The organism is Arthrobacter sp. Edens01, assembly GCF_001307035.1.
Lineage (GTDB): Bacteria > Actinomycetota > Actinomycetes > Actinomycetales > Micrococcaceae > Arthrobacter_B.
Genome location: NZ_LKIU01000003.1, coordinates 694 through 56,561 on the forward strand (window position 1 = coordinate 694; position 55,868 = coordinate 56,561).

At 65.0% G+C, this 55,868-nt stretch carries 51 protein-coding genes; 18 read left to right on the forward strand and 33 right to left on the reverse strand.

Translation table 11 applies throughout. The features are described 5' to 3' along the window. Positions 1 to 82: 82 nt before the first annotated feature. Positions 83 to 976: a hypothetical protein gene (locus AO716_RS04455; RefSeq protein WP_055239779.1), complete on the reverse strand. Its 894-nt coding sequence runs from the start codon at positions 974 to 976 to the stop codon at positions 83 to 85. A 116-nt stretch (positions 977 to 1,092) separates the two neighbouring features. Between AO716_RS04455 and AO716_RS04460 the strand changes: the two genes are divergently transcribed. Together AO716_RS04460 and AO716_RS04465 are read left to right on the forward strand one after the other, a co-directional pair. Beyond that, a complete protein-coding gene (locus AO716_RS04460) occupies positions 1,093 to 1,392 on the forward strand; it encodes a type II toxin-antitoxin system VapB family antitoxin (RefSeq protein WP_055239850.1) in 300 nt (99 codons plus the stop codon). Further along, positions 1,385 to 2,062, forward strand: coding sequence for a LytR C-terminal domain-containing protein (locus AO716_RS04465; protein WP_055239780.1), 678 nt, complete (start codon positions 1,385 to 1,387; stop codon positions 2,060 to 2,062). The genes AO716_RS04460 and AO716_RS04465 overlap by 8 nt, the downstream gene beginning before the upstream one ends. On the opposite strand, the gene AO716_RS04470 is transcribed toward AO716_RS04465, so the two are convergent. Further along, the gene (locus AO716_RS04470; protein WP_055239851.1) at positions 2,059 to 2,766 is read right to left on the reverse strand and encodes a DsbA family protein; all 708 of its coding nucleotides are present in this window, start codon (positions 2,764 to 2,766) and stop codon (positions 2,059 to 2,061) included. The two genes, AO716_RS04465 and AO716_RS04470, sit on opposite strands and share 4 nt — an antisense overlap. Before the next feature lie 79 nt (positions 2,767 to 2,845). On the opposite strand from AO716_RS04470, the gene AO716_RS04475 reads away from it, so the two are divergent. After that, positions 2,846 to 3,217 carry a VOC family protein gene (locus tag AO716_RS04475; RefSeq protein ID WP_055239781.1) on the forward strand — a complete coding sequence of 124 codons (372 nt, stop codon included), beginning with the start codon at positions 2,846 to 2,848 and terminating at the stop codon, positions 3,215 to 3,217. Here AO716_RS04475 and AO716_RS04480 read toward each other — a convergent pair. The 3 genes from AO716_RS04480 to aceA all read right to left on the reverse strand — a co-directional run bounded on the left by AO716_RS04480 (position 3,214) and on the right by aceA (position 7,948). Further along, positions 3,214 to 4,692: an amino acid permease gene (locus tag AO716_RS04480; RefSeq protein WP_082413323.1), complete on the reverse strand. Its 1,479-nt coding sequence runs from the start codon at positions 4,690 to 4,692 to the stop codon at positions 3,214 to 3,216. The genes AO716_RS04475 and AO716_RS04480 overlap by 4 nt on opposite strands. Before the next feature lie 184 nt (positions 4,693 to 4,876). Further along, positions 4,877 to 6,511, reverse strand: a complete 1,635-nt coding sequence (gene aceB / locus AO716_RS04485; protein ID WP_055239782.1) for a malate synthase A — start codon at positions 6,509 to 6,511, stop codon at positions 4,877 to 4,879. A 129-nt stretch (positions 6,512 to 6,640) separates the two neighbouring features. After that, complete coding sequence (aceA, locus tag AO716_RS04490; RefSeq protein ID WP_055239783.1) at positions 6,641 to 7,948, reverse strand: isocitrate lyase; 1,308 nt, start codon at positions 7,946 to 7,948, stop codon at positions 6,641 to 6,643. Between the two features lie 148 nt (positions 7,949 to 8,096). On the opposite strand from aceA, the gene AO716_RS04495 reads away from it, so the two are divergent. Beyond that, a complete protein-coding gene (locus AO716_RS04495) occupies positions 8,097 to 9,593 on the forward strand; it encodes a helix-turn-helix transcriptional regulator (RefSeq protein ID WP_055239784.1) in 1,497 nt (498 codons plus the stop codon). A gap of 107 nt (positions 9,594 to 9,700) precedes the next feature. Here AO716_RS04495 and map read toward each other — a convergent pair whose 3' ends face one another. Continuing rightward, positions 9,701 to 10,477 carry a type I methionyl aminopeptidase gene (gene map, locus AO716_RS04500; RefSeq protein WP_055239785.1) on the reverse strand — a complete coding sequence of 259 codons (777 nt, stop codon included), beginning with the start codon at positions 10,475 to 10,477 and terminating at the stop codon, positions 9,701 to 9,703. Positions 10,478 to 10,547: 70 nt separating this feature from the next. On the opposite strand from map, the gene AO716_RS04505 reads away from it, so the two are divergent. Further along, positions 10,548 to 11,435 carry an Fpg/Nei family DNA glycosylase gene (locus tag AO716_RS04505; protein ID WP_055239786.1) on the forward strand — a complete coding sequence of 296 codons (888 nt, stop codon included), beginning with the start codon at positions 10,548 to 10,550 and terminating at the stop codon, positions 11,433 to 11,435. A 4-nt stretch (positions 11,436 to 11,439) separates the two neighbouring features. Here the strand turns inward: AO716_RS04505 and AO716_RS04510 are convergent, their stop codons facing one another. The 5 genes from AO716_RS04510 to AO716_RS04530 all read right to left on the reverse strand — a co-directional run bounded on the left by AO716_RS04510 (position 11,440) and on the right by AO716_RS04530 (position 18,763). Continuing rightward, complete coding sequence (locus AO716_RS04510; protein ID WP_055239787.1) at positions 11,440 to 12,555, reverse strand: hypothetical protein; 1,116 nt, start codon at positions 12,553 to 12,555, stop codon at positions 11,440 to 11,442. A 163-nt stretch (positions 12,556 to 12,718) separates the two neighbouring features. Next, positions 12,719 to 16,318 (reverse strand): S8 family serine peptidase, encoded by a 3,600-nt coding sequence (locus AO716_RS04515; RefSeq protein WP_235471996.1) that lies wholly within the window; start codon positions 16,316 to 16,318, stop codon positions 12,719 to 12,721. A 385-nt stretch (positions 16,319 to 16,703) separates the two neighbouring features. After that, on the reverse strand, positions 16,704 to 17,531 hold the full coding sequence (locus AO716_RS04520; RefSeq protein WP_055239788.1) for a hydroxymethylpyrimidine/phosphomethylpyrimidine kinase: 828 nt from the start codon (positions 17,529 to 17,531) through the stop codon (positions 16,704 to 16,706). A gap of 61 nt (positions 17,532 to 17,592) precedes the next feature. Further along, positions 17,593 to 18,075, reverse strand: a complete 483-nt coding sequence (locus AO716_RS04525) for a hypothetical protein (RefSeq protein WP_055239789.1) — start codon at positions 18,073 to 18,075, stop codon at positions 17,593 to 17,595. Next, positions 18,068 to 18,763: a TetR/AcrR family transcriptional regulator gene (locus AO716_RS04530; RefSeq protein ID WP_055239790.1), complete on the reverse strand. Its 696-nt coding sequence runs from the start codon at positions 18,761 to 18,763 to the stop codon at positions 18,068 to 18,070. The genes AO716_RS04525 and AO716_RS04530 overlap by 8 nt, the downstream gene beginning before the upstream one ends. Before the next feature lie 189 nt (positions 18,764 to 18,952). Here AO716_RS04530 and AO716_RS04535 point away from each other — a divergent pair, with 189 nt between their 5' ends. Continuing rightward, positions 18,953 to 19,711, forward strand: coding sequence for a queuosine precursor transporter (locus tag AO716_RS04535; protein ID WP_055239791.1), 759 nt, complete (start codon positions 18,953 to 18,955; stop codon positions 19,709 to 19,711). Here the strand turns inward: AO716_RS04535 and tgt are convergent. Then, entirely contained in the window at positions 19,708 to 20,976 is a 1,269-nt protein-coding gene (gene tgt / locus AO716_RS04540; RefSeq protein ID WP_082413325.1) for a tRNA guanosine(34) transglycosylase Tgt, read from the reverse strand. The two genes, AO716_RS04535 and tgt, sit on opposite strands and share 4 nt — an antisense overlap. Positions 20,977 to 21,108: 132 nt before the next feature. On the opposite strand from tgt, the gene AO716_RS04545 reads away from it, so the two are divergent. Further along, positions 21,109 to 22,230: an FUSC family protein gene (locus AO716_RS04545; RefSeq protein ID WP_235471997.1), complete on the forward strand. Its 1,122-nt coding sequence runs from the start codon at positions 21,109 to 21,111 to the stop codon at positions 22,228 to 22,230. On the opposite strand, the gene AO716_RS04550 is transcribed toward AO716_RS04545, so the two are convergent. Both AO716_RS04550 and AO716_RS04555 read right to left on the reverse strand, forming a co-directional pair. After that, entirely contained in the window at positions 22,227 to 23,099 is an 873-nt protein-coding gene (locus AO716_RS04550; protein ID WP_152969860.1) for a DUF6707 family protein, read from the reverse strand. The genes AO716_RS04545 and AO716_RS04550 overlap by 4 nt on opposite strands. A 54-nt stretch (positions 23,100 to 23,153) precedes the next feature. Beyond that, positions 23,154 to 23,693: an NUDIX hydrolase family protein gene (locus AO716_RS04555; RefSeq protein WP_055239793.1), complete on the reverse strand. Its 540-nt coding sequence runs from the start codon at positions 23,691 to 23,693 to the stop codon at positions 23,154 to 23,156. A 117-nt stretch (positions 23,694 to 23,810) separates the two neighbouring features. On the opposite strand from AO716_RS04555, the gene AO716_RS04560 reads away from it, so the two are divergent. Then, on the forward strand, positions 23,811 to 24,404 hold the full coding sequence (locus AO716_RS04560) for a YdeI/OmpD-associated family protein (protein ID WP_055239794.1): 594 nt from the start codon (positions 23,811 to 23,813) through the stop codon (positions 24,402 to 24,404). A 9-nt stretch (positions 24,405 to 24,413) separates the two neighbouring features. After that, the gene (locus tag AO716_RS04565) at positions 24,414 to 25,292 is read left to right on the forward strand and encodes a class II glutamine amidotransferase (RefSeq protein ID WP_055239795.1); all 879 of its coding nucleotides are present in this window, start codon (positions 24,414 to 24,416) and stop codon (positions 25,290 to 25,292) included. A gap of 10 nt (positions 25,293 to 25,302) precedes the next feature. Here the strand turns inward: AO716_RS04565 and AO716_RS04570 are convergent, their stop codons facing one another. Next, positions 25,303 to 26,427: a glycoside hydrolase family 76 protein gene (locus AO716_RS04570; RefSeq protein WP_055239796.1), complete on the reverse strand. Its 1,125-nt coding sequence runs from the start codon at positions 26,425 to 26,427 to the stop codon at positions 25,303 to 25,305. A 153-nt stretch (positions 26,428 to 26,580) separates the two neighbouring features. Between AO716_RS04570 and AO716_RS04575 the strand changes: the two genes are divergently transcribed. Then, positions 26,581 to 27,357 carry a 3-hydroxyacyl-CoA dehydrogenase gene (locus AO716_RS04575; RefSeq protein WP_055239797.1) on the forward strand — a complete coding sequence of 259 codons (777 nt, stop codon included), beginning with the start codon at positions 26,581 to 26,583 and terminating at the stop codon, positions 27,355 to 27,357. A 9-nt stretch (positions 27,358 to 27,366) separates the two neighbouring features. Then, positions 27,367 to 28,551 carry an acyl-CoA dehydrogenase family protein gene (locus AO716_RS04580; RefSeq protein WP_055239854.1) on the forward strand — a complete coding sequence of 395 codons (1,185 nt, stop codon included), beginning with the start codon at positions 27,367 to 27,369 and terminating at the stop codon, positions 28,549 to 28,551. A gap of 27 nt (positions 28,552 to 28,578) precedes the next feature. Here the strand turns inward: AO716_RS04580 and AO716_RS04585 are convergent, their stop codons facing one another. Together AO716_RS04585 and AO716_RS04590 are read right to left on the reverse strand one after the other, a co-directional pair. After that, positions 28,579 to 31,716: a hypothetical protein gene (locus tag AO716_RS04585; RefSeq protein ID WP_055239798.1), complete on the reverse strand. Its 3,138-nt coding sequence runs from the start codon at positions 31,714 to 31,716 to the stop codon at positions 28,579 to 28,581. Continuing rightward, positions 31,713 to 32,420, reverse strand: a complete 708-nt coding sequence (locus AO716_RS04590) for a hypothetical protein (RefSeq protein ID WP_055239799.1) — start codon at positions 32,418 to 32,420, stop codon at positions 31,713 to 31,715. Before AO716_RS04590 ends, AO716_RS04585 begins: the two co-directional genes overlap by 4 nt. Before the next feature lie 214 nt (positions 32,421 to 32,634). On the opposite strand from AO716_RS04590, the gene AO716_RS04595 reads away from it, so the two are divergent. Further along, positions 32,635 to 33,081 carry a hypothetical protein gene (locus AO716_RS04595; RefSeq protein WP_229780532.1) on the forward strand — a complete coding sequence of 149 codons (447 nt, stop codon included), beginning with the start codon at positions 32,635 to 32,637 and terminating at the stop codon, positions 33,079 to 33,081. Between the two features lie 48 nt (positions 33,082 to 33,129). Beyond that, a complete protein-coding gene (locus tag AO716_RS17665) occupies positions 33,130 to 33,435 on the forward strand; it encodes a hypothetical protein (protein WP_082413326.1) in 306 nt (101 codons plus the stop codon). On the opposite strand, the gene AO716_RS04600 is transcribed toward AO716_RS17665, so the two are convergent. Then, entirely contained in the window at positions 33,377 to 34,540 is a 1,164-nt protein-coding gene (locus tag AO716_RS04600) for a hypothetical protein (RefSeq protein ID WP_055239800.1), read from the reverse strand. The genes AO716_RS17665 and AO716_RS04600 overlap by 59 nt on opposite strands. A 132-nt stretch (positions 34,541 to 34,672) precedes the next feature. Continuing rightward, positions 34,673 to 35,590 (reverse strand): RluA family pseudouridine synthase, encoded by a 918-nt coding sequence (locus AO716_RS04605; protein ID WP_055239801.1) that lies wholly within the window; start codon positions 35,588 to 35,590, stop codon positions 34,673 to 34,675. A gap of 40 nt (positions 35,591 to 35,630) precedes the next feature. Here AO716_RS04605 and AO716_RS17420 point away from each other — a divergent pair, with 40 nt between their 5' ends. Then, positions 35,631 to 35,768: a hypothetical protein gene (locus AO716_RS17420; RefSeq protein ID WP_160317905.1), complete on the forward strand. Its 138-nt coding sequence runs from the start codon at positions 35,631 to 35,633 to the stop codon at positions 35,766 to 35,768. Here the strand turns inward: AO716_RS17420 and AO716_RS04610 are convergent. The 8 genes from AO716_RS04610 to AO716_RS04645 form a co-directional block, all read right to left on the reverse strand. Beyond that, a complete protein-coding gene (locus tag AO716_RS04610) occupies positions 35,752 to 36,570 on the reverse strand; it encodes a DNA-formamidopyrimidine glycosylase family protein (protein ID WP_055239802.1) in 819 nt (272 codons plus the stop codon). The genes AO716_RS17420 and AO716_RS04610 overlap by 17 nt on opposite strands. Positions 36,571 to 36,587: 17 nt before the next feature. Beyond that, complete coding sequence (locus AO716_RS04615) at positions 36,588 to 41,447, reverse strand: ATP-dependent helicase (protein WP_055239856.1); 4,860 nt, start codon at positions 41,445 to 41,447, stop codon at positions 36,588 to 36,590. Between the two features lie 63 nt (positions 41,448 to 41,510). After that, positions 41,511 to 42,629: a C45 family autoproteolytic acyltransferase/hydolase gene (locus AO716_RS04620; protein ID WP_055239803.1), complete on the reverse strand. Its 1,119-nt coding sequence runs from the start codon at positions 42,627 to 42,629 to the stop codon at positions 41,511 to 41,513. After that, the gene (locus AO716_RS04625; RefSeq protein WP_055239804.1) at positions 42,626 to 43,462 is read right to left on the reverse strand and encodes an ATP-binding cassette domain-containing protein; all 837 of its coding nucleotides are present in this window, start codon (positions 43,460 to 43,462) and stop codon (positions 42,626 to 42,628) included. Before AO716_RS04625 ends, AO716_RS04620 begins: the two co-directional genes overlap by 4 nt. Further along, the gene (locus AO716_RS04630) at positions 43,459 to 44,280 is read right to left on the reverse strand and encodes an ABC transporter ATP-binding protein (RefSeq protein WP_055239805.1); all 822 of its coding nucleotides are present in this window, start codon (positions 44,278 to 44,280) and stop codon (positions 43,459 to 43,461) included. Before AO716_RS04630 ends, AO716_RS04625 begins: the two co-directional genes overlap by 4 nt. Next, complete coding sequence (locus tag AO716_RS04635) at positions 44,280 to 45,143, reverse strand: ABC transporter permease (protein WP_082413327.1); 864 nt, start codon at positions 45,141 to 45,143, stop codon at positions 44,280 to 44,282. The genes AO716_RS04630 and AO716_RS04635 overlap by 1 nt, the downstream gene beginning before the upstream one ends. After that, positions 45,140 to 46,087: an ABC transporter permease gene (locus AO716_RS04640; protein WP_055239806.1), complete on the reverse strand. Its 948-nt coding sequence runs from the start codon at positions 46,085 to 46,087 to the stop codon at positions 45,140 to 45,142. The genes AO716_RS04635 and AO716_RS04640 overlap by 4 nt, the downstream gene beginning before the upstream one ends. A 9-nt stretch (positions 46,088 to 46,096) precedes the next feature. Next, positions 46,097 to 47,746 carry an ABC transporter substrate-binding protein gene (locus AO716_RS04645; protein ID WP_055239807.1) on the reverse strand — a complete coding sequence of 550 codons (1,650 nt, stop codon included), beginning with the start codon at positions 47,744 to 47,746 and terminating at the stop codon, positions 46,097 to 46,099. A 140-nt stretch (positions 47,747 to 47,886) separates the two neighbouring features. Here AO716_RS04645 and AO716_RS04650 point away from each other — a divergent pair, with 140 nt between their 5' ends. Then, positions 47,887 to 48,909 (forward strand): LacI family DNA-binding transcriptional regulator, encoded by a 1,023-nt coding sequence (locus AO716_RS04650; protein ID WP_055239808.1) that lies wholly within the window; start codon positions 47,887 to 47,889, stop codon positions 48,907 to 48,909. Next, positions 48,902 to 49,384: a hypothetical protein gene (locus AO716_RS04655; RefSeq protein ID WP_055239809.1), complete on the forward strand. Its 483-nt coding sequence runs from the start codon at positions 48,902 to 48,904 to the stop codon at positions 49,382 to 49,384. Before AO716_RS04650 ends, AO716_RS04655 begins: the two co-directional genes overlap by 8 nt. A 96-nt stretch (positions 49,385 to 49,480) precedes the next feature. On the opposite strand, the gene putP is transcribed toward AO716_RS04655, so the two are convergent. The 3 genes from putP to rlmH all read right to left on the reverse strand — a co-directional run bounded on the left by putP (position 49,481) and on the right by rlmH (position 52,338). Then, positions 49,481 to 50,983, reverse strand: coding sequence for a sodium/proline symporter PutP (gene putP, locus AO716_RS04660; protein ID WP_055239810.1), 1,503 nt, complete (start codon positions 50,981 to 50,983; stop codon positions 49,481 to 49,483). 172 nt (positions 50,984 to 51,155) lie between these two features. Continuing rightward, on the reverse strand, positions 51,156 to 51,791 hold the full coding sequence (locus AO716_RS04665; RefSeq protein ID WP_082413328.1) for a DUF4232 domain-containing protein: 636 nt from the start codon (positions 51,789 to 51,791) through the stop codon (positions 51,156 to 51,158). Between the two features lie 91 nt (positions 51,792 to 51,882). Continuing rightward, complete coding sequence (rlmH, locus tag AO716_RS04670) at positions 51,883 to 52,338, reverse strand: 23S rRNA (pseudouridine(1915)-N(3))-methyltransferase RlmH (RefSeq protein WP_055239812.1); 456 nt, start codon at positions 52,336 to 52,338, stop codon at positions 51,883 to 51,885. Between the two features lie 118 nt (positions 52,339 to 52,456). On the opposite strand from rlmH, the gene AO716_RS04675 reads away from it, so the two are divergent. Next, positions 52,457 to 53,338, forward strand: coding sequence for a patatin-like phospholipase family protein (locus AO716_RS04675; protein ID WP_055239813.1), 882 nt, complete (start codon positions 52,457 to 52,459; stop codon positions 53,336 to 53,338). Between the two features lie 31 nt (positions 53,339 to 53,369). Here the strand turns inward: AO716_RS04675 and AO716_RS04680 are convergent, their stop codons facing one another. Beyond that, positions 53,370 to 53,645, reverse strand: coding sequence for a hypothetical protein (locus tag AO716_RS04680; RefSeq protein ID WP_055239814.1), 276 nt, complete (start codon positions 53,643 to 53,645; stop codon positions 53,370 to 53,372). Continuing rightward, the gene (locus AO716_RS04685; RefSeq protein WP_055239815.1) at positions 53,642 to 53,989 is read right to left on the reverse strand and encodes a DUF1905 domain-containing protein; all 348 of its coding nucleotides are present in this window, start codon (positions 53,987 to 53,989) and stop codon (positions 53,642 to 53,644) included. The genes AO716_RS04680 and AO716_RS04685 overlap by 4 nt, the downstream gene beginning before the upstream one ends. Before the next feature lie 153 nt (positions 53,990 to 54,142). Here AO716_RS04685 and AO716_RS04690 point away from each other — a divergent pair, with 153 nt between their 5' ends. After that, positions 54,143 to 55,162 (forward strand): DUF808 domain-containing protein, encoded by a 1,020-nt coding sequence (locus tag AO716_RS04690; protein ID WP_055239816.1) that lies wholly within the window; start codon positions 54,143 to 54,145, stop codon positions 55,160 to 55,162. A 17-nt stretch (positions 55,163 to 55,179) separates the two neighbouring features. On the opposite strand, the gene AO716_RS04695 is transcribed toward AO716_RS04690, so the two are convergent. Continuing rightward, positions 55,180 to 55,779, reverse strand: a complete 600-nt coding sequence (locus AO716_RS04695) for a hypothetical protein (protein ID WP_055239817.1) — start codon at positions 55,777 to 55,779, stop codon at positions 55,180 to 55,182. Between the last annotated feature and the right edge of the window lie 89 nt (positions 55,780 to 55,868).

Sequence of the window (55,868 nt, forward strand, 5' to 3'; positions counted from 1 at the left end):
CACGCAAAGCGGCGATAACTCACCGAAGGTTCCCGGAAACCCCCTCCAAACTGCGAGACCTCCCCGAAGGTTGCGCCGGAACCTAGACCACGGACGAGTCGTCCGAAGCCTCCCCGGCAGCCATCTGCGTCCACCGGCGCAGGAACGCCTCCCCGGCGTCGTCGTGGATTCGTTCCCCTGCGGTGAGTACCGGATACGGCTTGGCGGGCACGCCGTCGGCCGGACGCACGTCCACATGCGCGACGTCGTAGCCCAGGGCATGGAGTTCATCTGCCATTGCGTAGTCGGTGCGTGAGTCGCCTACCGTCCGCCACGTCCGCGGGACAGCAGTACCGTTGGCCTCCAGCAGTGCCAGGGCCCGCCGGGCGCCAAGGTCCTTGCCCACGCCGAGTGCCTCGATGTCCGTGGAGATGATGGTGGGATCGATCCGGTAGTCGACTGAATCGTCCGAGTTCGGCGCGTGGTGGTCCAGCCGGCACACTCCCATGTCGAACTCAGACATCAGCGCCAGGGCATCGGCGTCGAACTCTTTCTGCTCAGCCAGGTAATCCGCGTTGGCAACGTCCACGTTCTGCTCCACCGAGACCATTGACCGCTTGGTCTCGTCGAAGAACATGTGCCCGGTGTACTTTCGGGCCACCAGCTCCCGGATGGCGGCAGCGTAGGAGTCCGGCAGCGCCAGGTCCTCATCCACGCTCACGTCACCCGGCCCGGACCCGTTGAAGGAGAACCAGACGCCGCCCTTTTCGCAGATGGCATGCAGCTGGACGCCGGAGGGAAGGCCGGCGGCGATCATCGGCTCCATGACCTGCTTGCGGATAAAGTCATCCGATCGGCCGGTATTGAACACCACCGGCCACCCTGCGGAGGCAAGCGAAACGAGGTGGCCGATCACGGCAGGGGAGACCGAACGGGTAACCGGGGAAGCGACCGGACCGTCGACGTCGAGCAGGAGTCCAAAACGTGCAGAAGTCATGCTTAAGTATCCCCGGACCTGCACACATGCCGTATTCGGCCCCGATCGGCGTAATCCTGCGGGTGCTGCCGGGGCGTCCTGTTTCCTTGGGTGCTGAACTTCTCTACTCTGGATTAGTGATCTTCAAAGCTGTTGGCGACGAGCGCCCCTACCCCGACCATGGATACGTAACTCCCAAGGACTGGGCAGCGGTACCTCCCCGGCAGGTCCGGCTGGACGAGCTGGTGACCACTAAGGCCACCCTGGATCTCGGAGCTTTGCTGGCCGAGGACTCGACCTTCTTTGGAGACCTTTTTCCGCACGTAGTGCAATGGAGGGGCACCATGTACCTGGAAGACGGACTGCACCGGGCAGTCAGGACGGCACTGCATCAGCGCACCATCCTGCACGCCCGTGTGCTGGTGATCGATGACTAACGAGCCCCCTCGAGGGCAGCGCAAGGGAGCTCAGGAAGAGGGCGACCCCACGGAGTGGCACGGCCACCGAATTGTCACCGAGCAGGATCTGGGTGCCGTTTTTGACGACGACGAAAGCACCGAGGCCGCGGAGGAGCGCGCGCGCCGCAAGCGCACGCTGCACACAGTGGTGCTCGGCCTGCTGATCGCCGTGCTCATCGGAGCCGCAGTGGTGGCGCAGGGAATCACGGCGGGCTGGATATCACTGCCCCGCGCGGAACCCCGCCCGGCAGCGGAATCGGGATGTCCCGCAGGCCCCTACACGTACCAGTCGCCGGAGTCCGTCACGGTAAACGTCTACAACACGACGGCGACTCCCGGGCTCGCCGGGCAGGTCGCCGAGGCGCTGAAGACCCGCGGCTTTGCGATAGGCGTAGTGGGCAACAGCACCGTGAACCGGGAAGGAATGACGGCCATCATCCTCTCCGGGCCCGAAGGCGAACCCGGAGCCTTCACCCTCCAGCAGCAGATCCCGGACACCCAGTACATCCAGGACGACAGGGAGGATGCGTCAGTGGACGTTGTCCTCGGCTCCGGCTACAGCGACCTGGTTCCGCTTGAAACAGCGCAGGCCGCAGCTCCCGGTCCGATCACCTGCCCCTGGAAGAGTGAAGGAGCGGAAGCGGGCTAGCAGCCGCTGCCATCCACGGCGCAGGCTCCGCCTTCTGCCACGACGGGCTGGAGCGGCTGGTGGCTTTCAGCCCACGCCTGTGTCAGCGCCTGCAGGAACAGGTCTTCAGGCTGTGCACCGGAAAGGCCGTACTTCCTGTCCAGGACAAAGAACGGCACACCGGTGACTCCCAGGGCACGCGCCTCGGCAATGTCAGCGTTCACTGAATCGGTGTAATCCGTGCCGGACAGGGCTTCGCGCACTGCTTCCGCATCCAGCCCGGCATCAGCGCCGATGCCGGCCAGAACCGCCTTGTCCGAGATGTCCAGGCCCTTTTCGAAGTGTGCCGAGAGCAGCGCTTCCTTCACGGCAGCAGCGGCTTCGGCGCCGCGCGTGTCACGGGCAAGGTGGATGAGCCGGTGCGCGGTGAACGTATTTGCGACCTTCAGCTCATCAAAGCGGTAGCTCAGCCCGACACCGGCGGCCTGCTCGGTGACGTGCTGCAGCATCCCGGAAACCTGCGCGGGATCCATTCCCTTCACCTTGCTCAGGTACTCGACCTCCGAGCCTTCGAAACGCTCCGGGAGGGTTGGATCAAGCTGGTAGCTGCGCCAGCGGACTTCCACCTCCGGGGCATGCTCGAAACGGGACAGGGCAGCCTCAAAGCGCCGCTTGCCTATGAAACACCAGGGGCATCCGATATCGGACCAGATTTCTACCAACACACTGTCGGCAACTACGGGACGAACCTGATCTATTCCCGGCACCATTCCCTGCCCCGGTTTCCTGTGGCATGATCCCGGCATGAAAATTCGCAGGCAGGTACTCGCCATAGACGCACCGGACCTCAACGTGGAGAGCACGTTCTGGGCTTCAATGCTCGGCGGAACGGTTGTTGAAACAGACTACGACTGGCACAGCATCCGGGTGGACGGCGAGAAAGTCCTCGCCATCCAGCTGGCACCGGACCACATCAGGCCGCAGTGGCCGGACGGACAGCCGCAGCAGATGCATCTGGACCTCTACGTTGAGGACCTGGACTCAGCCCACGCCGAAGCCCTGGCTCTGGGAGCGGAGCTGCTGCAGGCAGCCCCGGACACGACTGTCCCCAACGGCTTCCAGGTGTACGCAGATCCCGCCGGCCATCCGTTCTGCCTCTGCTGGGGCGAAGGCTAGCGCTGCTCCGCCGCGTCCGGCGCAGGGGCGTCCGCCGCGTCCGCGACCGGGGCGCCGGGCCGGGCAGCGGCGTCGTACTCCGTGCCCGTCTCATCGGCCAGTTCTGCGCGCTGCCGGCCGGTGCCGCGGACCCAGATCCGGTAGGCGGCAAAGAGGAAGCCGATCCACACAACCCCCACGATCAGGGCGACACGGGTGTCCGGCATGATGCCCAGCAGCACGACAATAAAGACCATGAACGCCAGCGCCGCGTAGGAGGCAACCGGCCAGAACGGCACGCCGAACTCCGAGGCCGGCAGGGAATTGCGCTTGATCTCACGCTTCATGGCGATGTGGGACAGCAGGATCATCAGCCACACCCAAACGGTGGCGAACGTGGCGATCGAGGCGATCAGCAGGAACAGGGATTCAGGCAGCACGGCGTTGAGCACCACGCCAACCAGCAGCACCCCGGCCATGACGGCCACGGTCATCCACGGCACGCCGCGGCGGGAAACCCTGGCGAATCCGGCCGGGGCCTGGCCCTGCTGTGCGAGGGAGAACATCATGCGTCCGGCCCCGAAGGTGTCTGAGTTGATGGCTGAGAGAGCGGCCGTAATGACGACGGCGTTGAGGATGTGCGCGGCGGCCGGGATTCCGAGCGAATCGAAGATCTGCACGAACGGGCTGGTTTCCCCGTCGATCTGCTCCCACGGGAAGATCATCATCAGCACGGCGAGGGCGCCGATGTAGAAGAGCAGGATCCGCACCGGAACGGTGTTCACGGCAGCGGGGATGGCCTTCTTCGGGTTCTCCGCCTCACCAGCGGTGATGCCGATGGTTTCAATGCCGCCGAACGCGAACATCACTACGGAGAAGGACGCCAGCAGGCCCCAGAACCCGTTGGCGAAGAAGCCGCCGGAGCCCAGCAGCGTGTCCAGTCCCGGATTGGCGGCATCCTCCAGCCCAAATCCGAAGACGATGATTGCTGCCCCGCCGGCAATCATGGCGATGATCGCTGCCACCTTGATGATTGAGAGCCAGAACTCGGTCTCCCCGAACACCTTTACCCGCATGAGGTTCAGGGCGGCAATCAGGAGCACGACGGCGAGAATCCAGATCCAGCGCGGGACGTCCGGGAACCAGAAGCCCATGTAGATGCCAAACGCCGTGACGTCGGCGATGGCAACGATGGCCATCTCGAAGGCGAACGTCCAACCTGTGATGAACCCGGCGAACGGGCCGAGGTACCGGCTGGCGTACTGGCCGAAGGAGCCAGACACAGGATGCCGCACGGCCATTTCGCCCAGCGCACGCATTACCAGGAAGACCGCTGCTCCGCCGATGATGTAGGCAAGGAGCACGGCGGGACCGGCTGCCTGGATGGCGGCAGCGGATCCGTAAAACAGGCCCGTGCCGATAGCCGAGCCGAGTGCCATAAAGCGGATGTGCCGGACGTTGAGTCCGCGGGCCAGCGCTTGGCCGAAGGAAGACATGGAGAAACACCTTGAACTGGGGGATTAGCCGCAGCGGCGGCCTATCAATGCTACGCCTCCCAACTTGTTCCATGCTGTGAGCTGGACCCGTACTGCCGTGGCATCGGCCACAGCTGATCCGGTTTAAGGCGATAAGCGGGGCCGGACGCTTTCGCGTCCGGCCCCGCTCTCGATGACTAACTGCCTAGGCAGCCGCAGCCGGTTCCCGGGATTCGTGCAGGAACCGGGCGTAGGCAGGAACGGTGAGGAACGTGGGGAACTGCTCGCCGCAGGCCACTTCCTCGAACAGCTCCAAGGCGTCCTCGAAACGGTCACCGTCGAAGCGCTCCAGCTTGGAGAACTCGTCGTCCATGAGCTCCTCCACCCAGTGCTGGGTCACAATCTCGCCCTCGTCGGTCACTGCGGAGGAGTGGATCCACTGCCAGACCTGCGAACGGGAGATCTCCGCAGTGGCGGCGTCTTCCATCAGGTTGTTGATGGCAGCTGCGCCGTTGCCGCGGAGCCAGGACTCGATGTAGCGGATTCCCACCTCGATGTTGCTGCGGATGCCGGCTTCGGTGATTACGCCCGGGGTGGCTGCAACGTTGAGCAGCTCCTTGTCGTTCGGGATCACGTCCTCGCGGGAACGGTCCAGCTGGTTGGGACGGTCGCCCAGTACGCCGTCGAACACCTCCATGGCCACCGGCACCAGGTCCGGATGGGCAACCCAGGAACCGTCGAACCCGTCGTTGGCTTCACGGGTCTTGTCTGCGTGCACCCGCTCCATCGCGACGTCGTTCGCTGCCTTGTCCCGGCGGTTGGGGATGAAGGCGGCCATACCGCCGATTGCGTGGGCTCCGCGGCGGTGGCAGGCCCGAACCAGCTGCTCGGTGTAGGAGCGCATAAACGGAGCGGTCATGGTCACCATTGAACGGTCCGGGAGGATGAAGCGCGGACCGCGGGTGCGGAAGTTCTTGATCACCGAGAAGATGTAGTCCCAGCGGCCGGCGTTCAGGCCTGCAGCGTGGTCCCGCAGTTCGTAGAGGATCTCTTCCATCTCGAAGGCTGCGGTGATGGTTTCGATCAGCACGGTGGCGCGGATGGTGCCCTGCGGGATGCCGAGCAGGTCCTGGGCCAGGATGAAGATGTCATTCCACAGCCGGGCCTCGAGGTGGTTCTCGATCTTCGGCAGGTAGAAGTACGGGCCGCGGCCTTCAGCGATCAGCCGGTGCGCGTTGTGGAAGAAGTAGAGGCCGAAGTCCACGATTCCGCCGGCAATCGGGGTGTTGTTTACCAGCATGTGCTTTTCCGGCAGGTGCCAGCCGCGGGGCCGGACCACAATGGTGGGCAGGTCGGTGAGCGTGGTGCCGTTGATCTTGTATTCCTTGCCCTCGGGCGAGGTGAAGCCAAGCCTGTTGTTCAGGGCATCACGCAGGTTCAGCTGCCCGTTGATCACGTTGGACCACGACGGCGTGGAGGAGTCCTCCATGTCCGCCAGCCATACCTTGGCACCGGAGTTCAGGGCGTTGATGGTCATCTTCCGGTCCACGGGGCCGGTGATCTCCACGCGGCGGTCTTCCAGGCCCGGAGCGGTGGGAGCCACTTTCCAGGAGTCGTCTTCGCGGATGTGGCGGGTCTCCGGCAGGAACGAGGGGTCAGCGCCGTTGGAGATCTTCTGCCGCCGGGCCTGGCGCTGCTGGAGAAGCTCCTGGCGGCGGGTGTGGGTGGCCTGGTGCAGCGCCTTGACGAAGTCCAGGGCCTGCGGGGTGAGGATCTCCTCCTGCCGGCGGACCGGCGAAGCGGTGAGGGAAATACCGTTCAGGGTGATGGGATCGTTCATGGCGTGCTCCTTGGCGTGTTTCAAGAATTTGGGTTTCCCGCCCGCCCATCGAGATAACAGAAAGTGCTCTTTTCGAGGCCCTAACGGGCAGTTTCTGCTATCTCGATGGGGCGGGGAGAGTGGTGCTGGTTAGTGGAACTGGGCGGTTTCGGTGGAGCCGGCCAGTGCCAGGGTGCTGCCCTCGGGGTTCAGGGCGGTGGCAATTGCGTCGAAGTAGCCGGTGCCGACTTCGCGCTGGTGACGGGTAGCGGTGTAGCCGCGGTCTTCGGCGCCGAACTCGCGCTCCTGCAGTTCCACGTAGGCGCTCATGCCGGACCGGGCGTAGCCGTGGGCCAGGTCGAACATGGAGTAGTTCAGGGCGTGGAAGCCGGCGAGGGTGATGAACTGGAACTTGAAGCCCATGGCACCGAGTTCGCGCTGGAACTTGGCGATGGTGTCATCGTCCAGGTGCTTCTTCCAGTTGAACGACGGCGAGCAGTTGTAGGCCAGCATCTGGTCCGGGAATTCCGAACGGACAGCTTCGGAGAACTTGCGGGCCATTTCCAGGTCCGGGGTGCCGGTCTCCATCCAGATGAGGTCGGAGTACGGTGCGTAGGCCTTGGCCCGGGCGATGCAGGGCTCAATGCCGTTGCGGACCTTGTAGAAGCCTTCAGCGGTGCGCTCGCCCGTGATGAACTCCTGGTCCCGCTCGTCGACGTCGGACGTGATCAGGGTTGCTGCCTCGGCGTCGGTGCGGGCGATCACCACGGTGGGTGTGTCTGCGACGTCGGCTGCCAGACGGGCAGCGTTAAGGGTGCGGATGTGCTGGCTGGTGGGGATCAGCACCTTGCCGCCGAGGTGGCCGCACTTCTTCTCCGAGGCGAGCTGGTCCTCCCAGTGAACGCCCGAGGCGCCGGCCTGGATCATGGACTTCATCAGTTCGTAGGCGTTCAGCGGGCCGCCGAAGCCGGCTTCGGCGTCGGCCACGATCGGCACCAGGTAGTCATCCACGGACTGGATGCCTTCGGCGAACTCGATCTGGTCTGCGCGGAGCAGGGCGTTGTTGATGCGGCGGACGACGGTGGGAACCGAGTTGGCCGGGTAGAGCGACTGGTCCGGGTAGGTGTGGCCGGAATTGTTGGCGTCAGCGGCAACCTGCCAGCCGGAGAGGTAGATGGCCTTCAGCCCGGCCTTGACCTGCTGCACGGCTTGGTTGCCAGTCAGGGCACCCAGTGCGTTCGTGTACCCCTCATCGCCGGCGTTGCGCAGCTGGTCCCACAGCTTCTCGGCACCGCGGCGGGCCAGGGTGTGCTCCTCCTGGACGCGGCCACGGAGCTTGACGACGTCTTCGGCAGTGTAATCGCGCTCGATGCCGTCCCAGCGGGGATCGGTGGCCCAATCCTGGGCGAGCTGCTCTGCGGTGCGTGCTGTCTGTTCGTGGCTGGGTACCTGCGTCATTGCCTTACGTCTCCTAGGTTGCGGTGCGTTGCCGGCGGTGCGTGGATCCGGCATTTCCTTGCTGTGCAATCAACACTCGGGCAAAAACAACCCCCTTTCTAGAGGTTTTCTATGGAAAGAAACGCAGTTCTTCGCTTATTGTGAATTTGTGACCAGCGCAACATGGAACCGGCCCATTTCAACCGGCAAAGCGAACGACGACGGCGCTGCTGACTCCACGCTCGACGTCATCTCCCTGGGCCGCCGGGTACGCCACCTGCGCAAGGGCAAAGGCATGACACTCGATGACCTGGGCGCCGCCGTCGGGACCGTGGCATCACAGCTCTCGCTGATCGAAAACGGCAAGCGTGAGCCGAAACTTGGCCTGCTGCAGTCCCTGGCCAAGGCGCTGGACGTGAGTATCGACCAGCTGCTCGGCTCGGAGCCGCCCAGCCGGCGCGCGGCACTTGAAATCGAGCTGGAACGTGCCCAGCGCGGACCGCTGTACCAGTCCCTGGGCCTTCCGAAGGTTCGCGTTTCTTCGCGTTTGCCGCTGGACGTGCTTGAATCCCTGGTTGGGCTGCAGACTGAACTTGAGCGCCGCCTGAACGAACAGGTAGCAACGCCGGAGGAAGCCCGCCGCGCCAACGGCGAGCTCCGGGCGATGATGCGGGAGCGGAACAACTACTTCCCGGAGTACGAACAGGCGGCACAGAAGGTCCTGGATTCGGTGGGGCATACCAACGGTCCGCTGTCCCAGCACGTTATTGCTGACATTGCCGCGCACCTGGGCTTTAGCCTGCACCACGTCTCGGACCTGCCGCACTCCACCCGTTCCGTCACCGACCTGAAGAACAAACGGATCTACCTGACCCAGTCCCAGCGCTCCGAGCATGATCCGCGCTCAGTACTGCTGCAGGCACTGGGGCACTACGTCCTGGACCACCAGACACCGCGAAGCTACGGGGAGTTCCTCAGCCAGCGCGTGGCCACCAACTACTTCGCCGCAGCCCTGCTGCTGCCGGAGAAGGCGACGGTCGAGTTCCTGCAGCGGGCCAAGGCAGCCAAGGAAATCGCCGTCGAGGATATCCGTGACGCGTTTGCGGTCTCCTACGAAACAGCCGCGCACCGCTTCACCAACCTGGCCACTGAACACCTGGGCATCCACACCCATTTCCAGAAGGTCCACGAGAGCGGCATTGTCTACAAGGCCTACGAAAACGACGGCGTGACGTTCCCTTCCGACCACACCGGCGCGATCGAGGGCCAGCCGATCTGCCGGTACTGGACCAGCCGTGAGGTGTTCTCGGTGCCGGACAAATTCAGTGCCTACAACCAGTACACCGACACTCCGGCGGGCACGTTCTGGTGCACCGCCCGGACCGAGCGGAGTTCCGGCGGACTGTTCTCGCTGAGCATCGGCGTTCCGTACGCCCATGTGAAGTGGTTCCGCGGGCGGGACACCACCGAGCGGTCCAAGTCACGCTGCCCGGACCCGGACTGCTGCCGCACGCCGCCGTCGGAGCTGGCCACTGAATGGTCGGGCATGGCCTGGCCGAGTGCCCGCGCGCACTCGCACCTGCTGGCCGCGCTGCCCCCGGGCGCGTTCCCGGGCGTGGATGAGACTGAGGTGTACAGCTTCCTGCAGGCGCACTCCGGGGACTGACGCGGTTCGCCCATGTCACCCATCGAGAGGCCAGTTACGGCTCGTTTCACGCCCGAAAAGAGCCGTAACTGGCCTCTCGGCGGTCGGCGGGGAGTGCAGGAGAGGGATTACGACGGCGTGGGAAGCGTAAGGATCTCGGCGCCGTCGTCCGTAATAACAATGGTGTGCTCGCTGTGGGCGCTGCGGGCGCCGGTTGCACTGCGCAGCGTCCAGCCGTCCGCGTCAAAGGTCAGCTGGTCGGTGTCCGCCATGACCCACGGCTCCAGTGCGAGCATCAGGCCGGGGCTGAGCACATAGCCGCGTCCGGGCCGGCCTGTGTTGGGGATGTGCGGGTCCTGGTGCATGGTGGAGCCGATGCCGTGGCCGCCGAACTCGGTGTTGACGGGGTAGCCGGCTTCGGAGAGTACCGTGCCGATGGCATGGGAGAGGTCGCCGATCCGTGCTCCCGGCCCGGCGGCGGCAATTCCGGCTGCCAGTGCCCGTTCGGTGGCGGTAATGAGCTTTATGCTCTCGGCCGGTTTGGCGTCCCCCACCACAAAGCTGATCGCGGAGTCGGCGGCAATCCCGGCCTTGGACACAGCCAGGTCCAGGCTGAGCAGATCGCCGTCCTGCAGCTCGTAGTCGTGCGGCAGCCCGTGCAGCACGGCATCGTTCACACCGGTGCAGATGTAGTGGCCGAAAGGCCCGCGGCCGAAGGATGGCGCGTAGTCGATGTAGCAGGACTCTGCCCCGGCTTCGCGGATCATTTCTCCCGTCCACCGGTCGATTTCCAGCAGGTTGGTGCCGACTGTTGCCCGCTTTTTCATCGTCTGCAGGATGTCCGCGACCAGGCGGCCGGTGACGCGTGCCTTCGCCACTTCGGCCGGGTTCAGGATCTCGATCATGTGGTGCCTTTCGAGGGCGGGGGAAATAGGTGTCTGTTCTGCATTCTGGCAGACCGTCTAGGGTGTAGGCATGCCCGAGATGCCCGAAGTGCAGGGACTCGCCGATTTCCTGCGGACAAAGCTGTTGCCGGAGTACGCTCCGCCCGCGCAGGTTAGCGACGTCGAGGTGCTTTCCTTCGCCGTCCTGAAGACAGCGGGCGTGCCGCTGGATGAGCTGCAGAGCGGCCCCGTGAGCGCGGTCGAACGCCGCGGCAAGTACCTGATCATCACCGCCGGGGGAGTGCACCTGGTGATGCATTTGGCCAAGGCCGGGTGGCTTCGGTGGTCGGATGCACTGAAGCCGGGAAGGCTGCGGCCAGGCAAGGGCAGGATGGCAATGCGGGTGCGGTTCAGTCCGCCGGAGCCGGGTGGTGATGAACCCGGATTCGACCTCACCGAAGCCGGAACCAAGAAGTCCCTGGCCGTCTACCTGGTTCGGGACCCCGACGAAGTGCCGGGCGTCGCGCGGCTGGGACCGGAAGCGTTCGACGTCGACCCGAAGACTTTTGCGGCGCTGGTCGCCGGGCACCGGGGCCAGATCAAGGGCCTGCTGCGGGACCAGTCGGTGATCGCGGGAATTGGGAACGCTTACAGCGACGAGATCCTGCACGCTGCCCATCTCTCACCGTTCGCCAACGCAGCCAAGCTGAAACCTGAGGAAGTGGAGCGGCTTTACCAGGCCATGCACGCGGTGCTTGAATCCGCGATCGACAATGCAGCGGGACGCCCGGCAGCCGAACTGAAGGACTCCAAACGCCGTGCCCTGCGGGTCCACGCCCGTACCGGGGAACCCTGTCCGGTCTGCGGTGACACAGTCCGGGAAGTCTCCTTTGCCGATTCATCCCTGCAGTACTGCCCCACCTGCCAGACCGGCGGAAAGCTGCTGGCGGACCGGCGGATGTCGAAGCTGCTGAAGTGAGCCTCTAGCTCAGGGACACCGGAGCGAGAATCGCCGCCACGACCATAAAAATCAGCACCACAATCACAGAAGTGCCGCAGAGCAGCCAGACCCGCCGCTTGGATCCCCGCGGGGCATACCAAATCGCGGCGGCTCCGGCGCCAAGCAGCGCGAGCCCGACGGGCAGGAACGCGCCAACTTTCGGCCAGGTATTCATGGGCAGCAGCAGGTTCGCTCCGTACATCGTCAGGAAAAGGGCAGGGATTCCGAGGCCGATGGATAGGAGGGCAACCAGGAGGTTGAAACGTGCCTGGGCATCTGCCTCCCGGGAGCCGGAGATGCTGGACGCAGCCGATAGCAGCATGCGTATGGATTCTGATTCTTTTTCCAGCTGCCGGCACATTTCCTGACACTGCCGGACGGCGGCGTCATGCAGCCTCATCCACGGCCTGGTCGCGTATGCTGCCGGCTCGTACTGATTGATGAGGGTAGGGTCCTGAAGCTTCCGGTATGCGTGATAGGCCTCGGAATCAGTGCTGTGAACCCACAACCCTTCCCGTACGGATTCGCGGGCTTGATCAGCCGCCCGGCCGCAGATGATGTTCAGCTGAAGCAGGGCGGCGATGACATCTGTGTACTGTTCGGAGGCCTTGGTGTCCGTGCTTGATTCGGCGAGACACGTCTCCAGTGCGTAACGAATCTGGCGGACTGAGGCGACCGCGTTACGCGAGAGTTCGGAGAAGTGCTTTGCGAGGGACGCCGCCGCGTGTGCGCGGTCTTCCGGTACGCGGGCACCACCAACCGCTGCATGCAGATGCTCCGCTGTCATCCGTTCGATTTCTTTTCGGCGCTCAGAATCGTCCTCGGGCACAAGCGCAAACTCGTTGGCCCTGCCGTTCTCAGACCAAGCGGCCACGAGTGTCGCTTCGAGGGCTGTGTCTTCCGGGCCGACAGCGATGAGGACGTAACCCACGGCAACCCAGCGTTCCCCCAGAGCATTCCCTGGAAAGACCAGCAGGGGTGCGACCCGCAGGCCTCCCGACGCAGCCAGGTTTTCACTCACGGCACGCTCGTCCATGTCCCGGTTGGACACTGCGCCCGGGCCAAACCGGACGCTGACACGATGACCTGCCTTCAGCATGGTTCCGGTTGTTTCGTCTCGTCCTGTTTCTTGGATCAATGCATCCCCCAACGTAGCCCCCCAAATAGGTCCTCCCCAGTATGTGCCCTGGACGAGGACGGGCCCCGGATTTGATCCGGGGCCCGTCGTCTGTGTGTTGTTTTGTCAGTGCTTAGCTAGCTGCCTAGCGGCTGCACTTCACTGCGCCGTAAGACGCCGTGTAGTCGACCTTCTCTGCCTTGCCCTTACCGAGGAACTTGTAGTGGGCAGTCACCTCGCCGGCAGGAACGGACAGCTGGCGGGTCTTGATGACCGCCGTCGTCGTCTGTCCCGGCTCGAGCTTCATGACCTTGGCATTGCCGTGCGGGGACTTCAGATCGATATCCGCGCGGCGGTCACCGTTGTTCGTGAGGGTCACGGTGATCTCGGCCTTGAAAGCGTTGCACTTGCTGACAGCGCTGACCGGGTTCACGACCTTTTCGGGTACGACGACCGGCAGGATCTCGGCACGTTCGCCGAGGCCGGCGTTGCCGGAGAGATCACCAGTGGCGTTGTGCAGGTGCAGGAACAGCGCCGAGGCTTCGGTGGTGTCCTGGCTGCGGTTGACCGTGAGCTTTCCGCCGTCGACGTCTGCGAACAGCGCATCCGGCGAGGCGCCGGAGAACCACAGTGCCGGGTTGGCGGCGTCGAACTTGATGAACTCCGTTGAATCCACCGGTACGGTTCGTCCGGTGTTATCGACGTTGTACAGGCTCCACGTCACAACCTTGTACTGCAACGGCAGGGAGTCAGCGGCCGGATCCAGTCCCAGGGCAGCGACGCTGACCGGAAGGGTCACCGTGTTGCTGTCGAAGGTGTTGGTGTCCATGTTGCCCTGCTGGCCGTTGGCACCGGTCTGGTCTACCAGGGTTGAGGTGCCGTTCGGGTTCAGGCGGTAGGTGTTGACCAGGACCAGGTCCAGGTCATCGGCTCGGCCAGTGGCTACGAGGTAGTCGGCCGTGCCGTCCATGTTGGTGTCGATCTCGACGTTGACCTCATTGTGGCCGCCCAGGATGGGCCAGTTGTCCCACGTGCTCAGGCCGAAGTTGAGCACGCCGTCCAGCGCGTCGCCGCCCGCAGCCTTCACGGCCGGAACGGTGGTGGATGCACCGACTGCGGAAAGGTCCATTGAGTTCATGGACTCCAGTGCCAGGTCATCACGCTTGTCGCTCTGGGCGCCAAGAACCAGCGGCGAAACCAGGGACAGATAAGTGGAATCTCCCGTTCCCTGCAGCAGGTCGCGTCCCGTGAGGGTCACGTCCGCTGCCAGTGCCTCGGAATCAGCAAAGCTGATCTCGGTACCGGCTGTCATGTCCGACGTCGGCTTGGGAGCCGAGTAGACGGGCACACGCAGGGTGGGGATGCCGGCACTTGCCAGCTGGACGCGTCCGGAGACATCAGCCAGGTACTGGCGCTGAAGACCCAGCTGCTCCACATCGGCCGCCGGATCCATCGTCTTGGCCAGGGTCGTCGGATCGGTGATCGTGAGCGTTACGTCTACGGTTGCCTTGGCGTTGGCACCAACGCTGACGCTGGGAGCCGTAGTGATTTCCACGCCGGGCATGGTGGAGGCCGGCAGGTAGCTGACGTCAAACGTGCGCGGGCGGTCCGACTTGTTCTGGACCGTGACCTTGCGGGTCACGGTCAGCGCATCGGCGCCAACTTCCAGGATGCCGAAGTTGACGCTGGTGAGCGTCTGGTCCTCGGAATCGTAGGCCATGACCTTGGAGTTGACGGCGTCAAGGACATCCACGCGTCCGGATCCGACACGGTTAGGACCGTGCACGGCGCCGTTGGCGGCCAGGACGTCATGGGTGGCCGTGTTCATGATGGTGTTCTTGACCTCGTACGGGCTGTAGTCCGTAGCGGCGTAGAGCAGGGCAGCCAGGCCGGCGACGTGCGGCGTAGCCATGGAGGTGCCGCTGCTTACCGAGGCGCCGTTGCCGGAACCGACGTTGGCTGAACCGATCGACGAACCGGGGGCAGCGACGTCGGGCTTCACCACACCGTTGGAGCCGTGCAGACCGCGGGAGGAGAAGGAGCTAACCGTGTCCAGGGCGTTGGATGGGCCAGTTGCGGTGCCCATGAAAGCCGGGTCGAGGCGCACAGTCAGGGAACCCTCGACGGCGGCGGGACGCAGCCGCTCGGAGGACTCGCGGTTGAGCTGGATGCCGGGAAGCGTGGTGTTGCCGCCGATTCCGGCGTCGAACACGTCGCGGGGAGAATCCAGGACGACGCCGGTTGCGCCGGCAGCCTCCGCGTTGTTGAACCGGACGCCTGAACCACAGGGGAACGCGCCGTTTTCGTCTTCCCACTGGATCCAGACCCATTTGTCAGTCAGGGAACCGGCCGGGAAAGCGGTGCAGCCGAAGGCATTGGAGGCGGGGGCCACCACGACGTCGCCGGTCAGCCGTTCAGGAGAAACGGCGGGATCCGAGTAGTTGAAGTTCACGGAGTACTGTCCGGCAGCGGTGGTGGTTCCCGTGGATTCCTCAGCGCTGACGATTTCGGCGCGGTCCAGCGAAATCTGCGAACCGATGGAGCTGGCCACAGTCAGGGAGGACTTGGCGTTGCCGGGGGAACCGCCAACGTTGTAGACGTCGCCGGCGTTGCCGGAAGCGACTACGGAGAGGATGCCCTGTTCGGTCAGCTTGTCCACGATGTCATTCTCGGGATCATCGACAGGTGCGTAGTCGGAGCCGAGTGACATGTTCACGACCTGCGCGCGGTCGGAGAAGTCGCCGTCGCCGTTGGGGTCCAGGACGTAGTCAAGGGCCTGGCCCACTACCTCGGAGGAACCGGTGCAGCCGAAGACACGGATGCTGACCAGCTGCGCTTCCGGAGCGGAACCCGGGCCGATGCGCATGTCGTTGACGTCCGCCGCTGTCAGGGACGAGTAATCGCCCTTGAACGTGGCGCCATCAGAGCCTGTTCCGTAGCCGGCAGCTGTGCCTGCCACGTGGGTACCGTGGCCCTGGCAGTCCATCGGGTTGAGGTCCGGCTTGGGGATCGGCTGGTAATTCGCAGCGGACGGGTCGGCGTTATAGTCATCGCCCACCAGGTCATAGCCGCCGATGAACTTGTCCGTGTCGATCAGGCCGCTGTCGGCGGCAGGGATAACCGGGGAGGCCTGGGCTGCCTCGTAGGCCTCGATGGTGCCGGGGCCGCCGAAGTCACTGTGCGTGTAATCGATGCCGGTGTCCAGGACAGCGATGGTGATGCCGTTGCCGGTCTGCTGGCGTTCGACCCAGGTATTAAGGGCGCGGGTATCAATATCCGCACCCTTGTTGTCGATTGTCTTGGGGACGATCCGGGTGATCTTCGCGACGTCGTCGCGCTCTGCCAGGGCCTTGATGGCGTCTGCATCGCCGACGATGCCCACGCCGGGAAGGCTGTTGGTGGTGGTGTAAAGGGTGCTTGCGTCCGCTTCCGCGGCCACCGACTCAGCCTGGGATTCAATGGCTGACCGGATCTGCTGCACACGGGGAGCATCAACTACAGGCTCCCGCTTGCCTTCCTTGACTGCGTCCGGCTGGGTCTGCTCGAAGGCGCCTTCGCCGGTGAACTGGACGTAGACGGAGACTTCACCGTCAACGCCGCGGAGGCTCGGGGATACCTTTTGCTCCGCAAACTTTTCAACCGTGAATCCTTGGGCAGCGTTGTCCGTGCCGGCGGGTTCAGTGGCATGGGCCGGTAGGCCTAGGCCTGCCGTGAGTGCAAGGCCGGCAACTGCAGCAGTAGCCACAGCACCTGGCCTGTGATGAATGGACCGTCTCATTGTGCTCCTTGAACATTCCGCCGCGTGCTACCGGAAGAACGCCGTCGAAGACCTAGAGACTAGAGACTTACAAACGCCACCTGCCGGCTGCTGACACACGTGACAGCTTTACCTTTGTGCCCCCATACCCCCGTGGTGGGGTGCCAGCGTGCACCTACGGCCCCCAAGAAATGACTGCAGCCGTAGGCATACCCTAAGGGAGCAACCCGCATCATCAAAGGTTTCCTAAATACTTCGGCAATTTTTGCTGACGGTATTGACGCAGAGTCTTTTGTGCTGGATAAGCATGCAAAAGGCGGCCTTTCAAAGAATATTGAAAGGCCGCCTTTTGCGTGGCAGGTTATTCGTGCGTCTAGAGGGCCGGACCGCTGGCGGCGCCGCCCTGCCAGAGCGCATCGAACGGGGTGTTGGAGGAGACCCGGTTGCGGATTCCTTCGGTAACAAAAGCCTTGGCGGTGCGGGCAGCCTCCAGCGGCGTCGCACCCTTGGCGAGTTCGGCTGTGATGGCGGCGGCCAGGGTGCAGCCGGCACCGCTGACGGCAACGTCGCCTACCTTCGGGGCGCGGAGCACTTCCATAGCCTGGCCGTCATAGAAAACGTCGACGGCGTCCTCACCTTCCAGCCGCACGCCGCCCTTGGCGAGCACCACTGCGCCTGATGCTTCGTGGATGCGGCGGGCTGCCTCCTTGAGGTCCTCCACGGATTCGATTGCGTCCATGCCGGCAAGTGACATGGATTCGAAGTGGTTCGGGGTAACAAAGGTGGCCAGCGGAAGGATCTGCGCCTTCAGGGCCTGGTCGGTGTCCAGTGCCGCTCCCGGCTCCTGTCCCTTGCAGATCAGTACGGGGTCCAGCACGATGTTGGTCCAGTCCTGGCTCTGCAGGGCCTTTGCCACTGTGTCGATGGTGGCCGGGGTGCCCAGCATGCCGATCTTCACGGTGCCCAGGTCATAGGCAGTCTGAATGGCCTCGAGCTGGTCTGCGATGACCTGGGAATCTACAGGCACGAAGCGGTGGTTCCAGTTGTCCTTGGGATCGAAGGACACGATGCAGGTCAGGGCCGCAATGCCGTAGGTGCCAAGCTCCTGGAAGGTCTTGAGATCAGCCTGGGCGCCTGCTCCGCCGGTGGCTTCGGAGCCGGCGATGGTGAGCGTGACGGGAGGGTGTGTGTTTGAAGACATAGGTACATCTTCTACCTAACCCAGGGCGCCCCGCCACCCGGTTTCGCTGCAGGCCGCAGGGCTAGTAACGCACGTCCATAAGCCGCCAGACAGCCAGCCTCCCGGCGGCCGCTGACATTCCGATTGCCAGTGCCATAAGCAGCGGCACGCCGATCGATCCGGCGATCAGCCCAATGACCAGCCAGGCCAGCAGGGTCGGAACCAGAAAAAAGGCCAGGACATGCAGCCACTGGTTGGGAACGCCGCGCAGCATCAGCCCCAGGACCAGGCCCACGGGCGCAGCGGTCGGGAGTCCCATGCCGGCGGCATAGAACGCCGCAATCACGATGATCCAAAGGTAGCCCCAGAAATCCCGCGAGGTTCCCCACCCAATCGCTACGGTCGCCATCACAGCGACCAGCAGGCAGGCAATGGCGTACCCGGTGACAAAGGCAACGGGGCCGAAGGTGACGCGAGGGGCGAGCAGCATGGGCGCATTGGCGGAGGAAGCGGCACTGTCGGTGCCCGCTGTGGCGACACCGTCGTCGTCCGCGTTTTCAGTCATGCGATCGTGCTCCTCGCAGCAGCTTCACCACATCTTCCACGATATTGCGCACAACCGGTAGGCGGGAGAGGATCACAAGCTTGGCGACCAGCGGGGCCGTGTTTGCCACCAGGCGGCGGGAGCGTGCCTGCCCGGGAGAGGAGTCGTAGACCCAGAAGAGGGTGACGCCCATGTGGACCAGCCATAGCAGTTCCGGGAGATCGTCGCGGACCGCCAGCGGGGGCTGCGGGCGCGCAGCCTGCACGGCCTGGCGGTAGACCGCGATCGACTTGCCGCGGCCGACCTGTGCCGCGTCCGCCTGCACTGCCTGCGCCGCGCCAGTGCCCTGGCGGGTTTTCTGCGGCGCCGGGAGGGCTGCGGTCTTGAGGAACTGATGGCCCAGGGAATGGTACGGGGCAAGGACATCCAGATTTGCCTGCAGGATGACCCGCAGGTGTTCACCCAGGTTGTGCCCTTCGCGCAGCAGCGGCAGGGCGGCGGAGCGGTGTTCGTCCTGCAGCGACCGGTAGAGCTCGGCCACGATCGCGTCTTTGGAGGAGAAGTAGTAATAGGCGTTTCCCGTGGAGACGCCGGCCGCAGCGGCGATGCCGCGCATGGTGGTGCGTTCAAATCCCTGGTCGCGGAAAAGCTGCGTCGCGGCCTCTACCAGCCGCTGCCGGGTGGCTTCACTCTTTGACCCGGCGGCCATCGGTCCTCTGTTCCTCTTATGTCCTTCTACCCGCAAATTACATCACATTCTTGAACATGTTCAAAAATGTGGCGCAGGAAAAAACATGGCAGAATTGACGCTGGTCCTCTGGGCCGCCCGGGACAGCGGGCAAGTGCTAATACAGCCGGGCGTGAGCCCAGGCGAACCACTAACCGAAACGGGAAAACCATGTCTTCACCAACCCCGGCTGCTGCCCGCCAGGCACGCCCCGCACCCAGCTACGCCTCCCGGGGAAGCTCGCATTACGACCTGATCCTGACCCTGATGTGCGTCGTGATCATCGTTTCCAACATCGGAGCCTCCAAGGGCGTGGTGCTGGGCCCGGTCTTCGGCGACTTCAGCATCATTACCGACGGCGGGTTCTTCCTCTTCCCGCTGGCCTACATCCTGGGCGACGTGATCAGCGAGGTCTACGGGTTCAAGGCCGCACGAAGGGCCATTTACATGGGCTTCGCCATGGCCGCGTTCGCGGTGCTTTCCTTCGCGGTGATCATTGCCCTGCCGGGATTCGATGATGCCTACGGCGTCGAAAAGCAGGCCGCCTTCGAAGCAGCCCTGGGGCCGGTCTGGCAGATCGTGGCGGCGTCGCTCCTCGGATTCCTCGCCGGGCAGCTGCTGAACGCGCTGGTACTGACCCGTATGAAGGCGCGTTTCAGCGAACGCGCACTGGTGGGACGGCTGATGGCCTCCACTGGGGTTGGCGAATTCGCGGACACCCTGATCTTCTGCGCGATTGCAGCACCGGTGATCGGCATCACCGACGCGGGGCAGTTCGTGAACTACGTGATCTTCGGGTTTGTCTACAAGACGGCCGTGGAGTTCCTCTTTGTCCCGGTCACCTCAGCGGTAATCAAGGCGATCAAGAAGCGCGAACCGACTTACGGCAAGTCTGCCCCCAGGAAGCATAGCCTGCGGGGCCGCGCCTAGCTGTAGTACTTCCGCAGGACCTCGTCCTTGAACTCGAAGAACGTTCCGTCCTCGATTGCCAGGCGCGCGTCGTCGACCAGCTTTACGGTGAAGCGCTCGTTGTGGATTGAAATCAGCGTGTGGCTGACCATCTCATTGGCCTTGAACAGGTGCTGGATGTAGGCGCGGGAGTAGTTGGCGCACGCATAGCAGTCGCAGCCGTCCACGAGCGGCCCGAAGTCCCGCTTGAACTTGGCATTGGAGAGGTTTTTGCGGCCGTACGGCGTGTAGAACGCCGAATTGCGCGCCACACGGGTGGGGGAGACACAGTCGAAGGTGTCGGCTCCGTTTTCAATCGCGGTGAAGATGTCATCCGGCTCGGAGATGCCCAGGAGGTGCCGCGGCTTATCCTCCGGCAGTTCTTCGGTGCACCAGCGGACAATCGTTCCGAGGTTTTCCTTTTCCAGGGCTCCGCCAATGCCGAAGCCGTCGAAGCCCATGGCACCCAGGTCCCGGGAAGCCTTGCGGCGCAGGTCCTCATACTGGGCTCCCTGCAGGACACCGAAGAGTGCCTGGTACGGACGGTGTGAACGCTCTTCGGTGAGCCTGCGGTGCTCAACGAGGCAGCGTTCGGCCCACAGCCGGGTCCGTTCAAGGGAACGTTCCTGGTAGCCGCGTGAGTTCAGCAGGGTAGTCAGCTCATCGAAGGCGAACATAATGTCCGCGCCCAGCTGGTGCTGCACCTGCATGGAGATTTCCGGGGTGAAGCGGTGCTTGTCACCGTTGAGGTGGGACTTGAACCAGACGCCGTCGTCATCGATGTGTGCCAGGCGCTCCTTGCCTGGCGCGACGTCGTCATCAGCGCCGGTGGCATGCGTAGTGCCGTCGGCGTTCATGTTGATGACCTTCTTGAAACCGGCACCAAGGCTCATGACCTGGAATCCGCCCGAATCGGTGAAGGTGGGGCCGGGCCAGTTCATGAACTTCCCCAGACCGCCCGCCTCATCCAGGATGTCAGCTCCCGGCTGCAGGTAGAGGTGGTAGGCATTGGCCAGGACCGCCTGTGCCCCAAGCTGGGCAACGGACTCCGGCAGGACGGCCTTCACGGTGGCCTTGGTGCCGACGGCAATGAACGCCGGCGTGTGGATTTCTCCGTGCGGGGTGCTGATTACGCCGGTACGGCCCTGGAACTCACCGCCGTTTTCCTTGGCGCGTGAGCCGGAGTCGGGAACGGTTTCACGCAGGCGCTTACCGAGGGCAAAGGAAAAACCGGAAGAGGACACCATTCCATTTTGCCTTACCCACAGGCCCCGCCGCTCCGGGTGGGCCTGTGGCGCGGATCCGCTAAGGCCCGCCGCAGTGGGGCAGCGAGCCAGAACACATAAAGCGCCGGGGCGCTGCCCTGAAGCGTAGGGTAAATGGGGCGGTTCTCCGCCCCGGCCGCTGACTGCTGCCCGGACGTTAGAAAGGCCCTCGACGCACCCTTGAACCACCTGCGCGAAATGTTCCACATTGCCCCTGCCAACAATGACCACCGCGTAGCCATCCGCTGCGGGATTGGCATCGGTGTGCCGCTCCTTACCCTCCTGCTGCTCGGCCGGATCGACCTGGCCATCTTCGTTGCGTTCGGTGCCTTTACCGGCATCTACGGCAGGAACGAACCGCACCGCCAGCGCCTCGGGCACCAAATGCGCGCCGGAACGCTTATGTTCGCCGTGATTCTGGCCGGGGTACTGACGTCCCGGCTGGGCCCGGGCGAGTGGGGAATCGTGCTGGGGACCACGGTGGTTGCGGGACTGGGAACCGTAGCCACAGGCTTCTGGCGGCTCCGTCCGGCTGGATCGCTGTTCCACATCTTCGCTTATGCAGCCATCTCATCCGTCCCCGGGCATCCGCCCATCTGGCAGGCCATGCTGGCAGCGGGCGCAACGATCGCCTTCGCCCTCCTCCTGGGGTGCTCCGGGATGCTCCGGGCACGGTACCGAACGCCCTGGGAGAAGCCAGTGCGGCTGCCTCTCTCTTCCGCCCAGCGCAAGGCGGTCTGGACGGACGGCGGCCTTTATGCAGTGGCGGCAGCGTCCGCCGGGTCCATAGCGACGCTGCTGGGGATTGGCCACAACTACTGGGCGATGGTTGCGGCGACGGTTCCCCTGGTTGGGGCTACCTTCCGGCACCGGATACACCGCGGGATAAACAGGATGCTCGGAACCTTCGGCGGGCTTGGCATCACGGCGGTGATTCTGCTGGCCGGGCTGGCGCCGTGGCAGCTGGTCCTGGTGATCGCACTGCTGCAGTGCGGAGCTGAGCTTTTCATCGCCAGGAACTATGCGCTGGCCCAGGTGGTCATCACCCCCCTGGCGCTGCTGAGCACGGAGCTTTCCCACGCCAGTGATCCCGTGACGCTCATTCAGGATCGTGCGGTGGAGACAGTGATCGGTGCAGCAGTGGGCATGGCGCTGGTAATACTGCTGCAGGTCCGGGCGAACCGCGTTCAGCCACGGAAAAGCGGCACCCATCCCGGAGCTGCCGCCCGGGCCTAGAGGTCCAGGTTCAGCCCGCGCACCGCGCTCAGCTCGGTGCGGATGCGCCGCTGCAGCTCGGCGTCGGAATAGGTTTGCGACCCGCCGTGCGCACGCAGGTAGAGAAGCGTGTCCAGGCGCAGGATCCGCCAGTCCCGCTCGCTGTGTTCGTCCCCTGCTTCGGCCGCCCGCTGGATTTCGCGGTCGTACAGGTTTGGTTCGTTGAGCTGGCGCTGCAGGAGCTCAGCCGAGAGCTTGGCTTTTAGCGGGTCCGATTCCGCGTGGTCTCCGGCACGGACAGCCTGTGCAAAGGCGGCTGAGGCTTCGCGGTCTCCGGTTTCATGCGTGATGTGTGCCGCGAGGGCGAGGGCACCCTGGATCCAGTTCCAACGGCCGTAGTTTCCGTCGAAGCCCAGTCCGGTAATCAGGCTGCAGACGGCCAGCGCGTTCTCAGCGTCGCCCAGATCGACGTACAGCGTGTGCGCCAGGTCCCGCACGTCCTGCAGGTTGCTGCCGGCTTTGACGTTCAGGCCCCGGCCGAGCCGCGCGGACAGTTCCTTGACGGTGCGGTCCTCAGGGTGGGCGGCTTCGGCGGCGGCCAGGACGGCGGCGTAGGTTTCTTCCTCGGTGGGGACGCTGCGGACGGCTTCCGCGGCATTCTTCTCGGGTGCAGGAGCTGCGACGCGGACAGCCGAGCCGTAGGCGATGCGCAGGGTTTCCCCGTCTTTCAGGTCTGCGATCACCAGTGCGGGAGTGCCGAGGTCATCTTCCTCAACGCGGACCGCTGCCAGCGGTGCCAGGGTCAGCTCGTCCAGGACAATTTTCTGCCCTGGTACAAGCAGTTCGGCATTGACCCGGAAGGCATACTTATCCGGCACACTCATCGACATGGCTGTTCCTTAGCACTCGAAGCTCGGCCCCAGTATATAAACGTAGGGTAACGCCTACCGGCCCCACCCGGCGGAGGCGAGGGCCTGGCGCAGCAGGTCGCCGCGGCCGCCGGAGAACTCGGAGTAGATGGCAGGGCTCAGGGCTTCTTCAGGTGTCAGCCAAGACAGTTCAAGTGCGTCCTGGCGCGGATCGCACTCACCGGTAACGGGAATCAGGTAGGCCAGGGCGACGGCGTGCTGGCGCTCGTCAGTCAGGCCGGTCTGGGACGGCGACGGGAAGTACTCCGCGACGGCGAAGGGCGCCAGGCTGGGAGGCAGCTGCGGCAGGGCCATGGGGCCGAGGTCCTTCTCCAGGTGGCGCAGGAGCGCGGCGCGGATGGTCTCCCGGTACATCACCCGGCCGGAAACGAACGTCCGGACCATCTTGCCCTCGGGAGTTGCCTGCAGCAGCAGTCCCACCTCCGTGACGTACCCCAGCGGATCACACCGGACCGGGACGGCCTCCACGTATACCATGGGAAGCCGCTGCCGTGCTTCGTGCAGGTCTTCCTCCGAGAGCCAGCCTGGATACGGGTCAGGAGTGCGTACGTTCATAGCTAGTGTTCTACCCCAAAGGCGGCAGCCGAGTCATACGGCGCGCTCGGCTTCGGCCAAGGGCGGAACTTGCCCCGGACCTTTCAGGGCCACCCCGGCAAGCCTACGATTGAGGCCATGAAGACCGAGCTGCCGGAGCTTCTGCTCCCTGACGCAGCGGCCTGGCGGGCCTGGCTGGAAGAGCATCACCTGCTCTCTGCAGGTGTGTGGCTCGTCATCGGCAAACAGGGCGGAACTGCAACGGCGCTCACCCGGCAGTCAGCATTGGACGAGGCCCTGTGCTTTGGCTGGATCGACGGCCAGGCAGCCCGCCGGGACGAGGAAAGCTATCTGCAGCGTTATACCCGCCGCGGACCGCGCAGCATGTGGTCGCTGCGCAACGTGGGACACATCGGCAGGCTGGAAGCGGCCGGGAAACTTCATCCGGCGGGACGTGATGCGGTTGAATCGGCCAAGGCAGACGGCCGGTGGGACGCTGCCTACGCCGGTCCGGCCACGGCCGAAGTTCCGCAGGACCTGCTCGACGCGATCGCGGCCAATGAGAGTGCGCAGTCCATGTACGAGGTCCTCTCCTCCCAGAACCGCTTTGCCATGGCCTACCGGCTGGGGCAGCTCAAGACCCCCGCGGCCAGGGAACGCAACATAGCCCGCTTTGTAGACATGCTCAGCCGCCGCGAGACCTTTTATCCACAAAAGCGGTTCCCAGACTAGGAGTCCACCATGTGCCGGCTTTTCGGAATGCATGCAGGTCCAAAACCCGTAACCGCAACGTTCTGGCTGCTCACCGCACCGGATAGCCTGGCCGAGCAGAGCCGCAGGATGGCAGACGGATTCGGGCTCGGGGTGTTCGATTCGGACGGGAAACCGGTGGTGGACAAGGCTCCCATGCCGGCCTACGAGGACCGTGCCTACGCCTCTGCCGCCCGCACCCTCAAAGGAACTACCTTCATTGCCCACGTGCGGTATGCCAGCACCGGGGAAGACACCCTGGTGAACACACATCCCTTCCTCCAGGACGGGCGGCTGCTCGCCCACAACGGTGTTGTAGAGGACCTGGACAAACTTGATGACCGGCTGCGGTCCCTGGAAGTGATGGACCTGGTCAAGGGGCAGACGGACAGTGAACGGGTCTTTGCCCTGATCACCGGGCTTGCCCGGCAAAACGGCGGGGACCTGGGGGAAGCGCTTACGGAAGCCATCACGTGGATTGCGGAGAACCTGCGCCTCTACGCGGTGAACCTGGTGATCACCACTGACACGGAGCTGTGGGCCGTGCGGTATCCGGACACCCACCCGCTGTACGTCCTGCAGGAGAGCGCTGACGATCCGCACCGGGGCAAGCGCTCCGCCCGGATCAGTGTCAAGAGCGATGAAATGGAGCAGCTCCAGACCCCGGCGGTGATGGTGGCAACAGAACGGATGGATGAGAACCCGAACTGGCGGATGATGGACGCCGGCGAGATCCTCCGGGTGGACAAGGACCTGAATACGGAGCGGTTCTTCCCGCTTCCCCAGCATCCCCAGCATCTGCTCACCCTTGCGGACCTGGATCCCCACACGGCGGCGTCGCAGCACCCCCTGAAGGTGGCCGGCACCTAGGGCCAGACGGTCACGTGTCCTGCGGATCAGTCTCCAGCCTGGTCACCCGCAGGGCGGCCTCGAGCACCATCCAGGCCTGCAGCTGGGTTGAAAGCTCGACGCCGGTGCCCGGGGGATAGGTTTCGTCCGCCGTGCTGCGGGGATCAGAAGGGAAAACCGCCAGATTGTTCCGTTCCGCGCGCCCCTTCCAGAACCGGTCCGCCAGTTCCGTGACCAGGGCGCCGGCTGTTCGGCGGGAACCGGCGTCCAGGGTTGGGGCGGCAGCTGCCTCGGCAAGGTACCTGCACAGAATCCCGGTGAACAGCCCTCCGTCGCCGCTGCCGTGCGTACGGAGCAGGGGAGTGCCGCCGTCGTTATGCACCAGGTTCCGCGATACCGCCCGGACAAGGTCCGCCGCCCGGCCCAGGTTGGCGTTTCCGCCGAGTTCCAGCAGCGCTCCCAGAACTGGTCCCTGGTTGTACGTAAAGTGCGCCCGCTCCAGTGCCGGCGGAGCGTTTTCGGCGCCTTGCCGGACGCCGTCGTAATACAGCCCGGTACTGCGGTCCAGCAGTGTGGCGTTCAGCCAGTCCACGAGTTCCTGGGCCCGCTCGCGCTCGCCGGTGCGGGCGAAGTAGAGGGCCGCCGGGGACGTTGCGGGGGTGTTCTTGAAGTTGCGTGCCCGGTTCCAGTAGACGCCTCCGCCCAGGTCCTGGGTATGGCCTGATCGCAGGGCCCGTCCCAGGGCTTCGCGTGCCCGCTGGTGCCTGGGCTTGTTGCCGCGGGGCGGCCCAGGGAGGGTATCCAGGCGCAGCACCGCCAGCGCGAGCCAGGCCATGTCATCGAAATAGTGGTTGGTGTACCGGCCTGCGTTGCGGATCCGGATGGTGCGCACCACCTGTTCGGCCAGGGCCACGGGGTCTGCGCCGGCCACCGGTGCCCGGCTGCGCAGGCCGGTGTCCACAAGAACATCCACATAGTGCGCCTGCCACCAGTAATGCCAGGGCCCGACGCCGCGGGGCAGCGGCTGGGGTGCGCGGACAGCGCCGAGATGGGTTCCCGGCAGACCCAGCAGCCTGCCGCCGAAAGCGGCCGTGATCGAATGGGCAGCGGTGTCGGCACGCTGTTCAGCAAGGCGGACGGTCTGTGCTGCGGGCATGCGACCCACCATAGACCCGACGAATGGGCAGCGTCACGGTCTGCGCCGGCTGAACTGCCTCCCGGGAGGATGCGGTGTGCTGCCAGTCACAGTAGGCTCGTGGGACCGCACGCGCACTTGCGCACTTTTTGATCCCTGACCCCAGGAGGACACATGCAGTTATCCGGTGCTTCGGCCATTGTCACGGGAGCAGCTTCCGGGCTGGGACGGGCCACGGCCCGCCGGCTCATCGATGCGGGAGCCGAAGTGGTGCTGGTAGACCTGCCGTCTTCCGGGGGCCTTGCCTACGCCGGGGAGCTGGGGGACTACGCACACTTCGTGCCCGGGGACGTGACGGATCCGGACCAGATGCAGGCCGCGGTGGAAGCCGCCATGGCAGCGGCCCCGCTGAGGGTTGCCGTGAACTGCGCCGGAATCGGTACCCCCGGCAAGGTCCTGGGCCGCAACGGAGTGTTGCCGCTGGAGGATTTCAACCGGGTTATCCAGGTGAACCTGGTCGGCACCTTCAACGTCACACGCCTGGCTGCGGCAGCCATGGCTGAGACCGACCCGGTCTCCGGCGACGGCGGTACGTCCGAGCGCGGGGTCATCATCAACACGGCGTCGGTGGCAGCGTTCGACGGACAGATCGGACAGCCGGCATATTCAGCGTCCAAGGGCGGTGTTGCAGCGATGACGCTGCCGCTCGCCCGGGAACTTGCACGTCACCTGATCCGGGTGATGACGATTGCGCCCGGGATCTTCGAGACCCCGATGGTGGCCGGCCTGCCGCAGGACGCCCAGGACTCACTGGCCGCGCAGATTCCGCACCCGTCCCGCCTGGGCCGCCCGGACGAGTACGCCTCGCTGGTGGAGCACATCGTCTCCAACCCGATGCTGAACGGCGAGACCATCCGGCTCGACGGGGCTATCCGGATGGGGCCGAAATAGGGCGTGAGCATGCTTCCCGACGCCGACTTTTTCAGTTTCGAACAACTGCTGAGCACTCAGGAGCGGGCCAAACTCACGGAGCTGAGGTCCTTCCTCTCCACCGAAGTCGCCCCCTATGCCGCCGCATGGTGGAATGAGGCCCGTTTCCCGGTGGAACTCCTGCCGGGGCTCGCGTCCCTGGGGCTGTCAACGCCGGTGCAGCGCGGCTACAGTCCGCTTTTTGCCGGTCTGGTCATTGCCGAAATGACCCGCACGGATACTTCAATCGCCACGTTCTTTATGGTCCATCACGACCTCTTTGTCGAGGGACTGCACGCGTTCGGCTCCGAGGAACAGCAGGCGCGGCTGCTTGCCGATGCCCAGTCCCTGAAGATCACCGGAGCCTTCGCGCTGACAGAACCGGATCACGGTTCGGATGTTGCCGGCGGCATGGCCACCACGGCAGTGCGCGACGGCGACACCTGGGTCCTTAACGGAACCAAACGCTGGATTGGCAACGGGACGTTCTGTGACTGGATGCTGCTGTGGGCCAGGGAACCGGCCACCGGCAAGGTCCGTGGATTCCTGCTGGATGCCTCCCTGCCGGGAATCAAGCGGACCCGGATCGAGAACAAGACTGCCCTGCGCACGGTGCAGAACGCTGACATTGAGCTTACGGATGTACGGGTTTCCGAAGCCGACCGGCTGGCAGGCATCGACAGCTTCGAGGACACCAAGCACCTGCTCCGCGGCTCGCGGATCATGGTGGGCTGGCAGGCAGTGGGCCAGCAGCTGGCGGCGTTCGACGTCGCCCGTGCCTACGCCGTCGAACGCCTGCAGTTCGGGCGGCCGCTGGCTTCCTTCCAGCTGGTGCAGGAACAGCTGGTCCGGATGCAGGGCAACACCGTGGCGTCCACAGCCATGCTGGCCCGCGTCAGCGAATTGGAGCAGGGGGGTTACGGGGCAGTGTCCGACGACGGATCGGCCCGCGGCGACATGGCCCGGGCCGCGCTGGCGAAGTCCTATGCCAGCCGGCTGATGCGCGAAACCGTGTCCCTTGGCCGCGGGCTCCTGGGCGGGAACGGGATTGTCACCGACTACGGCATGGCCAAGATCTTTGCGGATGCGGAGGCGATTTACACCTATGAAGGTTCGTATGAGATCAACGCGCTGATCGCCGGACGGGAAATTACCGGGGTTTCGGCGCTGCGCTGAGGATCCGGGTGCGCGCAGCGCCGGCGGCTAAAGTTTCCACTCTTCGCTGTACTCAAACAGGTTCAGTCGCACCCCGACCTGGAAGATCGTGAGGCTCAGCAGGTCCCATCGCAGGAGCGTGAGCTTGGCCGAGCCGGTAAGGCCCAGCGCCAGGAAGATGCTGGCGTCTATCTCGGCTTCCGTCGGCGGAATGCCCTTCACGCCCAGTTTCGCGGCAAACCCCGCCTTGGCAGACAGGGAGATGTCAGGGCCCGCGAAGCTGTAGATCCTGCTCTGGTAGGACACCTGCGGTCCGGCTGCGACCTCGCCCTCCAGGGAGAAGGAGGTTTCGCCCAGTACCTGGCGGGGTTTGGGCAGCACATACGTTGTTGGAGTGTCCTCCTTGATGCGCTTCATGCCGTTAGCCGTGGTGTAGACGAAGCCAAACGTGTCCGCCCGTTCGATTCCGATGGCGGGTATATCTGCCTCTGCCTTTAGCGTGCCGCTGAAGACCATGGCGAAATTTAGCCGGTTGGTGATCGCCACCGGTACCGGCCCGGCCATAAAGGTGGTAGTTGGAAGCGCAACTTCGGCGACCTTGAGATCAGCGTTCCACCGGCTTTCAACCTGAACCCAGGCCTGGATCGAGGCGGACGCTTTCAGCTTGGACTTAAATTCAATTCGGAACTCCTCAATACTCACTCCCCGCGGGATGACCTTCCATTTGAATTGAAACTTGGTCTTCAGGACAAAAGCGAAGCCGAGGTTCAGTTCTCCGCCGCCGCGGATTGCAACGCCGCCCTCATCGCCGCGCTGCTTCTCAGACCAGGCCTCGAATTCCCAGGGTTCCAGTTTCTGACCCGCTGTCCTGATCTTCGGGACACCGTTCTCAACGACGAAGGCTACGCTGGCGTCAACCTTCGTTGTCCAGTCGGCGGAGAGGGAAGCACCGGGACCTCGCAGCGGACCGCCGCAGTCGCCGTCGCCCGTTGCGGGAGCGCCGGGAGCAATCCATGTACCGTCGTCGCCGATGTCCTCGCCCAGCGGTTCCTGTCCATCTGTGCCTGGCAGCCGGCACGCCGTCTTAAAGTCTGCGGGATCCGGCACATTGAATTCATCATTGCTGAGCTCAAGGTCGACGTCGTCCCCGCTCACGATCTCCGCATAGGTTCCTTCCGCGGGAACGTGGGGGTTCCCGTGTCCATCGACGATCTGGACGTCTGCCACCGGGATGTCCGGGCCGGAACCGCCGCTTTCCTGACCAATCGCGAAAGTACCCGTCACCACGTCCAGGGGGTCCTCCGCCTGGGCGATCAGATCCTCGGCGACAACGTCCTGGCCCTCGCCATAGCCTTCGGTCTCATCTATATCCACCTGGAGGAAAAGCTCTTCCAGGGGAACTTCGACGGTGGAGACCTCCCAGGACCCTGCGACCAGGTCCATGGAGGACAAACGGCCCAGGAAGCCGGAAGGAGCCGTCGGCACGGGAGCGCTGACGATAATGTCTCCCGGTTCCAGATCCGGCCGCTGCATGAACCTCAGGTTGAATTCGTCCAGCACCTCAAATTCAAGCTCGGTGGTATCGAGGTGGAAGACCTCCGCCTCGGGCGAGACCACGGTGTCTCCCTCTTCTGCCACGTCGAGGGTCAGCCGGACGCGGTCCGAGGCGCGGGCAGTCCCGGGATCGGAACGGTCGAAGACAGTGGCAACGTAGTCGAAGTCTCCGTCCTCAGGTGCAAGCGAACGGAAGCTCCACAGGATCTCGTCACCGGCGGGGTTCAGTTCGGCCAAGCCGATAAACCCGACACTTGGCGAGCTGATGGCGATCCGGTCGACTGAATTTGCACCCGTGGATACTGTGCCTTCGAGCGTAAAGTAGCCCGTCTCGGTGAGGTCAAGGCTCTGGCGGTCGAGGGGTGAGGTGATCTCAATGGACGCCGGATCCGCGTTGTTGTAGGGGACGGGATTGCCCAGGAAACTACCCAGCGGCTGGAGCGTGAGAGTTGCCGAGCCCCGGCGAATCGAGACCTGGGATTCCCCGTTGGCCACCGGCACCAATGCGAGCTGCGGCTGGGCACCTGCCGTGGGGTCGACTGCTTCCCCGCGTGCCCGGCCATTTACCGGACCATCCCAGGCGAGCGTGGTGGTCTGGCCGCCGATGACGTTCCCTGCCTGGGTTAGGACAAGGGCATAAGCGGCATCATGATCATCAGCCAGCCGCACGGGACTGGGTTCTTCTCCGGCAGCTAGACGCTGGCGCACGGTGTGCCGCTGCTCGGTGTTCACGACGTAACTGCCGTGATGGTTGGCTTTTGCTGCGTCTTCTATTGCCTCGGATACCCAGCCGGTCACGGACGCGCGCAGTGTTCCTGTGTTGCCCGCCGTTTCCAGGGCTGCGGTGACGCCACCCTGGTCTTCAGCATCGACAACAGTGGAGACGACCGTACGGCCCGCGGGCAGGACGAGCCGCTGCCCGTCACCCAGTACCACCGTGTCTGCTGCGGCGAGCGTAACGTCCAGGACCACATGAACGCTTCGTGCCAGAACACTCGAGACGCCGCCGTCGCCGGTCAGGCCTATCCAGAGCGGTTCCTGGCTCAGGCCGTTTCCTGCCAGACCGGCAGCTGTATCTGCACGCAGCACAGGTTCCGGGAGGGCAAGGGTCGCACCTCCGGATGCCGGCGAGCCGTCGAAATAGGCCAAGGGCTCCACCCTGGCATCTGCCTCACCGTCTGCCCAGAGACTGACTTTGCCCTGGTTTAGCGGGAGCAGGACCGCCGTCGACACCGCAGTGCTGCCCCCCATGTGCAGCACTGCGGTGTCGGCGGCGGTGTAGGCAGTCAGGTCCGCAGCCGGCTCGAACACAGTCAGGCGGACCAAGGCGGCTGAATGGGACTCCGCCGCACTGCCAAGATAAACGGTTCCCGCCGGATCGGTGGGGAGCCGGTCTCCGCGTCCTACGGCACTGTCAATTACCGGGAGGCTGGGTTCGACCGGAGTGAATTTTGGCTCCGGGGCGGTCCTCACCGCGCTGAGGTTTGCCAGCGCATCCTGGGTGGTGGCCGCAGCGGGCGGGGGTACAGCGACAAGTGTCAGAGCCGCTGCGGTCAGGGCCGCGACGGCGCCCCGGACACTAACCCGCCCCGCGAGGGAAACGGATGGATGGATAGCCCAGATGCGGCTCATTGTTCTTCCCCACCTTCCGAAGCAGGGGTACTGCCTTTCCCCCTCAGGACGAGGAACAGGCCAGTTCCGGTAAGTGCCGCAGCAACTGAGAGCACCAGTGCCAGGAACGGTGCTGATGCGCCGGTCTTGCCGAGGGCCTTCGGATCGCTTCCCTGGGCAACGGGCCCGGACGCGGGACCGGATTCATCCTCCGCGCCGTTGCCTCCTGGCTGGACGGGGGTTACCTCCCCGCCGCCGTCGGGCGCTGGGCCTTCGACGAGGTCTTTCCAGGTGACCCAGCCTCCGTTTGCCTCTGCGGGGTCCAGGGCCGCTTCACGGATCAGATGTTCTGAGAGAACTCTGCCTGCTGTGTCGGTAAAGGAAACCGCTACATCCGCGGTGATCCGGCGCTCCACGGAGAACCTCACTTCGTACGTCCCGGAGGAAACGGGTGCCGTCGCCGTAGCGCCAAAAACCGTTCGGGAAACGGCGGCGTCCGTCCAGGTGCCGCCCCCTGCACGCCAGGAAACCGAAGCCACGCCCGTACGCGCGGCTTCCGACTCAACATCGATCCATACCTGTGCAGCCTCCGGGGGCGCCTCAAGAACCGACGGCGTTGCCGCGGATACTGGGGCTGCCAGGACGCTGGAGAAAAGGATGGTGAGGACGAAAAGGAGACCGGAGCGCCGGCGCCGATGCCGGTGGCCGGGAATATGACGTTTCACACAGGAAGGGTAACAACATAAGTTGGATTGAGTTCAAAGTTGGACCAAGGTTACCTGCATGTGTCGGATGTGGGGTTTTACCCTCAGAAATCCTTCCACGGCCGACTGGGCTCGCGGCGGGCAGCAGGGTCGATGGAGATATCGCTTGTGAAACTGAATGTCAGTAGGCTTAGTATCGGTAAGTGTAAGTCCCTACTGAAAGGCGAAGCTGCTGATGACTGAACAGAACCCGGACCACAGCGACAACCCGGCCCTGGCCGACGATCTCGCCGATGTAGTGACCCCGGACGAGCTCACTGTCGTTTCCGGTGAGGACCTCCTGGACGAGGACGAGCTCACGGATGCTGAGGACCTGAGCTATCCCGGTGCCGCAGAGGACAACCCCGATGCCTGGCAGGATGACCCCCTGATCAACGAGGAACCGCTGGCCGGTCAGCCAGGAGCCGAGTCTGACCAGACGCTGCGGGATGAAACCGCCGAAGAACGGTACGAGGACGGCGATTCCCAGATTCCGCCGGAGGAACCGACGATCGGAGAAGCTGCACGAGACGTCGATTTTGGAGACTCCTCGGTGGACCCGCTTGAGGACGGCAGCGATGACCCTGCCCATGCCGGCGGCGACCCGCTCTCCTCCTTCAGCCCGGACGACGAGCCGCTCTAGGCCTTAATTCGACAGAAGGCATCCTTCCGCCGGGACTACGGTGGAAGGATGCCTTCTTTTCGCGTCCAGCTCAACATTCTTGGCCTGCGGCCCGGGAACCCGCCCGAAGCGGTCATGGACGCGGCTGTCCAGGCCCTGGAAGCCAGCCACCATGTGGAGGCGAACCAACTGGATATCGTCTCCGGAGTACCCAGGATTACGCTGCGGTTCATGGTGCCTGCGAACGAATATGGGGTGGAGAACTCGCTAGCCCGGCGTGCGGCCATGAACATGCGCCACGCGGTGGAACAGGTGGCTAGATGCGAACAGCTTCGGGTTCTTCGGCGTCAGCGTGGGCGCTGGCTTCCGCTTTGAGCCATGCACGCTGCGCCCGTCTCCGGGCGTGGTCAACCTGGTGCCGGCGGGACCCCGCTGAAACAATGACGAGGAATCCGGCAATAAACGCGGCAGCGGCCATCCAGACGGCGGGCTGATTCGCCAGGAGTCGTGCGAACCCGAGCCCGGCAAGCCCAAAGACCACACTTAGTGCCACCGGCAGCTGGCCCCGTCCAGTCATGCACACGGTGGTTACCCCTACCACCAGGGACACCAGGGCAATCAGGGTCCAGGCCTCAGCACCCCACCCTCCGACGTCGGCATCCGTTTCTACCAGCCAACTCCCCAGACAAACGAGAAGTGCCAGCGAGCCAACACCGAGCAGTATTCCGGAGGGGATGTCCGTGACGGCCTGTTCGCTGCGGCTGCCTGCAGGTGACGTGGTACCGAGATGGATGGCAGTGAGCCCAATGCCGACCAGCGCGGCGGCGAGCCAAAAAGCAGCGGCCGCGCTGCCGCTTTGGGCCGCCCACAGCCATAGTGCGCCCAGAACCACGCCGGATGCTGCCACAGGACCGGTCCAGCCATGGCGCGGGTTGGACCGCTGGGACGGCAGCCACTGGTGAATGGCATAACCGATTCCGCCGGCGAATACGGGCAGCCACAGCACCCAGACCCAGGCGAAAACACCCAGATGGGACCCGCCCGGATCAAGAACATCCCCATCTCCGTGGACGTGCACCGGCCAGCCGGAGTCCGAACGCGTCAGGAGATACGCCGAAGGGACGGCGGCGGCGATCATCGCCGTGACCACGATTCGGCGTGTTGTGTCCGAAACTGCGGGACGCTCCAGCTGGAACCGTACCCGGGAAGGACCGCGAAGGTGGTGGACGCGGCTATCTTCCGGGGGGAGGGCATGCTGCCTCAGGATTCCTTCGAAGGCGTCCGCTTCAGGTTGGGCTGGAGCCGGCGCCGAAGGCGGCAGCGCAGCGGGACCGCTGTTGGTAGCGGGTGCGGAAGTCAGCTTGTGAATGGTTGGGGGCACTGCCGGCGGGGGCGAGGGGGCCAGCGGAGGCACGAACGACGTAACGGACTCGGCTGGAGACGGATCTGTCTCCGCGGGGCGTGCTGGACGGGGGAGCATGCCGGATTCCTTTGGCTCGAGCAGGGCCCCGGCCACTGTGCCGGGGCGAACCTCACTTAGGGTAGCGAGCGGATTCAATCCGGGGAAGAGATTTTTCCTGCCTCTTTGCAGGTCAGAGCGCTGAAGACCGGATCAGTCTGTCACGGCAGGTGCTGGATAGGCGCCGAGCGAGAGCTGGCTGCGGTACTCCGCCGGCTGGCGAGTGAGCGGGTCGGTGAACTGTACCGACCGGGCAAGCAGCTGAAGCGGACGTGTGTAGTCGTCCGGTGCCTGGTCCAGCAGGACGGGGTAGAACGGGTCGTTTAGGATTCCGATCCCGAGGGAGGCCATGTGCACCCTTAGCTGATGGGTCTTTCCGGTGTGGGGGAGCAGCCGGTAGCGTCCGATTCCGTTGGACTGCTCGATCAGCTCGATCCTGGTTTCCGCGTTGGGTTCTCCGTCAACCTCCTGGGCGAGGAGATAGGTGCGGGACTTGATCATCCGGCTGCGGACAATCCGAGGCAGCTCAAGGTCCTCCCGGACGGGGGCGACTGCCTCATATTCCTTCTGAATGCGGCGTTTCTCGAACATGATCTGGTACTTGCCGCGTGTCTGGGGATTCGTGGAGAACAGCAACACGCCTGCCGTCATCCGGTCAAGGCGGTGCATCGGGATCAGATCGGGGATATCAAGGGCGACCCGAAGCCGGACCAGCGCGGATTCCGCGACGTACATTCCCCCGGGCGTGGTTGGAAGGAAATGCGGTTTATCCACTACCAGCAGGTTTTCGTCCTGGTGCAGGATGTTGATTTCAACTGGGAGGCGGTCTTCCGTGGGAAGCTCCCGGTAGTACCAAATGAAGGTGTGTTCGCGCAGCGGCGTGTGGCGGCTTAGCCGCACTCCGCCCAGCCCAACGACTTCGCCGCGGTCGAAGCGGTCAATGATGCCGTCCGGATCCACGTGACCAAAGCGGTCAAGAACGTACTCCATGGCGGTTTCCCAGGGCCCCTCAGCAGGCAGCCGGAGCCGCGTGGCATTGACTCCGTTTCGGACGGGAAGGGGGGATTGCATCACCCTTCAAGGGTACCGGCGGCCGGGGAGGGGCCTTTGCATGGAGCTGAAGGCCTACTCGCCCTCCGGGGAGCTGGTCGCGGAACAGCAGGTGGAACTCGACTGGAAACGCGTGGGTGGATCTGCACGCTGCGGGGGACCGCATGAAGCGCAGGCAACCATCACCCCAGCTGTGTAACGGGCGCAGGCTGGCAATGCGGACAGTAATACAGGTCGCGCAGCTCAAGTTCGTTATCGCCCAGCAGCTCGTGGACAACCTTCGTTCCGCAGCGCAGGCAGCCGCGTTTCTCCCGGTTGTAGACCCAGAGCGGATCCCGGCCGGCCATTCCGGTAGTGATACGCCGCGACCGGGACTTGTTGGCCTCCAGCAGCCGTTTGGAAAGGTCCACCAGACGCACCAGATCAGGTACATCGCCGACGGGAGTCATCGGATGGACGCCAATCAGGAAGCACAGTTCACACCGGTAGACGTTTCCCAGTCCTGCCAGGTTCCGCTGGTCGAGCAGGGCCAGCCCAATCGGACGCTCAGGTACGGACGCCAGCCTCCGCCGAGCCTCTTCAGCGTCCCAGTCGGGCCCAAGCAAATCGGGGCCGAGGTAGCCCACAGCTTCCTCTTCACCGCTCCGGGGGAAGACACGCAGGATGCCGAGTTCGAATCCCACCGCCTGGTGGTCCGCAGTCTCCAGCACGGCCCGGGCCTTGAAGGCCGGGCGCCGCCAGCGCTCGCCGCGGCCGTACACGTGCCAGAGCCCCTCCATCTTCAGGTGCGAGTGAACTGTCCAGCCCTCAGATTCACCGGGGCCGGGAGCGACCCGGATCAGCAGGTGCTTACCCCGCGAAACAACTTCTTCAACCTCGCGGCCGCTCAGGTTTGTGGTCGCAAACCGGGGAACCCGGAAATCGGTGCGCGTTAGCTTACTGCCCGCCAACGCAGAGTCGAGGCCGCGGGCGGCCCTCCAAACGGTATCCCCCTCAGGCACCGGTGCTCCGGCACAATCTAGACACGGTAACGCAGCCCCTTTGGAGTCGAATAGAAACCGGCAGCCATCAGCGCAGTAGCAACCGGAGTGTCCAGAACGTCGGCCCCGTTTGCCTTTTCCACTGCCATTTTCTCCGCTGCCCCGCGCCGGATGATGTCCACCAGCGACGCGGCCGCCAGCAGCAGGATCTCTGCCTCGTCTGTGTAAGTGAGCAGCGTCTTGCCGCCGCGCTCTACGTACAGCACCAGCTCGCCGTCGACCATCACCACCAGTGCGCCGGCCTTCCGCCCGGGGCGGTGGCCACCCTCGGCAGCGGGCCACGGCAGTGCTGCGCCGTAGGGATTCGCCGGATCTGTTGCCGCGAGGGCCACAGCCTGGGGCTCGGGGACCGCCAGCTGGTTCTCGCGGGAGAAGGAACGAAGCCGGTCAACCGTTGCCGGTACGGCAAACTGCGCCGCTCCCAGCTGCTCAATGAAGTATCCGCGCCGGCAGCGCCCCATCTCCTCCAGCCGGGCCAGCACCTTGTAAAGAAGCCCAAAACCGCCGGGAACGCCCTCGCTGGCCACCGACCCGCGCGTCACAATGCCGTAGCGGTCCATGAGCAGCTCGGCCGTGGCATGGGCATGCACCGTTGTGTCCGTTTCCACGGGCGGCAGCAGGCTCCAGCGCCCGGCAACCAGGGGCTGCGGTCCGCGCGCCGGCAGGTTCTGTTCACCGGCCAGCCGCAGCGACGAGGTGCTCAGGCTGCCGCGGGGAGTACGGCCCAGCCGTCCCAGCCGGGCCGTCCGCGCCCGCGGCGTCGAGGACCGCTGCTTGTGCGCGGTTTTTCCGCCGGAGAGCAGGGACCGTACCGGGGTGAAGGTGTCGTTCGTGATTCGGCCCGCCCACACCAGTTCCCACAGTGCCGGCACGATCTCCGAATCCGGAAGCAGGGATCCGCCGTCCTGCAGCGGCCCGCTGTTCAGGACCTCGGCGATCTGCCGGAAGAAGTAGGCGCCCGAGCCGGAGAGCAGTTCCAGGAGCCGGGCCTGCAGTTCCGTGGGGACAAAGTCGGGGTCTGGATTCAGCGTCAGCGGCGCATTTTCTGCCAGATGCAGCGCGATCCAGCCGTCATTTCCGGGCAGGGAACCGGTTCCGGACCAGATAACTTCACCGGTGGCCGTGAGTTCATCAAGCATGGCCGGCGCATAGTCCCGTACCCGGGACCCGAGGATGAGCGGTTCCCATGCCGATGCCGGAATGGGCACACCGGAGAGCTGGTCAATGACGGTAGCGACGCCGTCCAGCCCCCGCAGCGAGGAACCCACGTTCTGCCAGACCGGCAGGAAACGCCCGTACGTGGGCGGGTCCACGGGCTCGACGTCGGAACGAAGGGCCGCCAGGGACCGGCGCCTCAGCCGGCGCAGCACCTCGGCGTCACACCACTCCGACCCGGCTGGAACACCGGGAACCGTGATTACTGCCGGCGGAAACTGGTCCACGCCGGATGCAGCATCCAGGACCTGCGCCTCGGTGGGACGGAATTCGCCTTCGGCCACCCGGCCCTCTCCGGCCAGCCGCTGCAGCGTGGTGGTGACGACGGCGACGCCCAGTCCCAGCCGGGCGGCGGCCTCCGCAGCGGTGAAGGGACCGTGCGTCCGGGCATAGCGGCCCACCAGGTCCCCGAGCGGGTCCGGTACGGGTTCCACAAAGGCCAGCGGGACCCCCATCGGCAACGGCACGCCAAGCGCGTCACGAAGCCGGGCGGCGTCCTCGATGGCGGCGTACCGCTGGGTGCCGGCGATCCCGGCCTGCAGCGCGCGGTTTGCCCGCACCAGTTCGCGCAGCAGCTGTTCTGCCTCGGCTTCCGTGGCGTGGGAGGGACGGGCAGTCTCGCCGCTGCCTGTTTGAGTGTTGCCGGGCTCAACCGGCTCCAGGCGCACCGCGACTTCCGCCGCCGTCAGCGGGCCGAGCAGCCGGAGGAGGTCCGCTGCGCCTTCGAGCCCCCGCGCATGCCGGTCAGGGGCCAGGCGCTGGAGCTCGGCCTCGGTCTGGGCAATGATCCGGGCGTCCAGCAGTTCACGCAGTTCTGCCCGGCCCAGAAGCTCATTGAGCAGTGTGGGGTCCAGTGACAGGGCGGCAGCGCGGCGCTCGGCCAGCGGTGAATCTCCCTCATAGAGGAAGGCTCCCACGTAGCCGAACAGCAGCGACCGTGCGAAGGGCGAGGGCTGCGGCGTAGTGGTTTCCACCAGGCGGATTTCGCGGCGTTCCACAGCAGAGGCCAGTTCCTTCAAGGCAGGCAGGTCGTACACGTCCTGCAGGCACTCGCGCACCGTCTCAAGCACGATCGGGAAGGTGGGGAACTTCCGGGCGACGTCGAGCAGCTGGGCTGAACGCTGCCGCTGCTGCCACAGTGGGGTGCGTTTCGCCGGGTTCTGCCGCGGGAGCAGCAGCGCCCGGGCCGCACATTCGCGGAACCGGGAGGCGAAGAGCGCAGATCCGCCTACTTCTGCGGTGACGATTGCCTCCAGCTCATCGGGCTCGAATAGGAACAGTTCAGCTCCCGGGGGTTCGTCGTCCATGAGCGGAACCCGCAGCACAATGCCGTCGTCGGACGCCATGGCGGAGCCGTCCAGCCCGTAACGCTGCTGCAGCCGGGCGCCGACTGCCAGTGCCCAAGGCGCGTGGACCGGCATGCCGAAGGGGCTGTGCAGGACCACCCGCCAGTCGCCCAGCTCATCGTGGAAGCGCTCAATCACCAGGGTTCGGTCGCTGGGCACCACATCAGTGGCCTGCTGCTGCTCGTGCAGGTACGCCACCAGGTTTCCGGCGGCCCATTCGTCGAGCCCCACTGCGGCCAGGCGTTCCCGCGCAGCCGGTTCGGACGTGCCGGCCATCTCGCGGACGAATTTGCCCAGTGCCCGGCCAAGTTCCACCGGCCGTCCCTGCGAATCGCCGCGCCAGAACGGCAGCTTCCCGGGCTGGCCAAAGGCGGGGGAGACCAGCACCCGGTCATGGGTGATGTCTTCGATCCGCCAGCTGGTCGCGCCGAGGGCGAAGACGTCCCCCACGCGGGATTCGTAGACCATCTCCTCATCGAGTTCACCGACCCGGCGGCTGTTTTTTCCTTCCGAGTCCCCGACCAGGTAGACACCGAACAGGCCGCGGTCGGGAATGGTGCCGCCGGAGGTTACGGCCAGGCGCTGGGCGCCGGGCCGTCCGGTTATGGTGTTTTCGGTCCGGTCCCAGATGATCCGCGGGCGCAGCTCGGCAAACTCGTCCGACGGGTAGCGGCCGGAAAGCAGGTCCAGGGTGGCATCGAAGGCGGAGCGCGGCAGCCCGGCGAAGGGCGCAGAACTGCGGACGACGTCGAACCATTCCTCCACATCGATGCTTCCGAGGGCGGCGGCAGCAACCGTCTGCTGCGCCAGGATGTCCAGCGGATTCGCCGGAATGAAGAGCGGTTCGATGGCTCCGGCGAGCATCCGTTCCACGGTGACTGCGGAGTTCAGCAAATCCCCGCGGTGCTTGGGAAACATAACGCCCTGCGAGATCTCGCCAACCTGGTGTCCCGCACGGCCAACCCGCTGTAGTCCGCTGGCTACCGACGGCGGGGACTCGACCTGGATCACCAGGTCCACGGCACCCATGTCGATGCCGAGCTCCAGGGAACTGGTGGCAACCACGCAGCGCAGGCGTCCGGATTTGAGGTCGTCTTCGATCATTGCCCGCTGGTCCTTGGACACTGAACCGTGGTGCGCCCGCGCCAGGACCGGAGTGTTGTCCTCCACAGCCACGTCTTCCTGCCGTGAGCGCACGGATACCCCGGCCTGGGCCATGAGCTGGGCGGGCGGCCGGGCGGCCGGAACAGCCACCGGAACGCCGTCTGTTCCGGTGGCAGCCTGCGCGGCTTCCAGCCTGTAGGCGTGAATTTCATTGAGCCGGGCAGTGAGGCGTTCGGCAAGCCGGCGCGAATTCGCAAAAACGATGGTGGAACGGTTCGCCTCAATCAGGTCAGCGATTTTCTCCTCCACATGGGGCCAGATGCTGGCTTGCGGGGCGAAGCCGCCTTCCACTGTGTCCTGCGCCGGAGCGCCGCCGAGGTCTGTCATGTCCTCCACCGGAACGGTAACCGTGAGGTTCCAGTTCTTCCGGGACTCCGGGGAGACGATCTGCACTGGGGCATTTCCACCCAGGAACCGTGCCACCGTTTCCTTTGGTTCCACTGTGGCGGAGAGGCCGATGCGCTGGACCGGTTTGTCCAGCAGGGCGTCCAGCCGGGCAAGGGAGACAGCCAGATGTGCTCCACGCTTGGTGCCGGCCACGGCGTGGACTTCGTCCACGATCACGGTGTCCACTTCGGCGAGTGTTTCCCGGGCCTGCGAGGTGAGCATCAGGAACAGGGACTCCGGGGTGGTGATCAGGATGTCCGGCGGCCGGGTCAGCAGCGCACGCCGTTCATTCTGGGGTGTGTCGCCGGAACGCACCCCTACCGTGATTCCGGGCGCCGGCAGTCCGAGGCGCTTGGCTGTCTGGGTGATGCCGATCAGCGGAGCGCGCAGGTTGCGCTCAACGTCAACGCCCAGCGCCTTCAGCGGGGAGATATAGAGAACCTTGGTCTTGCGTTTGGGTTCACGGGATTTCCCGCGGCCGGTGGCGGGGGCAGGAGGAATGCTGGGCGCGGCAGCGGCGGCGTCGGCAATAAAGCGGTCCAGGGACCAGAGGAACGCGGCGAGCGTCTTGCCGGAGCCGGTGGGCGCGATGACAAGGGCGTTGGAACCGGCGGAGATGGCGTCCCAGGCGCCGATCTGTGCCGCAGTCGGCTCGGCAAACGCACCCTGGAACCAGTCCCGGGTGGCGGGGGTGAACTTCTGGAGCACCGAGCCTGCCGACGTCATGAACCCATTGTTCACCACCCCCCTGACAATCCGGAGTACGCATCCGGGCTGTTTGGCTCCCGGCTAAATGCCACGGGCCCTCCGGGCCGGTTGCTGCTGCGACTGGGCCGAAAGTACCCGCCAGGTTTCCTGGCCTGCTTCCGTTGGCGCGCCGGGGGAGACACTGAGCCGGGCGGTCTCAGGATCGATGAGCGCCGTCGCCAGGGTGCGCCAGCGGTCGCCGAACCGTGCACCGGCTGCAGGCACACAGCACAGGTCCGCGCCGTCACCGGGCCGGGAACAAAGGTAGGGAACCAGATCCAGCGGATCAGACGGATCGAAGTGCCCGCTGCACCGCCGCTTCAGCAGGTCCAGCCGCTGGCCGGAGTCGGGCTGGTACAGCTCGGTGCGCTCGCCGGCAGCGGGCAGGGGGGAAAGGAAGTGGTTTGTGTGCAGCAGGTAGTCCCCTGCAGCGGGAATCACCTGCGCGCCTACCGGGCTGAGTTCCACCATGCACGCACCTTCGGCGGTGACCACGGAAATGGAGCTCGACGTCGTCACGGGAACCGCGGTCAGCAGATCCACGGCCTCCTCCAGGGTTTTTGCGTAGTAGAGCACGGCTGCGGCCGCCACGTGGACGGGAACCGCACCGGGGGTATCACCGCTGTGCCCCAGTACGTTCAGGTGCACGCCAACGCCGTGGCTGTTGACCCCGATTTTTCCCAGGATCCCGTACTCCGTCATCCCTACGAAAGCGCCGTCCGCATGGGCCACCGACTGCAGGTGCCAGGCCTTGGCCAGTTCCTCATGCCAGTCCCAGGTCTGCGCGGAGAAAACCCGTCCCGGGATGGTGCTGATGACGGTGGAGCATTCACCCGGCAGCTGGGTCTTGGACAGCGAAAGGATCTCCGTCCGGGCGTTCAAGGCCGCCACCTGCCATTCGGGCAGGCCGGCACCGGCCGCGGTCCCGCGGATCTCAGCGGCCAGGTCCGGCAGCCAGGCATCGACGGCGGCCAACGAGGCCAGTGCCTCAGCCTCGACACGGGCGGCACTGATGCCGCCGGCCGAAAACAGTTCCGCGTAGGTCTGCCAGCCGGAGGCCAGCTGGGGACTGCAGGCCTTGCCGCGCTGGACGCCGCGTTCGCCGGCGCTCTCCGCCGCTACGGTGATCAGGGCGGGGGAAGGGTGCGGAAAACCGCTCATGAAGTTACTCCGGTTGTGTCTCTGCGCCGCGGCACCCAGCCCGGGCGGGGTGCGCTGTCCAGCAGTTGGCGGGTGTAGGGGTGTTTCGGTGAATCCAGCACCTCGGCAGCAGTTCCCTGCTCCACCACGGAGCCGAGCTGCATCACCATCACTGTGTCGGCCACCTGGCGGGCGACGGCCAGGTCATGGGTGATGAACAGATACGTCAGCTGCTTCTCGAGGCGCAGGCGTTCCAGGAGGGCCAGGATCTGGGCCTGGACGGTGACATCCAGGGCTGAAACTGCTTCGTCAAGCACAATGACGGCCGGTGCGGCCGCCAGCGCCCGGGCGATGGCAACCCGCTGTTTCTGCCCACCGGAAAGCTGGTCCGGATAGCACGCCGCATGCTCGGGCTCGAGTCCGACTTCTGCGAACAGGGACAGGCATTTCTCCCGGCGGGCGGCGGCATCCAGGTCCGTGTGGGCCTGCAGGATTTCCGTGACGGCGCTGGAAACGGGCAGCCGCCGGTTCAGGCTGCCCTGCGGATCCTGGAACACCATCTGGATGTCCTTGGAACGCTGGCGCCGAATCCTGCGGCTGGACCCGGCAGAAACTTCACGGCCGTTCAGCACAATGGACCCGCTGTCCGCGGATTCAAGGCCCACCAGCATGCGGGCCACGGTTGTCTTCCCCGATCCGGATTCCCCCACGACGGCCAGGCAGGTGCCGCGGGGAATGCTGAAGCTGACGTCCTGAACGGCCTGAACGGTACGGCGGGACTTGCCCGTGCCCGTCGTGAAAGTGCGGAACAGGTTACTGACGGCGACAATCTGCTCAGTATCCGATGTGCTCATTCTGCTGCCTCCCCGGGAATCGGGCGCAGCGGCGTGCGCCGGGTCAGGCTGGGCTTGGAAGCGACCAGCATCTGCGTGTATTCGTGCCGGGGTGAGCCGAGCACTTCACCGGCCGGTCCGGCCTCCACGATCCGGCCCTTGTTCATGACGGCGATCCGCTGGCAGGCAGCGGCTGCGAGGTCAAGGTCGTGGGCAACGAAGATCATGGCCATGCCGGCCTCGGTCCGTGCCTCGTTGAGGATGGCGACGACGTCGGACTGCGTGGTGACGTCCAGCGCCGTCGTCGGTTCATCGGCGAGCAGCAGTGAACTGCCGCGCGCCACGGAACCGGCAATGACCACACGCTGCAGCATGCCCCCGGAGAGCTGGTGCGGATAGGAGCGCAGGCAGCGTTCCGGATCATGGATCCCGACGTCGGCGAGCAGCCCCAGCGCAGTTTGCCTCGCCTCGGCGGCGGAGGTGCGCGGTTTCGCGGCCTGGATCCCTTCGATGAGGAAGCGTTCCACGCGAAGAACGGGGTTGAGTGCCGCCATGGGGTTCTGGGAAATCATGGATACATCCGCCGCGCGGAAGCGGCGAAGCTCTTCCCGGGACAGGGACGGGATCTCCCTGTCCCGGAACCGCACCGATCCAGAGGGAACAGAGCCGCCGGGCAGCGTGCGCAGGATGCTTCGCAGGGTCATCGACTTTCCGGACCCGGATTCTCCCACCAGGCCCAGGGACTCGCCGGGACCCACCTGGAGGTTGATGTCCTCCAGCAGGGTCTTGGCGGATGAGCCGGAACCAATCACCAGGCCGACGTTTTCAAGTGTGAGCATTATGCCCTCCCTGCGGCGCGGCGGCCGCCAAGCTGTTCGCCCAGATAGCCCAGGGCGGCAACGGTCAGGACAATACAGGTGCCGGCGAAGATGCTTTCCTGCGGATAACCCGCCAGCAGGGACGCCTGGCCGGAAGACACCATCAGCCCCCAGTCAGCATCCGGAGGCTGGACGCCGAAGCCCAGGAAGGACAGGGCGGCCAGGTCAATCATGGCGTAGCCGAAGTTGATGCTGGCTCCAGTGAGGATCTGCTGCTTCACGTTGGGAAGCAGATGCCGGAACGTGATGACCAGCCCTGAGATGCCCTGCAGTTCCGCGGACTTCACATAGGCCAGGTTCCGTTCACGCAGCGCCACCGACCGGATGACCCGCGCCGTATACGGAGAGAACCCGATGGCCAGGGCGACAACCGCGGTCTCAACCCCGGCACCGAAGACAGCCACGGCCAGGACTGCCAGCAGCAGGTTCGGGAAAGAGAAGAGGAAATCCAGGAACCGGGTAATGGCACCATCCACCCGGCCGCCGAACCAGACAGCCACCAGGGCAAGGGTTCCGCCGATCAGCACTGTCAGGCCCGCGACGGCCAGGGCAGCAAGGATGGTTGAACGGGCGCCAACTGCCAGCCGCGTGAACAGGTCCCGGCCCGCCTGGTCTGTGCCCAGCCAGTGCTCGGCGCTCGCCGGAAGATAGCGGTCAACAATATTCCCTTCGGTGGCGTCGAACGGAGTGATCATCGGACCGAGGACAGCGAGCAGGGCCACCAGGGCAAGCCAGCCCAGGCAGATCCGGGCAAGCGGTCCGCTGAAAGCGCCGCCGGAACGCCGCCGTCGGGCATTTCTGCGGTTCAGTGCCGGCGCGCTCATGAGGCACCTCCCAGCCGGACACGCGGGTCAATCACTGCGTAGAGCAGGTCGACCAGCAGGTTGATGAGGCCAAACGCCACCACCATGATCAGCGCAACGGCCTGCACCACGGCAAAGTCCTTCTGCTGGATGGAGGTCACCAGCAGGGCGCCGATGCCGTCCAGCGTGAAGACCGATTCGACCACGAAGGCACCGGCAAGCAGTCCGGCGATGTGCACGCCGGACACGGTGGTTACCGGAAGCAGCGAGTTGCGGATGACATGCCGCGGAATCAATACCCGTTCGGGAACACCCCGAGACCGTGCGGTCATGGCATGCTCCGATTCGCGTTCCTCCCGCACCGCAGTGCGCGTGATGCGGGAGACGACGGCGATGGAAGGCAGCGCCAGGGCCAGGGCCGGAAGCGTGAGATGGGTGAGCCGTGAAGCTATCCCTTCCCCGCTGCCGGAACCGAAGACCGGGAACCAGCCCAGCTGCACGCTGAACAGGCTCATCAGCAGCAGCCCGGCGAAGAAGGTGGGGACGGCGAAGCCGAGGTTGGAGGCGAACAGGATGATGTTGTCCAGCACGCCCGGACGCAGGCCGGCCAGCGTCCCCAGGCCGATGCCCAGGACGACGATCAGCACTGCGGCCAGACCGGTGAGCCAGAGCGTGGTGGGCAGCCGGCTGGCCAGCAGGTCGGCAACTTCCTGCCTGTTGGCCAGCGACTGTCCAAAGTCGCCCTGCAGCGCGTTGCCCACCCAGGACACGTACCTGACCAGGAACGGATCGTCGAGGTTGTACTGCTCGCGGATCGATGCGAGCACTTCCGCACTGACGGTCCGTCCCTGCACCAGGAACTGCTCAGGGCTTCCTGGTGCAAGGTACAGGCCGCCAAAGACTGCGAAGCTCGAAGCCAGCAGGATGCCGGCCAGGGCAAGAAGCCGTTTGGCGATGTATTTCATGGTGCCTGGTTATCCCGCCGCGCCGAGGTCCGCAGCCCATGGGTAGTAGAGGTACGCGAACGACGCCGGAACGCCGGTGACGCGGTCACTCATGAACAGGCGCACGGCCGGGTCCACCACGGGCAGCCAGGGCATGTCGGCCATTGCCAGTGCTTCGATTTCGGTGGTCAGTTCCGCGCGTTCGGTTTCGTCCGAGGCCGCTTCTGCCTTGGCCAGCAGTTCTTCGATTTCAGGGTTGGAGTATCCGGAGAAGTTCTGCGAACCGCCTTCCTGGACGATGGTGCGCAGGAAGACCAGCGGGTCCGGAACATCCATGTAGTTGGTGGTTACGAATGCGCCGTGTCCGGCTCGGGCTTCAGGGTCGGAGAAGAAGGCGCCGAACTGCGCGCTCGGGACGCCCTGGGGCTGCACATCGAGGCCGATCTCCTTGCCGGCACGGGTGAACTCGGAAATCATGTCCGCGTAGTAGGACCGTTCGGTCGGGTAGACGATCGTGATGGTCTCGGACAGATCAGCGGTGGCGTCTGCCAGGATTTCCTTGGCCTTTTCGATATCTGCCTCAGCGCCGGGCAGTTCGGCGCGCGCCGAGGAGAAGACGTCGTCCGCGAAGGACCAGCCGCCGTCGGGAATGAGGGAGACCGCGGGGCGGGCAGTGTTCTCGAAGACCGTTCCGGAAAGAGCCTGCTGGTCCGTGGCGGTCCACAGGGCCCTGCGCACGGCGGGATCGCCCAGGGGACCGTCGCCGGTGGCGATGATGGCGAGCATCTGCATGGACTTGCCCAGGATCAGCTCACCGTTGCCGGCAGCCTCCAGCTGGGAGACAGCGCTCAGCGGCACGTCGTAGGAACCGTCAATGGCACCGGAAACCAGCGCGTTGGTGATGGCGGCCGGATCCACGATGAACTGGATTTCAAGGCTGTTGACCTTCGGGGTGCGGTCCGTGTTCCAGTAAGCCTCGTTCTTGGCGAGCGTGATGCTCTGGCCGCTCTGCCATTCATCCACCGAGAACGGGCCGGTGCACATGACGCCGCCCTGCGGGGTTCCGTAGGCTTCGCCGGTGGCCTTGCGGTGTTCTTCACTGACCACAACGCCCATGGGCGTGGCCATGTAGGAGTTGAAGGTCCAGTCCGGGGCCTTGAGAGTGACGGTCACCTCGGTGTCCGAGGTTGCCTCAATCGATTCAACGTTGCCGCTGACGGCGTCGGAGGCCCAGTAACTGCCTTCTGCAGGGTCCAGGTGCCGGTTCAGGCTGTAGGCGACGTCCTGGGCGGTCATCGGGGAACCGTCCCAGAAAGTGACGCCCTGGCGAAGCTGATAGACGTACGTCTGGCCGTCCTGTGTGTCGAAGGACTCGGCGAGGTTGGGTGTGACGGAGAAGTCCGGCTCGATCATCATCAGGCCTTCGCAGATGTTCGCCACGACCGTGTTTTCCGGATAGTTGAACGCCAGGATCGGATCAAGCGAAGCGGGCTCTCCGAAAGGAAGGTTCCAGGTTGCCGATTCAAGCTCCCCGGATGCAGCTTCCGTAGTGACGGCGAGTTCTGCCAGACGGTCCTTGCCGTCAGCGGCGGCATCCCCGTTGCCGGAGCCGCTGCTGCAGGACGCGACTGCCAGTGTCATGGACAGTGCCAATGACGTAGTGACTAGAGCCTTTTTCATATCCACCCTTCCTAAATCTCGGACCAGCCGGACGGTTTGATGCCCGCTACTCTCAGAATTTAGGTGTATAAAACGTTTTATATGTCGTAGCGTCAGTTCCGTTGCCTAACCGTTACCAAGCGCCGTGAAATGGAGAAACATTGTCGTCAAGAACCACCATCCGGGACGTCGCACGCACCGCCGGGGTATCCATCACCGCTGTCTCGCATGCGCTTAACGGCAAAGGCACGCTCTCCGCGGCAACCAGGGAACGGATCCGCGAGACCGCGGAAAGGCTCGGCTATCAGCCCGATCCGCTCGCCCGGGGAATGCGCAGCAGCCCGCTCGGAGTGGTGGGACTGATGCTGCGCCCGCTGGATACGCTGGGGACTTACCGGCCCACCGGCGTCGACTACTTCACCCGGCTCATCGGTGCGGTCGCAGTTGAATGCCTGGAGCGGAACCTCAGCCTCATGCTGCTGCGTGACCTCTCAAAGCTTCCCCGGCAGCCGCTGGCGCTGACGCTGGACGGCTACATCATCGCCGATCCGCTGGAATCGGACCCCGTCATAGACCTGCTTCAGGAAGCGTCCCTGCCGTTTATTACGGTGGGCCGCGTACCGGACCGCCCGGGGTTCACTGACTGGATAGGTTCGATGGATGAAGATGAGACAGAGCTGATTCTCCGCACGCTGCAGGAACGGGGGGCACGGCGCATAGCCCTTGTCACCGGGTGCGACCACAACTCCTGGAACCTGGACTCGGCGTCGGCGTACCGGACCTGGGCCGAACGCCACGGAATGCCGGCACGGGTGGTGGCCCGTCCGGAAGCGGACGGCACCGGGGGCGGAAGGGATGCCGTCGCTGAACTGCTGAAAGACGGTGACCTGCCGGATGCGATCTACTGCCTCACCGGCCGGCACGCCCGCGGCATACTCGATGAACTCACGGCCCGCGGCATTGCCGTTCCGGAGCAGGTGCAGCTGGTTGCCGGCGCGGACTCGGAGCAGTCCCGGTCAGCCTCACCGGCCATCACAGCGATTGACCTGGACCCGGAACTCATTGCCGCGCAGGCGGTGGAACAGCTGACGTCCCGGGTGATGGCCGGGCTGCCTGCCGAACCGACGCCGTTGTCGACCCACCTCATCCTGCGCGCTACGACGCTTGAGGGTGGCCATGCCTGACGCGGCGCTGCGTTCCCTAAAGGTCGCCGGTCCAGCTGTCGCCCGCCTGTTCAGGGCCCGACTTTGCCTTTGCGCCGTCCAGGTCCTCATGCTGACGTCGTGGGGCCTTTTGCTGCCGCTGCTGCTCGTGCTGCCCTTTGGGGGCATGCTGCCCCCGCGCGCAGGAGACGCAGTGGTCTACCTGATGGCAGGCTGCCTGCTGGGGGGATTCCTCCTGTGTATCCCCGAGGCATACTTCCGCCGGCGCCGGGAGTCAGCCCAGCAGGACGCATTCGGAGACGTGCAGTCCGCGCTCGGCCGTCTGCGGGCCGGATGGAACCTGGAGTGGGAGAGTCCCTACGCGGGTGCCGGACCTGAACGCCTGATCTCCTTCGGCAGCTGGAATGAGCGATTCGAGTGGCGCGTGTCGTATCGGCGCGGAGCCTTGCTCCTCACGGAAATCCCAGCTGGGGAACATGAGGTGGACGAGGAATAGCGCCTCACCGGTCCCGGCCGGGGGCCGGGACCGCCTTCGAGTGCCCTAGGCCATGGTGTCCGTGCCCGCTATCCGGACACGGACGCCATGACCGGATCAGCGCGCGGGAACCGCTTCGGGTTCCTCCGCGCCGCGGCGGGCAATTTCCCGCGCTTCATCGAAGTCGCTGTCCAGCCCGGCAGGAGCGCGGGTGAGCAGGCTGACGACGACGGCGAGGATCAGGTTCACGGCGAAGCCGGGGATGATCTCGTACAGGGTGGAAGAGAGCTCGGAGCTGCCCCACACGAAGGCGGTGACTGCTCCGGCGGCCATGCCGGCCAGTGCGCCCGCGGTGGTTAGGCGGCGCCAGAACAGGCACAGCAGGATGGTGGGACCGAAGGCCGCTCCGAAACCGGCCCAGGCGAACCCGACCAGGTCAAGGATGGAGTTGCTGCGGTCCAGCGCCAGGAAGATGGACACCACGGAAACAACCAGCACCGCCCCGCGGCCGAGCATCACCAGCACGCGCTGGGAGGCATCTTTCTTGACCACGATCTTGTACAGGTCTTCCACCAGGGCGGAGGAGGTCACGATCAGCTGGGAGGAGATGGTGCTCATAATGGCGGCCAGCACTGCCGCGAGGACAAACCCGGCAACGATGGGATGGAAGAGCGCCTGGGCCATGCTGAGGAAGACTGCTTCGGGATCGCTGAGGGTCAGGTTGTTCTGCTGGAAGTAAGCGGCGCCTACCAGGGCGGTGAAGACCGCGCCGATCACGCTCAGCAGCATCCAGCCCACGCCGATGCGGCGGCCGGCTACGGCGTCGGACGGGGAGCGGAGGGCCATAAAGCGGACGATGATGTGCGGCTGCCCGAAGTAGCCCAGGCCCCAGGCAAGGGCCGAGATTACGGCCAGCGCCGTCGTGCCCGCCACCGGGTTGAGCATGGCAGGATCGATTTCGCGCAGCGACTCGGCCATGCCGGACGGGCCGCCCACCAGGAAGATTCCCACTACCGGGACGGCGATGAGGGCGAGGAGCATCATCAGGCCTTGCACCACATCGGTGTAGCTGGCGCCGAGGAAACCGCCGAAGAGGGTGTAGGCGATGGTCACGCCGCCCACGATCAGCATGCCGGTGGTGTAACTGGAGCCGAAGGAGCTCTCGAAGAAGACGCCGCCGGCCACCATGCCGGAGGACACGTAGAAGGTGAAGAAGACCAGGATGATGATGCCGGAAACTACGCGCAGCACCCGCGTGCGGTCCTTGAGGCGGTTCTCAAAGAAGCTCGGCACCGTAATCGAGTTGTTGGCAACAAGCGTGTAGGAACGCAGCCGGGGCGCCACGAACTTCCAGTTCAGCCATGCACCGACCGTGAGGCCAACGGCGATCCACGCTTCGGTGAGCCCGGAGAGGTAGATTGCGCCCGGCAGGCCCATGAGCAGCCAGCCGGACATGTCCGAGGCGCCTGCGCTGAGCGCTGCGACACCTGGCTTGAGCCCCCGCCCAGCCAGCATGTAGTCATCCAGGTTGGAGGTGCGGCGGTAAGCCCACCATCCGATTCCCAGCATGGCGATCATGTAAATGATCAGGGCAATCAACTTGTACGTTTCGTCAGTCATGTAGCCGTTCCGGTCAGTTCCGTATCACGTCGGTCAGTGTCAGTGTCAGTGGGCCGCGGCACTGCGCACTTTGCACAGTGCCGCAGGCCACAAATGCCCACCAGTATGCCAACCGGGGAACGGTACGGCTAATTTGCCATCTGCCCGAATCAATGGCGCAGGACCCCCTGTGCTACCGCGGACCGGTCAGCGGACCGACCTCCAGCAGCTCAATCTCGTCGTTGCTGCAGCCGTACCCGGCGCGGGCAATGTCGAGGAAGGCAGTATCTTCCGGCGGGAAGACCCGGAGCCCGGAAACCGGCACCTTCGAGCACTCCTCGCCGTAATTCTCCGGACGGGTTTCACGCAGGGAAGCAACCGCAGACTGCCCCGGCTGAAGCGTCACGGATACAGCGTCAGCCCCGCCGGCACGGGTCGCCGGTGCACCGACCTGGGTTGCGGCTACCGAGAGGTAGGAGACGCCGGGGAAACCGAACGTCGAACACGGCTCTGACGAGGTGTTACTCAGCACCAGGTCACGGTAAACGCTGCCTGCGGCCCCGCCTCCCGGGGTGTCTTCCACGGCAGCGGAGAGCATAGCCGCGGTACACGGAACGACGCCGGCTTCCGGCGCAGGTGCCGATGTCTGGGGTGCCGCGGAGGTGCCGGGCGCGGCACTCGGAGCGGGGCTCGCCGTCGTGCTCCCTGACGGGGTGGGCGAGGGGGGCTCGTCAGTGTTGTTGCTGCCCCCGCAGCCGGCCAGGACCAGGGCTGCACCAAGCAGTCCGGCGGAAAGGAAGAGCGGGGTTCTGGCAGCCATGGTTCTCATTCGTTCACCTTGAACCCGCGCCGCCACTCGGTCAAACCGCACCGCGGGCCGCACAAAAACCTCATCGAATTGTTACGGAAGGGACGAATGTCTATTCGTGGTGGTAGGGACGCCCGGCGGCGATCTCCTGTGCCCGGTAAACCTGCTCTGCCAGGATGAGCCGCACCAGCTGGTGCGGGAACACAAGCGGGGACAGCGACCAGACGAAATCCGCCCGGTCATGCACGCTCTGGTCCACGCCGTAGGCCCCGCCAATAATGAGGGTGACGTTGCGGGAATTGTCCAGGGGCTTTTGCAGGGTCTTCGCAAGCTGCGGGGAAGTGATGGCCTTGCCCCGCTCATCCAGGAGGATCACATAGTCACTGCCGGTTTTGGCGAGCAGGCGCTCTGACTCTTCCTTACGGGCGGCATCGTTTTCCCTGGCGGAATGCGGGATTGACACCCAGGAGAGGTCGAAGGGTTTCTTCAGCCTCTTTTCGTAGCGGTGAATCCCGTCAACCACCCAGTCCTCATGCTTGCGGCCGACCATCAGAACACGTAATGCCATGCCCTTATTCAATACCGGGTATGTCCGGGACCAAAACCGCCGCCGGTCCTGCCGTTCGGTGGGCGCGTGCGTCTAGACTCCCGGGCAGTAAGGGCGGCACACGAACGGAGCACTCAGCATGAGCCAAACACGGGCAATCATCCTTGGCGGCGGCGGGGTGGCAGGGATCGCATGGGAGATGGGCGTGCTCGCTGCCCTTCTGGAAGAAGGGATCAATCTCAACGCTGCGGACCTGGTGGTGGGCACATCCGCCGGTTCCATGGTGGGAGCGGCGCTGCGTTCCGGCCTGCTTCCGCAGGTCCTGGCGGCACAGCTCGACGACGCCGGGCAGGCACCCGCCGTGCAGGGCACCGAAGCGCCGTACCAGGATCCCAGCGGCTTCAGCAGTGAGGCCTTCATTGAGCTCACTGCGACGGCGGGACGCGGGGACGGCGACGAGATGGCGGCACGGGCACGGGTGGGGCAGCTGGCACGGACCACACCGGCAGTGATGACCGAGGGGGAGTGGGTCGCCAGCATCCGGTCACTGCTGCCGCAGCGCGAGTGGCCGGACCGGCCGTTTGGCATTGCCGTGGTGGATGCGGAGGACGGGTCGTTCACTGTCCTGGATGCCACGTCCGACGTCGAGCTCGCCCGTGCGGTCGCCGCCAGCTGCGCGGTTCCCACGGTATGGCCGCCGGTCACGATACTGGGCCGTCCTTATATGGACGGCGGGATGCGTTCGGCAACAAATGCCGACGTCGCTGAAGGTTACGGAAAGGTGCTGGTGCTGGCCTGCGGTCCGGAGGCCCCGGCGAGCCCGTTCGGTCCCAGTCTGCCGCAGGCGCTCGCCAAGCTGCAGCAGCACAGCCAGACCTTCCTGGTGGAAGCCGATGAAGCTTCCCTGCGGGATTTTGGCGCGAATCCGCTGCTGCGTTCCACCCGGATACCGGCTTCGGCGGCCGGCCGGCGCCAGGGCAAGGAAGCGGCTGCCGCGCTGCGGGACTTCTGGCTCGCCTGACCTGCTGACGGTGGGTGCTTACCGCGGGTGTTCACGGCGGGGGCAGTTTCGTGGACTTTGGCCGGCCGTCGGCCTTGCCGCCCTCAATCCCGCCAACACCGGTGGCGTCACCGATGAACCTCCGCCCGGACACCTCATTCCAGCGGTTGGCGGAGACCTCCTTGCGCACCAGCCATTTGCCGTCATCGGGGCACTCCAGGACGATCAGTACACCGCCGGGCGCCACCTGGTAGGCGTAGCGCGTGCCGTTCTCTTCGTCGTCGAGCTCCTCCACCGGACCGTCCGCCCGCAGAATCCGTACGCTCATCTGTCCTCCTCAATAACCTGCACTGCCGGTCCCGGGCCGCTCGCTGTCCGGCCTTCGCGGGGTGCCACGGTGAGCGCGACCGCCACGGTATCGCCGTCGCCAATCTCTTCTTTGATGCGGACGTCCTTCCGCAGCGGCAGCGCATACGCACCGCTGTGCGGCAGCAGCGAGGTCTCCCACTCCGTGGCTCCGATCCGCACCAGGACGGGAATAGCGCCCCATCCGTAGGTAGCCTCGGCGGCCTGCGCGCGGACATAGTCGGCAGCGTGCACCGGAAGGAGGACCCAGTAGAACGGTGCCGGGCCGCGCCATTCAAACACCTGTGCCCTGAACGATGTGTCCATGCGGAGAAACCTACGGCCCCGAGGCGGGCGCGGCAACGGAAACGGCACTGCAACGCCGGTCCTGCGGCCCTATAATCCCGGTATGGCAATTCCGCGTCTCAAGGGCGCCATCTACCCCCAAGTTTCCGTCTTCGAACAGGCCGGGAGCGGTCTGTGAGCGGCGGACTCGTCGCCCTGCTGGACGACGTCGCTGCCCTGGCCCGCATAGCGGCTGCCTCGGTGGACGACATCGCGGCAGGAGCTGCGAAGGCCGGTGCCAAGGCCGCCGGCGTCGTGATTGATGACGCCGCGGTGACACCGCAGTATGTTTCCGGGGCGGACCCCTCCCGTGAACTTCCGATGATCAAAAAGATCTTCTGGGGTTCGCTGCGGAACAAGCTGCTCATCATCCTGCCTGCGCTGCTGCTGGTCAGTGCCTTTATCCCCGGCGTCATTCCGTTCATCCTGATGCTCGGCGGTACGTACCTCTGTTATGAGGGTGCCGAGAAGGTGTGGCACAAGTTCTTTGGCCACCATGAGGCGAAGAAGGAACCCGCAGTCGAACGGGGGCCCGATGCCGAGTCCAAGGTAGTCAAGGGCGCCATCACTACGGACTTCATCCTCTCCTGCGAGATCATGGTCATTGCCATGAACGAGGTAGGTGACGCTTCGATCTGGGTGCGCGCAGTAATCCTGGTGGTCGTGGCGATCGCGATTACGGTGCTCGTCTACGGGGCAGTGGCACTGATCGTGAAGATGGACGACATCGGCCTGCACCTTGCCGGCAAGGACTCGGCTGGTTCCAAGCGGGTCGGTGGACTGCTGGTTAGGGGAATGCCCGCCGTGCTGGCGGCGATCACGTTCGTCGGAACAATTGCCATGCTCTGGGTTGGCGGCCACATCATGCTGGTGGGTGCCTCCGACCTTGGCTGGCACGCACCCTACGATCTGGTGCATCTCCTGGAGCACCCCGTGGCCGAACTGGCCGTTGTGGGAGGCTTCCTCGGCTGGCTCGTGAACACACTCTGCTCGGCCGTTGCGGGCCTGGCCTGGGGCCTGGTCGTCATGGCCGTGCTGGTCCTGGTGAAGAAGGTCTTCCCTTTCGGCAAGAAGAAGGAAGGGCACGAGCCCGGAGACACGAGGGCAGCGATAGCCGGTCACCGGCCGAAGAAGACGGACACTGACGCCGGGTAGGGATTTCGAGGCGGCCCCTAGGCCGACCCTCGGCGGGACTTCAGTGGAATGAATACCGCGTAGAACGCAGCCCAGCACAGCCAGAACACGGTCGAGATGCGCCGTTCGGACATTCCGGGGAACCAGTGCCGGCCCAGGGCTGCGATACCGGATACTGCCGCCGTCACCGCCAGGAACCGGATCATTCGGCCGGGCACACTCCAGGCAAGAAATGCCACGAGCGAGGTCCGCTGCAGCCCGGCTGCCCGCGCGTAGAGCTTGTAAGGGACTCCACGGGTGGGCCCCCGCAGCAGGGAAGCGGCGCCGGACTCGGCCATCTCCTGTTCGACGTCGCCGATCATGGCATCCGTGACCGCCGGAACTTTCGCCAACGCCTTACGCGAGGTTTCTGCGGCCACTTTGCGGCCCCAGCAGTAGGTCACGGCACCTCCGGCCATTGCACCGCCAAGGGCAGAGAACGTGGTGCCGACCGCGCGTTTAGGCCGCCGCAGCCCTACCCAGGATGTCCACACATCAGGGACCACGAAGAAGAACGTCGCTTCTGCGAAGCCCCAGGCGCCGGCGATCCCGTGCTCCCGCAGGGCATTCCTGACTGATGATTTGCGCCGGGCTTTCATGCTCACACTGTAATGAAAGGCTAAGGGGAACCGCGGGATTGATCGCGGGTTGGTGCCCGTTCCGCCGTCCGGCTCGTAATAGCGTATGA

What these genes read in the sequence shown, in the direction of transcription:
- AO716_RS04665 (WP_082413328.1), bottom strand. Translation starts at nt 51,791, where the DNA reads ATGAGAACCATGGCTGCCAGAACCCCGCTCTTCCTTTCCGCCGGACTG.
- AO716_RS04560 (WP_055239794.1), top strand. Translation starts at nt 23,811, where the DNA reads ATGAAGACCGAGCTGCCGGAGCTTCTGCTCCCTGACGCAGCGGCCTGG.
- AO716_RS04615 (WP_055239856.1), bottom strand. Translation starts at nt 41,447, where the DNA reads ATGACGTCGGCAGGCTCGGTGCTCCAGAAGTTCACCCCCGCCACCCGG.
- aceB (WP_055239782.1), bottom strand. Translation starts at nt 6,511, where the DNA reads ATGAACGATCCCATCACCCTGAACGGTATTTCCCTCACCGCTTCGCCG.
- AO716_RS04535 (WP_055239791.1), top strand. Translation starts at nt 18,953, where the DNA reads ATGTCTTCACCAACCCCGGCTGCTGCCCGCCAGGCACGCCCCGCACCC.
- AO716_RS04595 (WP_229780532.1), top strand. Translation starts at nt 32,635, where the DNA reads ATGACTGAACAGAACCCGGACCACAGCGACAACCCGGCCCTGGCCGAC.
- AO716_RS04455 (WP_055239779.1), bottom strand. Translation starts at nt 976, where the DNA reads ATGACTTCTGCACGTTTTGGACTCCTGCTCGACGTCGACGGTCCGGTC.
- AO716_RS04605 (WP_055239801.1), bottom strand. Translation starts at nt 35,590, where the DNA reads ATGCAATCCCCCCTTCCCGTCCGAAACGGAGTCAATGCCACGCGGCTC.
- AO716_RS04465 (WP_055239780.1), top strand. Translation starts at nt 1,385, where the DNA reads ATGACTAACGAGCCCCCTCGAGGGCAGCGCAAGGGAGCTCAGGAAGAG.
- AO716_RS04550 (WP_152969860.1), bottom strand. Translation starts at nt 23,099, where the DNA reads ATGTCGATGAGTGTGCCGGATAAGTATGCCTTCCGGGTCAATGCCGAA.
- aceA (WP_055239783.1), bottom strand. Translation starts at nt 7,948, where the DNA reads ATGACGCAGGTACCCAGCCACGAACAGACAGCACGCACCGCAGAGCAG.
- AO716_RS04620 (WP_055239803.1), bottom strand. Translation starts at nt 42,629, where the DNA reads ATGAGCGGTTTTCCGCACCCTTCCCCCGCCCTGATCACCGTAGCGGCG.
- AO716_RS17420 (WP_160317905.1), top strand. Translation starts at nt 35,631, where the DNA reads ATGGAGCTGAAGGCCTACTCGCCCTCCGGGGAGCTGGTCGCGGAACAG.
- AO716_RS04685 (WP_055239815.1), bottom strand. Translation starts at nt 53,989, where the DNA reads ATGGACACATCGTTCAGGGCACAGGTGTTTGAATGGCGCGGCCCGGCA.
- AO716_RS04530 (WP_055239790.1), bottom strand. Translation starts at nt 18,763, where the DNA reads ATGGCCGCCGGGTCAAAGAGTGAAGCCACCCGGCAGCGGCTGGTAGAG.
- AO716_RS04505 (WP_055239786.1), top strand. Translation starts at nt 10,548, where the DNA reads ATGCCCGAGATGCCCGAAGTGCAGGGACTCGCCGATTTCCTGCGGACA.
- AO716_RS04555 (WP_055239793.1), bottom strand. Translation starts at nt 23,693, where the DNA reads ATGAACGTACGCACTCCTGACCCGTATCCAGGCTGGCTCTCGGAGGAA.
- AO716_RS04680 (WP_055239814.1), bottom strand. Translation starts at nt 53,645, where the DNA reads ATGAGCGTACGGATTCTGCGGGCGGACGGTCCGGTGGAGGAGCTCGAC.
- AO716_RS04480 (WP_082413323.1), bottom strand. Translation starts at nt 4,692, where the DNA reads ATGTCTTCCTTCGGCCAAGCGCTGGCCCGCGGACTCAACGTCCGGCAC.
- AO716_RS04575 (WP_055239797.1), top strand. Translation starts at nt 26,581, where the DNA reads ATGCAGTTATCCGGTGCTTCGGCCATTGTCACGGGAGCAGCTTCCGGG.
- AO716_RS04520 (WP_055239788.1), bottom strand. Translation starts at nt 17,531, where the DNA reads ATGTCTTCAAACACACACCCTCCCGTCACGCTCACCATCGCCGGCTCC.
- AO716_RS04630 (WP_055239805.1), bottom strand. Translation starts at nt 44,280, where the DNA reads ATGCTCACACTTGAAAACGTCGGCCTGGTGATTGGTTCCGGCTCATCC.
- AO716_RS04640 (WP_055239806.1), bottom strand. Translation starts at nt 46,087, where the DNA reads ATGAAATACATCGCCAAACGGCTTCTTGCCCTGGCCGGCATCCTGCTG.
- AO716_RS17665 (WP_082413326.1), top strand. Translation starts at nt 33,130, where the DNA reads ATGCCTTCTTTTCGCGTCCAGCTCAACATTCTTGGCCTGCGGCCCGGG.
- AO716_RS04675 (WP_055239813.1), top strand. Translation starts at nt 52,457, where the DNA reads ATGAGCCAAACACGGGCAATCATCCTTGGCGGCGGCGGGGTGGCAGGG.
- AO716_RS04635 (WP_082413327.1), bottom strand. Translation starts at nt 45,143, where the DNA reads ATGAGCGCGCCGGCACTGAACCGCAGAAATGCCCGACGGCGGCGTTCC.
- AO716_RS04585 (WP_055239798.1), bottom strand. Translation starts at nt 31,716, where the DNA reads ATGAGCCGCATCTGGGCTATCCATCCATCCGTTTCCCTCGCGGGGCGG.
- AO716_RS04570 (WP_055239796.1), bottom strand. Translation starts at nt 26,427, where the DNA reads ATGCCCGCAGCACAGACCGTCCGCCTTGCTGAACAGCGTGCCGACACC.
- AO716_RS04565 (WP_055239795.1), top strand. Translation starts at nt 24,414, where the DNA reads ATGTGCCGGCTTTTCGGAATGCATGCAGGTCCAAAACCCGTAACCGCA.
- putP (WP_055239810.1), bottom strand. Translation starts at nt 50,983, where the DNA reads ATGACTGACGAAACGTACAAGTTGATTGCCCTGATCATTTACATGATC.
- AO716_RS04695 (WP_055239817.1), bottom strand. Translation starts at nt 55,779, where the DNA reads ATGAAAGCCCGGCGCAAATCATCAGTCAGGAATGCCCTGCGGGAGCAC.
- AO716_RS04525 (WP_055239789.1), bottom strand. Translation starts at nt 18,075, where the DNA reads ATGACTGAAAACGCGGACGACGACGGTGTCGCCACAGCGGGCACCGAC.
- tgt (WP_082413325.1), bottom strand. Translation starts at nt 20,976, where the DNA reads ATGGTGTCCTCTTCCGGTTTTTCCTTTGCCCTCGGTAAGCGCCTGCGT.
- AO716_RS04600 (WP_055239800.1), bottom strand. Translation starts at nt 34,540, where the DNA reads ATGCTCCCCCGTCCAGCACGCCCCGCGGAGACAGATCCGTCTCCAGCC.
- AO716_RS04510 (WP_055239787.1), bottom strand. Translation starts at nt 12,555, where the DNA reads ATGCTGAAGGCAGGTCATCGTGTCAGCGTCCGGTTTGGCCCGGGCGCA.
- map (WP_055239785.1), bottom strand. Translation starts at nt 10,477, where the DNA reads ATGATCGAGATCCTGAACCCGGCCGAAGTGGCGAAGGCACGCGTCACC.
- AO716_RS04655 (WP_055239809.1), top strand. Translation starts at nt 48,902, where the DNA reads ATGCCTGACGCGGCGCTGCGTTCCCTAAAGGTCGCCGGTCCAGCTGTC.
- AO716_RS04625 (WP_055239804.1), bottom strand. Translation starts at nt 43,462, where the DNA reads ATGAGCACATCGGATACTGAGCAGATTGTCGCCGTCAGTAACCTGTTC.
- AO716_RS04475 (WP_055239781.1), top strand. Translation starts at nt 2,846, where the DNA reads ATGAAAATTCGCAGGCAGGTACTCGCCATAGACGCACCGGACCTCAAC.
- rlmH (WP_055239812.1), bottom strand. Translation starts at nt 52,338, where the DNA reads ATGGCATTACGTGTTCTGATGGTCGGCCGCAAGCATGAGGACTGGGTG.
- AO716_RS04580 (WP_055239854.1), top strand. Translation starts at nt 27,367, where the DNA reads ATGCTTCCCGACGCCGACTTTTTCAGTTTCGAACAACTGCTGAGCACT.
- AO716_RS04645 (WP_055239807.1), bottom strand. Translation starts at nt 47,746, where the DNA reads ATGAAAAAGGCTCTAGTCACTACGTCATTGGCACTGTCCATGACACTG.
- AO716_RS04545 (WP_235471997.1), top strand. Translation starts at nt 21,109, where the DNA reads ATGGGGCGGTTCTCCGCCCCGGCCGCTGACTGCTGCCCGGACGTTAGA.